This is a genomic window from Streptomyces flavochromogenes, from assembly GCF_000717595.1.
GTDB classification, from domain to species: Bacteria; Actinomycetota; Actinomycetes; order Streptomycetales; family Streptomycetaceae; genus Streptomyces; species Streptomyces flavochromogenes.
Map to the genome: position 1 here is coordinate 57,078 of NZ_JNZO01000014.1, position 56,389 is coordinate 113,466.

49 protein-coding genes, 1 tRNA gene and 1 pseudogene (1 of these 51 running past the window's edge) are annotated in these 56,389 nt (G+C 72.7%); 25 read left to right on the plus strand and 26 right to left on the minus strand.

From position 1 onward, the window contains the following. Positions 1-9: 9 nt before the first annotated feature. The 5 genes from IF00_RS0118300 to IF00_RS0118320 form a co-directional block, all read right to left on the minus strand. A complete protein-coding gene (locus tag IF00_RS0118300; RefSeq protein ID WP_030319344.1) occupies positions 10-300 on the minus strand; it encodes a hypothetical protein in 291 nt (96 codons plus the stop codon). 130 nt (positions 301-430) lie between these two features. Next, positions 431-2,650, minus strand: a complete 2,220-nt coding sequence (locus IF00_RS0118305) for an NADP-dependent isocitrate dehydrogenase (RefSeq protein ID WP_030319345.1) — start codon at positions 2,648-2,650, stop codon at positions 431-433. Positions 2,651-2,693: 43 nt separating this feature from the next. Beyond that, positions 2,694-3,764: a phosphatase PAP2 family protein gene (locus tag IF00_RS47660; protein WP_030319347.1), complete on the minus strand. Its 1,071-nt coding sequence runs from the start codon at positions 3,762-3,764 to the stop codon at positions 2,694-2,696. 355 nt (positions 3,765-4,119) lie between these two features. Next, a complete protein-coding gene (locus IF00_RS41355; protein WP_037638522.1) occupies positions 4,120-4,302 on the minus strand; it encodes a hypothetical protein in 183 nt (60 codons plus the stop codon). A 43-nt stretch (positions 4,303-4,345) separates the two neighbouring features. Beyond that, a complete protein-coding gene (locus IF00_RS0118320; protein ID WP_030319349.1) occupies positions 4,346-6,187 on the minus strand; it encodes a glycoside hydrolase family 15 protein in 1,842 nt (613 codons plus the stop codon). Positions 6,188-6,337: 150 nt separating this feature from the next. Between IF00_RS0118320 and IF00_RS0118325 the strand changes: the two genes are divergently transcribed. The 4 genes from IF00_RS0118325 to IF00_RS0118340 all read left to right on the plus strand — a co-directional run bounded on the left by IF00_RS0118325 (position 6,338) and on the right by IF00_RS0118340 (position 11,920). Beyond that, entirely contained in the window at positions 6,338-7,123 is a 786-nt protein-coding gene (locus tag IF00_RS0118325) for a glycosyltransferase family 2 protein (protein WP_037638524.1), read from the plus strand. Between the two features lie 951 nt (positions 7,124-8,074). Then, a complete protein-coding gene (locus IF00_RS0118330; RefSeq protein WP_030319350.1) occupies positions 8,075-9,964 on the plus strand; it encodes a glycosyltransferase family 4 protein in 1,890 nt (629 codons plus the stop codon). Further along, a complete protein-coding gene (locus IF00_RS0118335) occupies positions 9,946-10,836 on the plus strand; it encodes a PIG-L deacetylase family protein (protein ID WP_051820393.1) in 891 nt (296 codons plus the stop codon). Before IF00_RS0118330 ends, IF00_RS0118335 begins: the two co-directional genes overlap by 19 nt. After that, positions 10,823-11,920: a glycosyltransferase family 4 protein gene (locus tag IF00_RS0118340; protein ID WP_030319354.1), complete on the plus strand. Its 1,098-nt coding sequence runs from the start codon at positions 10,823-10,825 to the stop codon at positions 11,918-11,920. The genes IF00_RS0118335 and IF00_RS0118340 overlap by 14 nt, the downstream gene beginning before the upstream one ends. A gap of 51 nt (positions 11,921-11,971) precedes the next feature. On the opposite strand, the gene IF00_RS0118345 is transcribed toward IF00_RS0118340, so the two are convergent. From IF00_RS0118345 to IF00_RS0118365, 5 genes are all read right to left on the minus strand, one after another. After that, a complete protein-coding gene (locus IF00_RS0118345; RefSeq protein ID WP_063740664.1) occupies positions 11,972-12,784 on the minus strand; it encodes a class I SAM-dependent methyltransferase in 813 nt (270 codons plus the stop codon). Then, positions 12,784-17,424, minus strand: a complete 4,641-nt coding sequence (locus IF00_RS0118350) for an aminotransferase class I/II-fold pyridoxal phosphate-dependent enzyme (RefSeq protein ID WP_245234561.1) — start codon at positions 17,422-17,424, stop codon at positions 12,784-12,786. Before IF00_RS0118350 ends, IF00_RS0118345 begins: the two co-directional genes overlap by 1 nt. A 192-nt stretch (positions 17,425-17,616) precedes the next feature. Continuing rightward, positions 17,617-18,651 carry a LacI family DNA-binding transcriptional regulator gene (locus tag IF00_RS0118355; protein ID WP_030319359.1) on the minus strand — a complete coding sequence of 345 codons (1,035 nt, stop codon included), beginning with the start codon at positions 18,649-18,651 and terminating at the stop codon, positions 17,617-17,619. A 152-nt stretch (positions 18,652-18,803) separates the two neighbouring features. Further along, positions 18,804-19,133 (minus strand): putative quinol monooxygenase, encoded by a 330-nt coding sequence (locus IF00_RS0118360; protein WP_030319361.1) that lies wholly within the window; start codon positions 19,131-19,133, stop codon positions 18,804-18,806. A 45-nt stretch (positions 19,134-19,178) separates the two neighbouring features. Then, positions 19,179-19,940: an IclR family transcriptional regulator gene (locus IF00_RS0118365; protein WP_030319363.1), complete on the minus strand. Its 762-nt coding sequence runs from the start codon at positions 19,938-19,940 to the stop codon at positions 19,179-19,181. A 167-nt stretch (positions 19,941-20,107) separates the two neighbouring features. Here IF00_RS0118365 and IF00_RS0118375 point away from each other — a divergent pair, with 167 nt between their 5' ends. From IF00_RS0118375 to IF00_RS41360, 7 genes and pseudogenes are all read left to right on the plus strand, one after another. Beyond that, complete coding sequence (locus IF00_RS0118375) at positions 20,108-21,880, plus strand: VanW family protein (RefSeq protein ID WP_078944748.1); 1,773 nt, start codon at positions 20,108-20,110, stop codon at positions 21,878-21,880. A 109-nt stretch (positions 21,881-21,989) separates the two neighbouring features. Continuing rightward, the gene (locus tag IF00_RS0118380; protein ID WP_030319366.1) at positions 21,990-23,021 is read left to right on the plus strand and encodes a serine hydrolase domain-containing protein; all 1,032 of its coding nucleotides are present in this window, start codon (positions 21,990-21,992) and stop codon (positions 23,019-23,021) included. A gap of 108 nt (positions 23,022-23,129) precedes the next feature. After that, positions 23,130-24,575 (plus strand): glyceraldehyde-3-phosphate dehydrogenase, encoded by a 1,446-nt coding sequence (locus IF00_RS0118385; RefSeq protein ID WP_030319367.1) that lies wholly within the window; start codon positions 23,130-23,132, stop codon positions 24,573-24,575. Between the two features lie 99 nt (positions 24,576-24,674). Beyond that, positions 24,675-25,382 (plus strand): annotated as a pseudogene (locus tag IF00_RS0118390) (DUF817 domain-containing protein); the annotation flags it as partial. Between the two features lie 212 nt (positions 25,383-25,594). Next, positions 25,595-25,798 (plus strand): cold-shock protein, encoded by a 204-nt coding sequence (locus IF00_RS0118395; protein WP_030218719.1) that lies wholly within the window; start codon positions 25,595-25,597, stop codon positions 25,796-25,798. 231 nt (positions 25,799-26,029) lie between these two features. Further along, positions 26,030-27,493, plus strand: coding sequence for a DEAD/DEAH box helicase (locus IF00_RS0118400; RefSeq protein ID WP_037638527.1), 1,464 nt, complete (start codon positions 26,030-26,032; stop codon positions 27,491-27,493). Positions 27,494-27,584: 91 nt separating this feature from the next. Beyond that, entirely contained in the window at positions 27,585-27,962 is a 378-nt protein-coding gene (locus IF00_RS41360) for a MazG-like family protein (RefSeq protein WP_037638529.1), read from the plus strand. Here the strand turns inward: IF00_RS41360 and IF00_RS0118410 are convergent. The 4 genes from IF00_RS0118410 to IF00_RS0118425 are packed head-to-tail and all read right to left on the minus strand — an operon-like array spanning position 27,949 to position 31,743. Further along, positions 27,949-29,142, minus strand: a complete 1,194-nt coding sequence (locus IF00_RS0118410) for an ABC transporter permease (protein ID WP_030319375.1) — start codon at positions 29,140-29,142, stop codon at positions 27,949-27,951. The genes IF00_RS41360 and IF00_RS0118410 overlap by 14 nt on opposite strands. After that, entirely contained in the window at positions 29,139-29,936 is a 798-nt protein-coding gene (locus IF00_RS0118415; protein ID WP_078944749.1) for an ABC transporter ATP-binding protein, read from the minus strand. Before IF00_RS0118415 ends, IF00_RS0118410 begins: the two co-directional genes overlap by 4 nt. Continuing rightward, positions 29,933-31,033, minus strand: coding sequence for a peptidoglycan-binding protein (locus IF00_RS0118420; protein ID WP_030319377.1), 1,101 nt, complete (start codon positions 31,031-31,033; stop codon positions 29,933-29,935). Before IF00_RS0118420 ends, IF00_RS0118415 begins: the two co-directional genes overlap by 4 nt. After that, positions 31,030-31,743 carry a hypothetical protein gene (locus IF00_RS0118425; protein ID WP_245234562.1) on the minus strand — a complete coding sequence of 238 codons (714 nt, stop codon included), beginning with the start codon at positions 31,741-31,743 and terminating at the stop codon, positions 31,030-31,032. The genes IF00_RS0118420 and IF00_RS0118425 overlap by 4 nt, the downstream gene beginning before the upstream one ends. Before the next feature lie 134 nt (positions 31,744-31,877). Here IF00_RS0118425 and IF00_RS0118430 point away from each other — a divergent pair, with 134 nt between their 5' ends. The 3 genes from IF00_RS0118430 (at position 31,878) to IF00_RS0118440 (ending at position 34,647) form a co-directional block, all read left to right on the plus strand. Continuing rightward, on the plus strand, positions 31,878-32,597 hold the full coding sequence (locus IF00_RS0118430; protein WP_030319383.1) for a response regulator transcription factor: 720 nt from the start codon (positions 31,878-31,880) through the stop codon (positions 32,595-32,597). Positions 32,598-32,698: 101 nt separating this feature from the next. Beyond that, a complete protein-coding gene (locus tag IF00_RS0118435) occupies positions 32,699-34,156 on the plus strand; it encodes an ATP-binding protein (protein WP_425338334.1) in 1,458 nt (485 codons plus the stop codon). After that, entirely contained in the window at positions 34,153-34,647 is a 495-nt protein-coding gene (locus tag IF00_RS0118440) for a GerMN domain-containing protein (protein ID WP_030319386.1), read from the plus strand. The genes IF00_RS0118435 and IF00_RS0118440 overlap by 4 nt, the downstream gene beginning before the upstream one ends. A 78-nt stretch (positions 34,648-34,725) precedes the next feature. On the opposite strand, the gene IF00_RS46475 is transcribed toward IF00_RS0118440, so the two are convergent. Next, the gene (locus tag IF00_RS46475) at positions 34,726-35,160 is read right to left on the minus strand and encodes a helix-turn-helix transcriptional regulator (protein ID WP_078944750.1); all 435 of its coding nucleotides are present in this window, start codon (positions 35,158-35,160) and stop codon (positions 34,726-34,728) included. Between the two features lie 135 nt (positions 35,161-35,295). Here IF00_RS46475 and IF00_RS42715 point away from each other — a divergent pair, with 135 nt between their 5' ends. Beyond that, positions 35,296-35,763: an STAS domain-containing protein gene (locus tag IF00_RS42715; protein ID WP_051820399.1), complete on the plus strand. Its 468-nt coding sequence runs from the start codon at positions 35,296-35,298 to the stop codon at positions 35,761-35,763. Here the strand turns inward: IF00_RS42715 and IF00_RS0118455 are convergent. Next, positions 35,757-36,104 carry an ATP-binding protein gene (locus IF00_RS0118455; RefSeq protein WP_063740666.1) on the minus strand — a complete coding sequence of 116 codons (348 nt, stop codon included), beginning with the start codon at positions 36,102-36,104 and terminating at the stop codon, positions 35,757-35,759. The two genes, IF00_RS42715 and IF00_RS0118455, sit on opposite strands and share 7 nt — an antisense overlap. Positions 36,105-36,458: 354 nt before the next feature. On the opposite strand from IF00_RS0118455, the gene IF00_RS0118460 reads away from it, so the two are divergent. Next, complete coding sequence (locus IF00_RS0118460; protein ID WP_030319391.1) at positions 36,459-37,379, plus strand: SigB/SigF/SigG family RNA polymerase sigma factor; 921 nt, start codon at positions 36,459-36,461, stop codon at positions 37,377-37,379. A gap of 118 nt (positions 37,380-37,497) precedes the next feature. Here IF00_RS0118460 and IF00_RS42720 read toward each other — a convergent pair whose 3' ends face one another. Next, positions 37,498-38,172: an ATP-binding protein gene (locus IF00_RS42720; RefSeq protein ID WP_051820405.1), complete on the minus strand. Its 675-nt coding sequence runs from the start codon at positions 38,170-38,172 to the stop codon at positions 37,498-37,500. 34 nt (positions 38,173-38,206) lie between these two features. Next, a complete protein-coding gene (locus IF00_RS0118470; RefSeq protein WP_030319394.1) occupies positions 38,207-38,599 on the minus strand; it encodes an STAS domain-containing protein in 393 nt (130 codons plus the stop codon). A gap of 251 nt (positions 38,600-38,850) precedes the next feature. Here IF00_RS0118470 and IF00_RS0118475 point away from each other — a divergent pair, with 251 nt between their 5' ends. Continuing rightward, positions 38,851-39,447: a DUF6328 family protein gene (locus tag IF00_RS0118475; RefSeq protein WP_280922622.1), complete on the plus strand. Its 597-nt coding sequence runs from the start codon at positions 38,851-38,853 to the stop codon at positions 39,445-39,447. A gap of 61 nt (positions 39,448-39,508) precedes the next feature. After that, the gene (locus IF00_RS0118480) at positions 39,509-39,838 is read left to right on the plus strand and encodes a hypothetical protein (RefSeq protein WP_030319397.1); all 330 of its coding nucleotides are present in this window, start codon (positions 39,509-39,511) and stop codon (positions 39,836-39,838) included. Between the two features lie 45 nt (positions 39,839-39,883). Here IF00_RS0118480 and IF00_RS0118485 read toward each other — a convergent pair whose 3' ends face one another. Further along, positions 39,884-41,302, minus strand: coding sequence for an amidase (locus IF00_RS0118485; RefSeq protein ID WP_030319399.1), 1,419 nt, complete (start codon positions 41,300-41,302; stop codon positions 39,884-39,886). Between the two features lie 478 nt (positions 41,303-41,780). Here IF00_RS0118485 and rox point away from each other — a divergent pair, with 478 nt between their 5' ends. The 4 genes from rox (at position 41,781) to IF00_RS0118505 (ending at position 45,796) form a co-directional block, all read left to right on the plus strand. Further along, entirely contained in the window at positions 41,781-43,208 is a 1,428-nt protein-coding gene (gene rox / locus IF00_RS0118490; RefSeq protein WP_030319401.1) for a rifampin monooxygenase, read from the plus strand. A gap of 93 nt (positions 43,209-43,301) precedes the next feature. Next, positions 43,302-43,997, plus strand: coding sequence for a 4'-phosphopantetheinyl transferase family protein (locus tag IF00_RS0118495; protein ID WP_030319403.1), 696 nt, complete (start codon positions 43,302-43,304; stop codon positions 43,995-43,997). Positions 43,998-44,075: 78 nt separating this feature from the next. Further along, the gene (locus IF00_RS0118500; protein WP_030319405.1) at positions 44,076-44,747 is read left to right on the plus strand and encodes a HEAT repeat domain-containing protein; all 672 of its coding nucleotides are present in this window, start codon (positions 44,076-44,078) and stop codon (positions 44,745-44,747) included. A 44-nt stretch (positions 44,748-44,791) separates the two neighbouring features. Beyond that, positions 44,792-45,796 (plus strand): HEAT repeat domain-containing protein, encoded by a 1,005-nt coding sequence (locus IF00_RS0118505; protein WP_030319407.1) that lies wholly within the window; start codon positions 44,792-44,794, stop codon positions 45,794-45,796. A gap of 52 nt (positions 45,797-45,848) precedes the next feature. Here the strand turns inward: IF00_RS0118505 and IF00_RS0118510 are convergent, their stop codons facing one another. After that, positions 45,849-46,685, minus strand: a complete 837-nt coding sequence (locus IF00_RS0118510) for an alpha/beta fold hydrolase (RefSeq protein ID WP_030319412.1) — start codon at positions 46,683-46,685, stop codon at positions 45,849-45,851. A 178-nt stretch (positions 46,686-46,863) separates the two neighbouring features. Between IF00_RS0118510 and IF00_RS0118515 the strand changes: the two genes are divergently transcribed. After that, on the plus strand, positions 46,864-47,781 hold the full coding sequence (locus IF00_RS0118515) for a DUF6891 domain-containing protein (protein WP_030319414.1): 918 nt from the start codon (positions 46,864-46,866) through the stop codon (positions 47,779-47,781). Here IF00_RS0118515 and IF00_RS0118520 read toward each other — a convergent pair. Beyond that, the gene (locus IF00_RS0118520; protein ID WP_106975834.1) at positions 47,744-49,408 is read right to left on the minus strand and encodes a TROVE domain-containing protein; all 1,665 of its coding nucleotides are present in this window, start codon (positions 49,406-49,408) and stop codon (positions 47,744-47,746) included. The genes IF00_RS0118515 and IF00_RS0118520 overlap by 38 nt on opposite strands. Positions 49,409-49,745: 337 nt before the next feature. Then, positions 49,746-51,002, minus strand: a complete 1,257-nt coding sequence (locus IF00_RS0118525) for an erythromycin esterase family protein (RefSeq protein ID WP_030319417.1) — start codon at positions 51,000-51,002, stop codon at positions 49,746-49,748. A gap of 58 nt (positions 51,003-51,060) precedes the next feature. Here IF00_RS0118525 and IF00_RS0118530 point away from each other — a divergent pair, with 58 nt between their 5' ends. After that, positions 51,061-51,804, plus strand: a complete 744-nt coding sequence (locus tag IF00_RS0118530) for a TioE family transcriptional regulator (RefSeq protein ID WP_030319419.1) — start codon at positions 51,061-51,063, stop codon at positions 51,802-51,804. 75 nt (positions 51,805-51,879) lie between these two features. On the opposite strand, the gene IF00_RS41370 is transcribed toward IF00_RS0118530, so the two are convergent. The 3 genes from IF00_RS41370 to IF00_RS0118545 form a co-directional block, all read right to left on the minus strand. Further along, positions 51,880-52,479, minus strand: coding sequence for an HAD family hydrolase (locus IF00_RS41370; protein WP_342451047.1), 600 nt, complete (start codon positions 52,477-52,479; stop codon positions 51,880-51,882). Between the two features lie 80 nt (positions 52,480-52,559). Beyond that, positions 52,560-53,003 carry a TOBE domain-containing protein gene (locus IF00_RS0118540; RefSeq protein WP_078944773.1) on the minus strand — a complete coding sequence of 148 codons (444 nt, stop codon included), beginning with the start codon at positions 53,001-53,003 and terminating at the stop codon, positions 52,560-52,562. Between the two features lie 295 nt (positions 53,004-53,298). Continuing rightward, positions 53,299-53,383 (minus strand) — tRNA-Leu (locus IF00_RS0118545). A gap of 751 nt (positions 53,384-54,134) precedes the next feature. Here IF00_RS0118545 and IF00_RS0118550 point away from each other — a divergent pair. Then, positions 54,135-54,806 carry a DUF2278 family protein gene (locus tag IF00_RS0118550; protein ID WP_030319422.1) on the plus strand — a complete coding sequence of 224 codons (672 nt, stop codon included), beginning with the start codon at positions 54,135-54,137 and terminating at the stop codon, positions 54,804-54,806. A 137-nt stretch (positions 54,807-54,943) separates the two neighbouring features. Here the strand turns inward: IF00_RS0118550 and IF00_RS0118555 are convergent, their stop codons facing one another. Continuing rightward, positions 54,944-56,389, minus strand: the 3' portion of a protein-coding gene (locus IF00_RS0118555) for a SulP family inorganic anion transporter (RefSeq protein ID WP_030319423.1). Its footprint extends 51 nt past the window's final position; 1,446 of the gene's 1,497 nt are visible here — the last part of the coding sequence; the start codon falls outside the window, past its right edge; it ends in the stop codon at positions 54,944-54,946.

Consider the following 56,389-nt stretch of genomic DNA (forward strand, 5'->3'; position numbering starts at 1 on the left):
CGACGTCCATCACCGCGGTGGTACGGGCAGGGTCGGGACCGTGGCCCCGCTCCCCTCCCGGACGGCTGCCACGACGGCGTCGTGCAGATCGCGGCTCTCCTCCTCCGACGCGCACGGAACGGGACTGCCCGACATGGTGAACCAGTCGGACGCGCCGCTGTACTGCACGGCCACGCGTGCCTCGTTGTCGGCCCAGGTCGTGTGCACGGTCAGATCGCCCGTGACGACTCCGGCCTCGACGGTCAGCACCCCACCTCGCCCGGTGTATACACCGGCGGTCGTCCAAGATGCCCAGCTCATCCATCCAGGTTCACACCCGGATGGCGGATGCGCCACCGACGGGACCGCCCCGGTCGGAAGAGTTCCGTCCGGGGCGGCGCCACGCGTGTGCCCGACGGGGCGTGGGAGGCGGAGGGCCTCCCGTGCCGCATCAGGCGAGGGAGGCGACGGCCTCGTTGAAGGTGGCGGACGGGCGCATCACGGCCGCGGCCTTGGCCGGGTCGGGCTGGTAGTAGCCACCGATCTCGGCCGGGGAGCCCTGGACGGCGACGAGCTCGTCGACGATCTTCTGCTCGTTGGCGGAGAGGGTCTCGGCCAGCGGCGCGAAGGCCTTGGCCAGCTCCGCGTCCTCGGTCTGGGCGGCCAGCTCCTGGGCCCAGTACAGGGCCAGGTAGAAGTGGCTGCCGCGGTTGTCGATACCACCGAGGCGACGGGTCGGCGACTTGTCCTCGTTGAGGAAGGTGCCGGTGGCGCGGTCGAGGGTGTCGGCGAGGACCTGGGCGCGGGAGTTGCCCGTGGAGGTCGCGAGGTGCTCGAAGCTGGCGGCCAGGGCGAAGAACTCGCCGAGGCTGTCCCAGCGGAGGTAGTTCTCCTTGACGAGCTGCTGGACGTGCTTCGGGGCGGAGCCGCCTGCGCCGGTCTCGAAGAGGCCGCCGCCCGCCATCAGCGGGACGACCGACAGCATCTTGGCGCTGGTGCCCAGCTCCAGGATGGGGAAGAGGTCGGTCAGGTAGTCACGGAGGACGTTGCCGGTGACGGAGATGGTGTCCTCGCCGCGGCGGATGCGCTCCAGGGAGAACTTCGTCGCCTCGACCGGGGACAGGATCTTGATGTCCAGGCCCTCGGTGTCGTGCTCGGGCAGGTACTGCTTGACCTTGGCGATCAGCTGGGCGTCGTGCGCGCGGTTCTCGTCCAGCCAGAAGACGGCCGGGGCGCCGGTGGCGCGGGCGCGGGTGACGGCGAGCTTGACCCAGTCCTGGATGGGCAGGTCCTTGGTCTGGCAGGCGCGGAAGATGTCGCCCTCGGCGACCTCCTGCTCCAGGACGACGTTGCCCTCGGAGTCGACGAGGCGGACGGTGCCGGCCTGCGCCATCTCGAAGGTCTTGTCGTGGGAGCCGTACTCCTCGGCCTTCTGCGCCATGAGGCCGACGTTCGGGACGGAGCCCATGGTCGACGGGTCGAAGGCGCCGTGGGCGCGGCAGTCCTCGATGACGGCCTGGTAGACGCCGGAGTAGCTGTGGTCCGGGAGGACCGCGAGGGTGTCGGCCTCCTGGCCGTCCGGGCCCCACATGTGGCCGGAGGTGCGGATCATCGCCGGCATCGAGGCGTCGACGATGACGTCGGACGGCACGTGCAGGTTGGTGATGCCCTTGTCGGAGTCGACCATCGCCAGGGCGGGGCCCGCGGCGAGCTCGGCCTCGAAGGAGGCCTTGATCTCCTCGCCCTGCGGGAGCGACTCCAGGCCCTTCAGGACGCCGCCGAGGCCGTCGTTCGGGGAGAGGCCGGCACCGGCGAGCACCTCGCCGTACGTGGCGAAGGTCGCGGGGAAGAATGCGCGGACGACGTGACCGAAGACGATCGGGTCGGAGACCTTCATCATCGTGGCCTTGAGGTGCACGGAGAAGAGCACGTTCTCGTCCTTGGCGCGGGCGACCTGCTCGCCGAGGAAGGTGCGCAGGGCGGCGGCGCGCATGACGGCGGCGTCGACGACCTCACCGGCGATGACCTTCAGCGGCTCGCGGAGCTCGCCGGTGGTGCCGTCGGCGGCGGTGAACTCGAAGCGGAGGGTGTCGTCCTTGGTGACGACGACGGACTTCTCCGTGGAGGCGAAGTCGTTCTCACCCATGGTGGCGACGTTGGTCTTGGACTCGGGGGTCCAGGCGCCCATGCGGTGGGGGTGGTTCTTGGCGTAGTTCTTGACCGAGCCGGGCGCGCGGCGGTCGGAGTTGCCCTCGCGCAGGACCGGGTTGACGGCCGAGCCCTTGATCTTGTCGTAACGGGCGCGGACGTCCTTGTCCTGCTCCGTCCGCGGGTCGTCCGGGTAGTCCGGGAGGGCGTAGCCCTGCGCCTGGAGCTCGGCGATCGCGGCCTTGAGCTGCGGGATGGACGCCGAGACGTTCGGCAGCTTGATGATGTTGGCGCCCGGCGTCTTGGCCAGGTCGCCGAGCTCGGCGAGGGCGTCGGCGATGCGCTGGCCCTCCTCCAGGAACTCGGGGAAGACGGCGATGATGCGGCCCGCGAGGGAGATGTCCCGCGTCTCGACCGTGACGCCGGCCTGCGAGGCATACGCCTGGATCACGGGCAGGAACGAGTACGTCGCCAGGGCAGGCGCCTCGTCAGTGTGGGTGTAGATGATGGTCGAGTCAGTCACCGGGTGCTCCGCTCCACGTCTGCGTATGCGAGATTGCTCGACATCAAGATATCTCGTGATCGAGGTCCTCGGTAAAGGGCCCCACGAGCTCGCCGTCCCGGGGCACTCCGGCGGCCTCGACGAAGGGCCCGCCGAGCCGGTACGGGTTGGGGGCGCCCTCGACGTCGACGCGGCGGAGCAGACCGAGCAGGAGGAGGCCGGCCGCGGCGACGACGCCGGCGGCGAGGGCCTGGCCGCACCGGTGGGCGAGCCGGAGCTCGGCCGGGTCGTACGGGGCGGTGCTCGGCAGGGCGAGGGTGTCCCCGAGGAGCCAGAGGCCCACACCGAGGCCGCCGACGGCCAGCAGGGTGAGCGGCACGGTCACCGGGAGACCGGGGACGGTGGGCCCCCGCCGGGCGCCGGGGCGCACCTTGCCCTTGCGGGCGACGACGGCGAGGAGGCCGCAGAACACGGCGAGGACCACCAGGGCGGCGGCGATGACGTCCCCGGGCCGGTGCTGGCCCGCGGCGATGGTGTACGCGCCGACGCCGACGGCCCAGAGCGTGGCGGCGCCGACGACGGCGCTGCGCAGCCGGTAGGGGACGACGAGGGCCAGACCGAAGGCGATGCCGAGGGCGAGCGTGGTCTGGGCGCTGGGGAAGCCGCTGGACATGAGCCCGCCGGCGTCGGGGTGCCGGGGGCGCGGTGCGTACCGCTGGAGGAGTCCGGTGAGGGCGAGGGCGGTGACGACCGCGCCGGCGGCGAGGCCGGTGAGGGCGTACCGCCTGCGTATCAGGCCGGCGGCGAGCAGCAGGACGCAGCCGAGGACCAGGGAGAGGGTGGTGAGCCCGGCGAGCGAGGGGTGCTCGCGGAGCACGGTGGTGGCGGCGGCGTCGGCGCGCCGGCCGGTCATGGCAGCGTCGCCCCAGCGACGGCCGGTCGCGGTGAGCACGAGGCCCGCGTAGACGACGGTCAGCAGGAGTACGGCGCCGAGGCAGCCACGCCGGGTCCGGGTGCGGACTCGGGTGCTGAACGATCCGGCGGCCTCGCCTGCCACGGCGGCGTACCACCAGGTGCCATCGGTCTCCAGCGGCCTCGGGGAGCCGCCCGCGCGGGGCCTGTCGTAGGAAGCCATGCCCCGATTCGAACCCACGCGCGGCGGCCCCGCCCGCTGGACGCACCCGAACGAAACGCGTCGGGGGCGGGCCGGTGGGGCGGGTGCGGAGTGGGACACGGTGGACGGCCCGGGGCCCGTCGGCCCCACGGTCCCGGCCCGGGCCCATGGCGGCCGCCCGGCGGTCCGGGCCCGGGCCCGTGTACCCGGTCGGCGGTCCCGGCCTGGCGCATGGCGACCGCCCCGAGGTGCCGGTCTCGGGCCCGTGGCGGCGGATCAGCGGTCCGGGCTCGGGCGTTGGGCGACGGTCGCGAGGACGAGTCCACCGAGCAGGGCGAGCAGGGCCACGGCCCCGAGGACGTAAGGGGCCTCCCCCTCACCGAGGAGCCGCCCGCCCGCCGAAGGCCACCGCCATCACCGGCTGCGCCCAGCCGAAGAGCTCGGGCCGGTGGACGCGGCGCCGTTGGAACGGCAGGATCCAGCCGGTCCGGATCGCCGCCGCACCGCCGACGGGGAACAGCACCGCGAGCACGCTCGACACGATCGGGAACCACGACATATCGCCCCCCTCGACTCCCGGTGGACACCCGGAGCCGGCGCGATCATGCCACAGCGAGATGGCGGGAGCCCGTACGGCCGTGGCGCCGGGTCCCGTAGAGCGTGAACGCCGTGTTCACCAGGGCCACATGACTGAGCGCCTGCGGCATGTTGCCCAGCTGACGGCCCGCCACCGGGTCCCATTCCTCGGCGAGCAGGCCGACGTCGTTGCGGACGTCGAGGACCCGCTCGAAGACGGCGCGGGCCTCGTCGGGGCGGCCGGTCATGGCGAGCGCGTCGGCGTACCAGAACGTGCAGGCGACGAAGGATCCTTCGGTGCCGCCGAGGTCGTCGAGTTCGTGCGTTCCGCCGTCCCGTACGTCGCCGTAGCGGCGGAGGAATCCATGGTCGTCGAGGCGCGCCATCGCCCGGACGGTGCCGAGTACACGGGGGTCGTCGGCGGGGAGGAAGCCGAGCCGGGGGATCAACAGGGCCGTGGCGTCGACCTGATGGCCTCCGTAGTACTGGGTGAAGGACTGCTGCTCCTCGCTCCAGCCCCGCGCACAGATCTCCGCGCGCAGTTCGTTGCGCAGGGCCTGCCAGTGCCCGAGCGAGCCGCGGAGCCCGGCGACCCGGGCGAGGCGGACGGCGCGGTCGGCGCCGACCCAGGCCATGACCTTGGAGTGGACGAAGTGACGGCGCGGGCCCCGGACTTCCCAGATGCCCTCGTCCGGCTCCTGCCAGCGTTTGCCGAGGTACTCCAGGAGCGAGGCGACCAGCGCCCAGTCCGGGGCGTCGAGGGCGACGCCGGCCCGGACGGCCGAGTAGACGGTGTTGAGCACCTCGCCGTAGATGTCGAGCTGGAACTGGTCGACGGCCGCGTTGCCGAATCTGACGGGGCGCGAATTCTCGTAGCCCGGAAGCCAGTCGGCGTGCGTCTCGGGCAACTGCCGCTGCCCTTCGACCCCGTACAGGGGCTGGAGGTCGGCGGGGTCGCCGGCGACGGCGCGGACGAGCCAGTCCTTCCAGGCGAGCGCCTCCCTGCGACAGCCGCCGCGCAGCAGGCAGGAGAGGGTGAACGTGGAGTCGCGCAGCCAGCAGAAGCGGTAGTCCCAATTACGCTGCCCGCCGAGGGACTCGGGCAGGGAGGCGGTGGCCGCGGCGACGATACCGCCGGTAGGGGCGTAGGTGAGGGCCTTGAGGGTGAGCAGGGAGCGGATGACCGCCTCGCGCGCCGGTCCCTCGTACCGGAGTGCGGCGGCCCAGTCGTTCCAGAGGTCGAGCGTGCGGGTGAGGGTGGCGTCGATCTCGGAGGGCGGGGCGGCGGCGGGCGCGGGGTTGTGCGAGGGGCGCCAGCCGAGGACGAAGGAGACGCGGCGGCCGGCGGTGACGGTGAAGTCGACGGTGGTGCGGTCCGGGGTGACGACGGGCTCGACACCGGGCTCGCACGAGAGGTACGCGGCGTCGGGTCCTGCGACCCAGGCGACGGTGCGGCGGTCCACCGAGCGGATCCAGGGCACGATGCTGCCGTGGTTGAAGCGGACCCTCAACTCGCTTCGTACGTCGACCCGTCCGGCGATTCCCTCGACCACGCGGACGATGCGCGGGGCGTCCTCGCTCGGGGAGCGCGGGGGCATGAAGTCGGTGACGCGGACGGTTCCGGTGAGGGATTCCCAGACGGTGTCGAGGACGAGGGTGTCGCCTCGATAACTCCTGCGCGTGCAGCGGGTCCTGCCGACGGGGGCGATGAGCCAGCGCCCGTGCCCCGGATCGCCGAGCAGGGCCGCCAGGCACGCGGGCGAGTCGAAGCGCGGCGCGCACCACCAGTCGACGGACCCGTCGGCCCCCACGAGCGCCGCGGTCTCCAGGTCACCGACGAGGGCGTAATCCTCAATTCGGCATGCCATGACGGGATTGTATGCCTGATCGAATTCCTGTGCAGAGAGGAGAGGAATACTTTCCTGGAGACCCGCATACCCTTCCTCCATTTCTTGACGGCATCGTCTCCGGGGAAGGATCCTGAAGTACGCGGGTTTTCCGCGCGGAAGGCCGTACCTATGAGTAGCGATTCGCATCCCCTGCGCCGTTCGACCGACCGCGCACCCGATTCCGGCACGCGTACGGTGAGTCTCGTCCTCACGGTCCGCCCCGGCGAGGGCGATCCGCGGACGGCGCTCGATCTGCTCCTCGATCAAGTGCCGTCGAGCGTGCGGGACGTGGTCCTGGTCGGCGGCGCGCCCGGCGAGCGGCGGGCGCACCGAGGGCTCACCGTGCGCGGGCTCGGGTCCTGGGACTCCTCGCGCGGCGACATTCCGCACGCGGGTCTGCTCGCCGCGACCGGTGATCTGGTCGTGCTGATGAACGCCGACGGCAGCATGTCGCCGCACGAGATCCCGCACTACCTGCATTACCTGGACAGCGGTTACGACTTCGTCAAGGGATCACGCTTCATCGCGGGTGGGGATTTCGCCGACTACCCGCTCTCGCGGCGGCTCGGACATCGCGCGCTGCTGCGGGTCGCGCACCGGATGTACGGCCAGCACCTGACCGATCTCTGGTACGGGTTCTGTGCGTTCCGGCGCTCTTTCGTCGACCTCCTCGACCTGCGCGAGGACGGCGTCGAGCTGGGGGCCGAACTGGTCACGCACGCCTTGCACTACGGCCTGCGCGTCGCCGAGGTGCCCAGTCTCGAACGGCCGCGCCTCCACGAGCAGGTGCACCTCCGCACGATCCGCGACGGCACGCGGATCCTCGGCACGCTCCTCGACGAGCGACCGCACAACGCCCTGTCGCGGCTGGCGCACCGGCGGCGCCCGCGCGCCGTCCGCTCTCCCTCCGGTTGACGAATCGCCCGAAAGGGTGCTTACGCTGGAAAGAGCAATATTCAGAACAGACCCTGAGCAGGGTCGGTTGCCGGAAGAGGCACGTCGTGACCTCCAAGCAGTTCGACCGAGCGCCGGTGGCATCCGCACCGCATCCTCTGCGGCGGCTGACCGACTGGCCGCTCGCCGACGCCCGGCGCCGCACGCCCTGCCGCCCCGCGCACCGTCCGACCGCCCACCCTGCACGCCGGGCGGCCGACCGGATCGCCGCCGCCCCGCCGCCCCGGAGCCGGGCGTGCAGGCCGCGGGGATCGGCCCGGCGGCGACGCGTCCGCACGGCCCACACCCGCACGCGCAGCGCGCGTCGGAGCCGCGGCTCCGACGGACCGGACGGCTCGTCCGAACCAGCACCAGCGGGGGCCCGCGAACCCGCACCGGCCGGCGCTTGCGCACCGCACCGACCGGGCCGTGCCCGTGACCGCCGCCCGCAGCCCGCACTCGTCCGCCGCACGCCCGTGCGCCCCGAGCCCCGCGCCCTCCGCCGAGGAGGCGAGGCGTGATGACGGCCGCGCGCGGGCACACACCGCTCCACCACCGGCCTCTCCCCCGCCGGCCGCTCCCTCCGCCCGCGACGGTCTTCGTCGTGGCCCGGAACAGCCTCTCCGGTCCCTCGGCCCGCGCGATCGCGGCCGGGGCCGACGCTCCCCACGTCCCGTCGCCATACCCAGGCTCGCGTGCCCGGGAGCGCCGCGACGGGATCCCCGTCGTGGCCTACCGCGGGCCGTCCGACCTCTCCGGGGACGCGGCCGCCCCGGACCCCGAGACCACCGAGCGCGCGGTGCGCCGCGCCCGGTGCCCGGTGCCGGATCCACGTCCGGCACCGGGAGGGCGACACGCTCCCGCCGCCGCTCCACGGCTTCGACGGGGCACCCACGTTGAACGCGCCGCCGGAGGACCGTGGGGGCGGCGGCCATGACGCTCCCGCGGAGCCCCCTCCCCGCCGACCCACGGGACCCCCTGGCCGCCCGACCGCCGGCCGTCCGGGGCACCCTGCTCGTGGCCGTGTCCGGACCGGACGGCACAGGCAGGTCCTCGCTGGCCGGACGCCTCGGGGTGCTGCTCCGCGCGCGTGGACTCACGGTCGTCACCCTGCGCCGGCACGGCTGCCTCCTGTGCCGAAAGCGCCCGGTTCCGCCTCGGGTGAGGGATGCGGGGGAACCGGGTGGGGACGGGTGGACGCGGCGCGTCGCGGATCCCAAGCGCCGGGGATCCCGGCTGCGCCGCGCCCACGCGTTCCTCGAAGCGGTCGAGTTCGCGGTCCGGATCGCGGTCGCCGGGCTGCGGGCCCGCACGCGCGCGCGAGGCGGCGAGTCCGTCGTCCTCACGGACGCGGGGCCGCTCGACGGTCTGGTGAGGTTCGATCTCCCGGCCGGTTCGGCGGCGGGGTCCGTCTTTCGCCGGATCGCCGACCGTTACGGCCTGACGCTGCTCGTGGAGACCGGGCCCGGCATCCTGCCGGGCCGGGGCTGGGAGGAGATCGCCGGTCCCCCGACAGTCTGGTGGGCCCGCTACCGGAGCTGGTCGCGGCGGCTGCCGCGGATCACCCGGCTCGACGGTGAGCGGGCCCCGTCCTCGGTGGCGGCACAGGCCCTGGACCGGATCCTCGACACGGTGCGGGAACGCCCCCGGTCCGAGGCCGCTCCCGGGACGCGGCCGCACGTGGTGGTGTCCATCTACGACGACGCGGAGAACCCGGCCTGTCGGGACGGCGGCGCCATGGCCGTCGGCAAGGTGGCCCGCCGGCTCGCCGAGGACTTCCGGGTGACCGTGGTGACGGCCGGCCGGAGCGGCGGCAGTGGGGAGCGGAACGGCATCCGGTACGTCCGGCTGCCGGTCCGCCGGACCGGCGGCCGCGTCGGCCGGCTGCTGTTCCTGGCCCTGCTGCCGTTCGTGGCACGCCGGATCAGGCACGACCTGTGGCTGGAGAGTTTCTCCCCGCCGTTCTCGACGAGTCTCCTGCCCCTGGCGACGCGCGCCCCCGTCGTCGGCATCGACCAGGGCCGCAGGCCCGAGGCCCTGTGGCGGCGCTACCACGTGCCGTTCTTCCTGGTCGAACGGCTCGGGCTGCGCTGCTACCGGCACATCGTGGTGACGAACGCGGCCGACGGATCGGCGGTCCGGCGGCTCAGCCCCCGCGCCGACGTGCAGGTGATCGCGAACGGAGTCGAGCACCACCTCCTCGACGAGACCCGGCTCGGGACCGGGCGGTTCATGCTGTTCCTGGGGCGGATCGACGCCTGGGGCCAGGGCCTCGACCTGCTCTTCGAGGCGTACGAGCGGGCCGCGCCGCCGCTGAAGCTGCTGCTCGTGGGCACCGGCACCCCGGCCGAGGAGCGCGGGCTCGCCGCGCTCGTCACCGCCCACAACCGGGGGCGGCCGGAGCCGCGGATCGTCTGGGTGGGGCACGCCGACGAGGAACGCAGGCGTCGACTCCTCCTCGACAGCGCCTTTCTGGTAATGCCCTCGCGCCACGAGACGTTCGGCCTGGTCGCCCTCGAAGGCATGTCGTACGGCAGGCCGGTCCTCCACTTCGACCTGCCCGCGCTGCGCTGGATGCGCGGAGGGGGCGATGTGGCCGTGCCGCCGTTCGACGTGACGGCCTTCGCGGCGCGGATGAACGAGCTCGCCACCGACCCGGAACTCCGCCGCCGGCTCGGACGGCGCTCGGGGATCGCCGCCCGGCACTGCACATGGGATCAGATGACGGGCGGTTACCTGGCCCTCGCCCACCGGCTTCTGGACACTCCCGGCTCCGCACCACAGCCGAGGAAGAGGGGCTCGTCATGGCTGACGACCCGCTGACCGGTTTCGTCCGGACCGTCGTCGGATCGGGCGTCCCCATCCTGGTGCTCTCACCGCACCTGGACGACGCCGTCCTGTCCTGCGGCGGGCTGCTGGGATGGGCGGGGCGGCGGGCGCCCGTGACGGTCGCCTCGCTGTTCACGGAGGCCGCGCCACCGCCGTACACGCTGTCGGCACGCCGGTATCTGCGGCGGATCGGCGCCGAGGACGCGGAGGAGCTCTTCGCCGAGCGACGCGCCGAGGACCGCCGGGTCCTGGAGCGGCTCGACGCGCGCTGCCGCCATGTCGGCCTGGTCGACGGGCTGTTCCGGCGGCTGCCGCGACCCCGGCACGGCACGGAGCGGCCGGCCGCGCCGCCGCCCGAGCCGGCCGGGACGTATCCGACGGACAGACCTCCCCTGTCCCGGCGCCCGATGTCGCCGCACGACGCCGAGTCCCTGCGACTGGTCGGGGCGACCGTCGACGAGCTGCTGCCCCGCCGCTCCGGCGGTCTGCTCCTCGCTCCACTGGGCGTGGGCGGGCACGCCGACCATCTCCTCGTCCGCGCCGCCGCCGAGGAGAGCGGCCGGCGGGTCGTGTACTACAGCGAGTTCCCGTACAACCAGCATGCCGGCCCCGACGCCCGCTTCACCGGACGGCACCGGCTGGTGGCCCGCCTGTGGGAGCGGGGCCTCGACCGGAAGGCCGAACTGATCCGGGGGTACGGCAGCCAGGTCGCCGATCTGTTCCCCGACGGGCGCATCCCGCGCGTGCCCGAGGCGTACCTGCTCCCGGACAAGGGGTGGCCGACGACGCAGCCCGTGCCTCGGCCGCTCGCGGCGGAGCGCGTCCACGGGGCCGCGGTGACGGGAGCCGGCGATGCGTCACGATGAGCGGCGGCGCCCGCGTGTCCTGCTCCTGACCAGCAGCCCGCTGGACGGGGCGGACGGCGGTGAGGTGCGGCTCGCCGCCGACGTGCTCGAAGCCCTGCCCGACGTGGACTTCGTCTGGTACTCCCAGTGGCCGTCCCGCCGAACGACCCCGCCGGAGCGCGGCCGGCCCGTCCGCGTCCTCTCCCGTGACGGGTTGCCGCACCTGCCCGAGCGGGTGCAGGCCGCGGGCGCAGCGACCGTGTGGGCCCGCCGGGTCGACCTGGTGCACGCCTTCCTCAACGTCGGCCGTGTCTTCCCGGCCTTCTCGTGGCTGCGGCCGCTGTTGCTCGGGGGGCGCCCGGTGGTCCACACCGTGCCCTGGGTGATGGACGCGTCCTTTCTGAAACACGTCCGTCCGCTGGGGACGACGGTCGCCCTGTCGGAGTCGATGGCGCGGCGGCTGCGGGCCTCGGACTTCGGGGACATCCGGGTGATCCCGCCGATGATCGACCTCGACGAGTGGCCGTATCTGCCCCGTCCGGAGGGGTTCCCCGTGGTGCTGTTCGCGGGGCACCACGATCCACGGGGCGGGGTGGAGACCGTGATCGACGCGGCGGTGGAGGCAGTCCGTGCGGGGGCGAGGTTCCGTCTCGTGCTCGCGATGCGCCGACGGTCGGGCCAGGACAACGTCATGCTCGACGAGGCGCTGCGGGAACGGGCCGGTGCGGCGGGGCTCACGGACTTCGAGGTGCGCGGCTACGTCGAGGACATGCACGCGCTGCTCGCCACCGTCCATGTGCTGCTGTTCCCGCCGACGGCGCGCGTCGGCATGGCCGACATCCCGCTGACCGTCCTCCAGGCGCTCGCCTCGGGGCGGCCGGCGATCCTCAGCGACCTCCCCCAGTTCGCCGACCTCGGCAACGCGGTGCTCCGGGCCCCGGCGGGCGACGCGCGCCGCACCGGGCAGCAGCTGGCCTGGCTGCTCGACCAGCCGCGCTCCTGGGACGTGCTCGCCGACCGGGGCCGGGCGCTCGTCGAGGACCACTTCGGCCCCGAGCGGTTCGCGGCCCGGTACGCGGCCCTCTACCGGGAGCTGCTGGCGTGACCGCGGAGCCGGTCCGCCGTCACGTTCGACGCGGTGGGGCGGCGGCGGTCGTCACCCGTGATCCGCCGGGGCGGTGGTGGTGGTGGTCGGGGCCGCCACGGGGCCGGCCGGCGGTTCCTCGGTGAGCGGTCGCTCCGCGGTGAGGAGCAGGATGCCGGTGTCCCCGTACTCGGGCAGGGTGAGGTCCTTGGCGACCCGGGAGATCCGCAGACCGGTGGTACGGGGCGCGAAGACGGCCCGTAGGGCGGGTTCGTCGACCGGGCAGGCGGGCCAGACGGGTCCCGCGCCGATGCGATAGCTCGGCATGCGTTCCATGAAGGCGGCGAGGAGGCGGCCGCCGGGGCGGACCGCGCGGACGAAGGCGTCGCAGAACAGGGTGAACTCGCCGAAGTCCTCGGTGACGCTCTCCGCGACGAAGTTCATCGACGCGAGGTCGTACGTGCCGGGCACCAGGTCGTCGACGGTGCCGGGCACGACCCGTACCGGGCGCAGCGCCTCCGCGCTGCTCTCGGGGAGGCCGGGGTCGAGGGAGCGGCACAGGGCGTAGAAGGGCCCCCAGCTGTCGTCCGGGCCCCGGTCGAGCTGGCGGCGCAGGTAGCGGAGGTTGGCGGCGCTGGGTTCGAGGGCGTCGATCCGGCGGCTGGCCGCGCCCGCGAGCATCAGGGGGTAGAGGTTGGGTCCCGCACCGAGTTCGAGGGTGCGGGCCAGACCGCCGGGGGCGCAGCGCCGGTACACGGCGGCGTGGTGGTGGATGACGCCGATGTCGCAGGGGTGGAGCCGGCGGTAGTTCTCGGCGAGGTAGTCGGTGACGGGCCAGGCGTCCCAGTCGGCGTCCCGGTTGCGGCGCACCCGGGTCGTGCCCATCAGGGCGGCTCCGGTGTCCGGCCGGCCGTGACGGCGGAGGGGCGTGCGGCGTCGGCGGATTGCAGGGGGAAGCGTGCGGCGAGGCGGGTGAGCGTCGTGCAGAGTTCCTCGATCTCCTCGTCGGTGTTGGCGGCGGTGACCTGGACGCGGAAGCCGACCCGGTCGCGCGGGACGAGCGGGTACGAGGCGAGTGTCACGTAGATGCCGTGTTCCCAGAGGAAGGCGGCGACCTGGTCGAGGTCGTCGGCGTCGCCGAGCGGGATCTCGATGATCGGCAGTCCGTCGGTGTTGGGGGTGGCGATGCCCAGGGCGCGGACGTGGTCGAGGACACGGGCGGTCTTGCGGTGGAGGCCGGCCCGGATCTCGTCCCCGCGTGCGTCGTTGACGTCGAGTCCGGCCAGGGCGGTCGCGAGGGAGGCCGTCGGCGAGGGGCCGGAGTAGAGGTACGGGGCCGCCGCCACCTTGAGATGGTCCTTGAGCCACTTCGGGACGGCGAGGAAGGCGAGCAGCGAGGAGAAGGCCTTGGAGAAGCCGCCGACCAGGACGAGGTCGTCGTAGGTCTCGCCGAGGTGGCGGACGATGCTGTTGCCGCGCGAGCCGTAGGGGCTGGTCTCGCCGGGCCGCCGCTCTCCGATGACGCCGAAGCCGTGGGCGTCGTCGATGTACAGCAGGGCGCCGTTCTCCCGGGAGACCCGGGCCAGGGTGGGGAGGTCGGGGAAGTTGCCGGTCATGCTGTTGACGCCGTCCATGCAGATGAGGCGGCCGGCGTCGGCGGGCGCGCCGCGCAGCAGCGCCTCCAGCTCGTCGGGCCGGTCGGCGTGGAAGCGGTGGATCTCGGCGCCCTGGCCGCGGGCGGCGACACAGCCGTCGTACACGGTGCGGTGGGCCTGTGCCTCGACGAAGACCTGTCCGGTGCCGGCGAGGAGCGGGATCACCGACTGGTGGATGAGGGTGATGGTGGGCAGCAGCAGGGTGTCGGAGGCGCCGAGGAGTTCGGTGAGCCGCTCCTCGATCTGCGGGTAGAGGCGGGGGCTGCCGATGAGCCGGGACCAGCTGGGGTGGGTGCCCCAGCGCCTGACCTCGGGCTCGATCGCCTCGATGACCGTCGGGTCGAGGTCGAGACCCAGGTAGTTGCAGGAGGCGAAGTCGATGAGCCAGTCGTCGCCGACCCGGATGCGTCGGCCGTCGATCTCGTCGATGACGGCGTCGCACATGCGGCTGGTCCGGTGGAGGTGTTCGAGGTCGCGCCAGCGGGAGGCGCGCGGGGGGCGTCCCGCCCGTGCGGCGGGGCGGACGGCGGGCCGGGCGGGCGGACGCGCGCCGGACGGCGGGGCGCGGTGCAGATAGGACTCGGCCTGGTGGGCGGTCATGGGGCGGGCGAAGAGATAGCCCTGCCCGTAGCGGCAGCCCATGTCGGCGAGGAGGGCCCGCTGTTCCTCGTGCTCGATGCCCTCGGCGACGACCTGGAGGCCGAGGACGTCGGCGATGCGGACGATGCCTTCGACGAGCGCCACCTGCTGCGGGTCGGTCGTGATGTTGTCGATGAACGACTTGTCGACCTTCAGGACGTCGATGGGGAACTCGCGGAGGTAGCTGAGCGAGGAGAACCCGGTGCCGAAGTCGTCGATGGCGATGGAGACGCCCAGGTCCTTCAGGGCGGCCATGGTGGTCCTGATCTGGGCGTCCCTGCGCATCAGGACGGTCTCGGTGAGTTCGAGGACGAGGGAGCCGGGCGCGAGCCCCGAGGAGTGGAGGGTGCGGCGTACTCCTTCGAGGAATCCCGGGTCGCGGAACTGGCGGGCGGAGACGTTGACGCTGGCGTACAGCGGGGTCTTCCGGGGTCGGGCGCGCTGCCAGCGGGCGATGTCGAGCGCGGCGTGTTCGAGGACCCAGGCGCCGAGCGGCATGATGTGGCCGCTCTCCTCCGCCAGGGCGATGAACTGGTCCGGAGGGACCATGCCGCGGCGGGCGTGCGGCCAGCGGATGAGCGCTTCGAGGCCGGCCGGGGCGCCGTCCCGTACCTCGACGATCGGCTGGTAGCGCAGGGCGAACGCCTTGTCGGCGATGGCGGTGTCCATGCCCGCCTGGAGTTCGTGCCGGGCGACGAGCCGGGAGTGGAACTCGGGGTGGAAGAGCCGCCAGCGCTTCTTTCCGGCCGCCTTCGCCGCGTACAGGGCGAGGTCGGCGTGGCCGAGGAGTTCCTCGGCGTGGGCGCTGTCGAGGACGGTCGCGACGCCGACGCTGGTCGACACGGACACGGCGCCGTCGGTGAGGTGGAAGGGCTGGCTCAGGGTGTGCACGATCTCCGCGGCGAGGGTCTCCGCGTCGCGGGGTTCGCGCGCGCCCTCGATGAGGACGGCGAACTCGTCGCCGCCGAGCCGGGCGGCGGTGTCGGTGAGCCGCAGGACGGAGGTGAGGCGGCGGGCGACGGCGACCAGGAGTTCGTCGCCGACGGAGTGGCCCATGGTGTCGTTGACGACCTTGAAGTCGTCGAGGTCGACGAAGAGCATGCAGGTCAGGGTGGATTCGCGGCGTCCCCTGAGCAGGGCCCGCTCGACCCGTTCGAGGAGCAGGACGCGGTTGGGGAGGCCGGTGAGCGAGTCGTGGAAGGCCCGGTGGGTCAGCTCGCGTTCGAGCTTCCGCTGTTCGGTCACGTCGCGGAGGGTGAGGACGAGGCCGTGCACGGTGTTCTCGTCGCGGAGGTTGCTGCAGCGGACCTCCACCTCCAGGTCGGACTGCCCGCCGTGGAGGAGCTTCCAGTCGTCCCGGGCGTCGACGGCGGCGCGGGTGCGCGCGTCGGCCAGGACGCGCAGGGCGGAGGCCGTGTCGGAGGGTGCGACGAGGTCGGTGAGGGGGGTGCCGGGGAGCAGGGAGCGGCCGAACAGGGTCTCGGCGGAGGGGCTCGCGTACCGGACGGTGTCGTCGTCGTCGACGATGAGGATGACGTCCGAGGTGTTGTGCACAAGGGTACGGAAGTAGGCCTCGCTGGTACGGCGGTTGACCTCCTCGCTGAGGGCGAAGCGTTCGAGGGCGAGGGCCGCCTGGGAGGCGAGGGACTGGGCCGGGCCGGATATCTCGGCGAGCTTCTTCTCGGGGCCGGCGATGAGCAGGACGCCGAGCAGCGGTTCGGGGCCCGCCGGGGCCTGGAGTTCCAGGGGACAGAGCAGCGCGAAGGTCTCGGGGGCGAGCTCGGCGGCGACGGCGGGGTCGAGCCGGGACACGGGAAGGAGGCGGGTGCCGTCGGAGACGGTCTCGGGCCATGCGGCCTCCGGAGACCGGTCGGTCCCGTCGGTGGCGGGCCGGGGCGGATCGGCGGGAGGACGGGCCGGACCGGACGCCGAGGCGGTGGGGTGCCCGTTCCCGCCGGGCTTGTTCGCGGGCGGCGTCGCGTCGTGCGACGCCGGCTTCGGCTGGTTCGACGTGCGCAGCGGTGCTGTCGGGGGCCGGGTCAGGTCGTCCGTGCGGCAGCTCCACGGGTGGCCGGCGGTGGCGACGCCGCTCAGGCCGCCGCGGCGGTCGCGGGTGAGCAGGAGGACCCGGTGCCCGTTGCCGGGGCCGAAGAGGGTGGCGGACGCCGTCTCGACGGCTCCGGCGACCTCGCGGGGGCTCAGGGCGGCGACGAGTGACGCGGCGGCCATCCGGAGGCTGCGTTCGCGCGCCTCTGCCTTGCCGTGGTCGTTCATCATGCCCCAGAGCCGGGCGAGGACCAGCAGGAACATCAGCGCCGAGAAGATCGCGATGACGGCGATGTCCTGGTCCCGGTCCTGCCGCAGTGACTGGAACAGCAGCAGGGCGGGGGCGACGAGCGAGGCGCCGGCGAGCAGGGCGAGCCGTCGCTCGGCCACGTGGGGCGCCGGCTCGGGGGCGCGCTCGGTGAGCCCGGTCATCGAGGGGTGGAGGGCGGCGAGGCCCCATGCGGTGAAGAAGACGACCCAGCCGAGGTCCCAGGGGGTGCCGACCTGCCAGGTGCCGCGCAGTTGGAGCGTGCCGTAGATGACGTCGGAGGCGAGGATGCCGCAGGTGCCGAGGGTGAGGAGCTGCACGGACCGCGATCTGAGACCGCCCGGCACGAGAAGCCTGGCGAGCATGGCGAGCATCAGCACGTCGCCCAGGGGATAGGCGATGGAGATGGCCTTCTCGATCCAGCTCATGTCGTCGCTCCTGGCCAGCGGGGTGATGAGGTTGACCCAGGAGAGCAGGGCGAGGCCGGAGGTGAGGATCAGCGCGTCGAGGACGACGCCGAGGTCGCGGCCGACGGCCCGGTAGCGGATGAAGCCGAACAGGCCGATGGCGAACAGCGGGTACGTGGCCAGGTACAGGGCGTCGGCGACGGAGGGGAACGGCCTGGTCTGGCCGAAGAAGGCCTCCAGGGCGTTGTACGCGGTGTCGCCGCCCACGAAGGCGAGGTTGGCGGCGGCCAGCACCAGCCAGGGCCAGCGCCGGGACGGCTTGTGGAGGTGGACACCGACGAGCATGGCGGCGACGCCGCTGAGGCCGATGAGCGCCCACAACACCGTGTGCCGTGCGGGGAACTGCAGGTAGGCGGCCGTCAGCGCGGCCACGATCACGAGGTACACCAGGGTCCATCGGCGCAGTGCCCGGGTCGCGATGGGCGGCCTGTTGGGCTGGCGCAGCGACATCGTCGACCGCCCCCTTGCCGGGTCGGACGGACGCTGTCGGAAGCGCCCTGTTCGCGGATGGGACCCCGTACGGTGTCCATTCTCCGGGGCGCCCGGGACACCTGCATCTCGGAGCCGGTCGCGTGGGGACCGGAGCGCGGACGAGGGCGGGGTGGCTCCGCGTCAGGAGGAGGCGGCCGCAGGGGCTCCGCGTCAGGAGGAGGCGCGGACCACGAGCTCCGTCGGGAGCATCTGCCGGGGCTGCTCGTCCGGCTCGCTGGGCGCGGCGATCTCCTGGAGCAGCAGCCGGGCCATGGTGCGGCCCATCTCCTCGATGGGCTGCCGGACGCTGGTCAGCGGCGGGTCCATGTGCCGGGCGACGGCCGAGTCGTCGACGCCGACGAGCGCCACGTCCTCGGGGACCCGGCGGCCCGCCTCGCGCAGGACGCCGCGCGCGCCCGCGGCCATGACGTCGGAGGCGGCGAAGACGGCGTCCAGGTCAGGCCTGCGGTCCAGGAGTCGACGCATGGCGCGCCGCCCGCCCTCCTCGGTGAAGTCCCCGGTGGCGACGAGCCCGTCGTCGGCGGGGAGTCCGGCCTCCGCGAGGCCTTCCCGGTAGCCGTCGAGACGGCAGCGGGCCACGTACATGTCGAGCGGTCCGGTGATCGTGGCGACGGCGCGGCGGCCGCGCGCGGCGAGATGGGCGACGGCGGTCCGGCCGGCGCCGGTGTTGTCGGAGTCGACGAAGGCGACGCGCTCGTCCTCGGTGCGGCGGCCGTTGAGGACGGCGGGCAGGCCGAGGGCGCGGACCTGGTCGGGCAGGGGGTCGGCGGCGTGCACGGAGACGAGGAGGACACCGTCGACGCGCTGGGCGGCGAGGTACTGCTCGAAGCGCTGCCGCTCCTGTTCGCTGCGGATCAGGGTGAGCAGCAACTGCTTGTCCGCGTCGGCGAGTTCGCTGCTGACGCCGCGGATGATGTCGAGGAAGTACGGCTCCGCGAAGAGCCGGGCCTCGGTCTCGGGGATGACGAGCGCGACGGCGTCGGTCCGGCTTCCCGCCAGGGCGCGGGCGGCGCGGTTGGGCACGTAGCCGAGTTCGGCGACGGCCTGCTCGACGGCGGCCTTGGCCTGTTCGCTCACCCGGGGGGAGCCGTTGATGACCCGGGAGACGGTGCCGCGGCCGACTCCGGCCCTGGCCGCGACCTCCTCAAGGGTGGGCCTGCCGGTCTGCCGCCCGCTCACCGCCATGTGCCGCTTCTCCCCTCGGGCCGCCGCCCCCGCCTGCGTGTGCACGCGAACCTATCAGGCGGGGCGAGGCCGTCCCGGGGGCGCGGCGGAAGGACCCCGGGCAGGCGCGGGCGGCGGTCGGCGGATCCGTCGGGCGGCGGTCCCGGGAACGCTCAGGCGTCGGTCGGGGCGAGCTCCGCCATGGCACCCCAGCCCTGCTGCGGGACCTCGACGTTGATGATCTCGGGGGTGGTGGCGATGGCTCCGGCCATGGCTTCGAGACCGGCCTTGAAGTGCGGGGAGGCGACGTGGGCCGCTCCCGCCGCGGCGTCCGCGAAGGCCTCCAGGAGGACGAAGACGTGGGGGTCGTCGACGCTGCGGGACCAGTCGAAGAAGAGGTTGCCGGGCTCCTCGCGGGTGGCGCGGGTGAAGTCGGCCACCAGGTCGAGCCAGCGGTCGGCGTGGTCGGGGCGGGCGGTGAAACGTACGGCGATGAAGATCATGCGGCAAGCCTGCGGCGCCCCGGCCCGCGCGGCCAGTCGGGCCGGTCAGGATTCCGGCAGGGCCGGAAACTCCGGTACGGCACGGGTGAGCGCCGCACGGATCTCGCCCTGCCGCCGCCCGAAGTCGGCGGTCGGCAGCGAGACGGACAGGGCGTGCACGATGCCGTCGCCGCGCTCGGGCAGCGCGACGGCGAGACAGGTGTACGCGAGGTCCGCCTCGCCCACGGACACGGCCACGCCCTGCCCGCGCACCCGGTCGACCTCGGCCTCGAAGCGGTCGGCGCTGGTGATCGTCCGCTCGGTGAAACGGGCCATCCCGTGCTCGGCGAGGTAGCGGCGGCGCAGCGGGCGCGGCAGCGCGGCGAGCAGGGCCTTGCCGTGGGCGGTCGCGTGGGCCCGCTGTTCGGGGCCCGGCACGAAGGGGTGGGCGGTGTCGGTGACCGGGGCGGTGGTGTCGACGACGGTGATCAGGCCGTCGCGGTAGGCGGTGTGGTAGGCCTCCGCGCCCGTGGCCCGCCGCAGCCGGCCGAGGAGTTCGCCGGTGCCGGCGCCGAGTCCGTGGTGCCGCTGGTGGGAGCGGTGCAGGGCCGGGACGCGGGGCCCGGGGGCGTACCCCTCGGCGGTACGGACGAGGTAGCCGCGCGCGAGGAGGGGCCCGGTGAGGTGGTAGACGGTCGAGAGGGCGCAGCCGAGGTGCCTGGCCAGCGCCTTCGCCCCGACGGGCCGGTCGGCGTCGGCGACGGCGTCGAGGACGGCGAGGGCCCGGTCGACGGACTGGGGCCCGGGGCTCGGGGACGGGGCAGGCATCGGTCCAGCTTAGGCGGGCGGGGCGGGGTGCACCCGGATCCGGCACTCTCCGTACCGCCTCCGCCCCTCTCCGTATCCCCGCAGGTCAAACCCCCCTTATGTGCATAAGACACTCTTTCGGCGTACCGTCAGGTGTTCCCCTGAACCTCGACGCCACGGGAGAGCGCGTGCCCCGCTCCACGACCCACCATGCCCCGACGCCCCGCGAGGGGCGCCGTCCGCGTCTCCGGACAGCGGCGATCGCGACGGGTGTGGTCGCCGTCGCCGCGGGCGGCCTGTACGTGGCGGGGCTCGTCGCCACCGGCGACGACATATCCGCCGGCACCCGCGTCGGCGGCGTGGACATCGGCGGCATGAGCCGCGCCGACGCCGAGGCCAAGCTGGCGGCCGAGGCCCCGGCCGCGTGGAGCGCGCCGATACCCGTGCGGGTCGGCGACGGCGCCTCGACCGTGACGCCGGCGTCCGCGGGCCTCACCGTGGACCTGGCGAAGACCGCCGAGCTGGCGGCCGATCCCTCTCGCGACCCGTTCACCGTCATCGGGCGGCTCTTCTCGTCCGGCGACCGCGAGATCCAGCCGGTCCTGGCGTACGACGCGGACAAGGCGAACGCCACCGTGGCCGAGCTGGCCAAGAAGAACGACCGCGCGGTGCGCGAGGGGTCCGTGGCCTTCCGCGAGGGCAAGGCCGTCGCGACCCGTCCCGTCGCCGGCCAGAAGCTGGACACGGGCAAGGCCGTCGAGACCCTGCGCGCCGCCTACCCCACCACCGGCGCCTCGCCCGTCACGCTCCCCGTCGCCGTGACCGAGCCGAAGCTGCCGGCGGCCGAGGTGACCCGCTTCCTCGACACGTACGCGAACCCCGCCGTCTCGGGACCTGTGACGCTGACCGCGGGCGCGGACCGCCTGCGGATCTCCGCCGCGACGCTCGGCGACCACCTCACCGTGAAGAACGAGAACGGCCGGCTGGCCGCCGACCTCGACGCCGAGGCACTGCTGCGCGACCCGGACGTGGCGGACCCGATCTCCTCCCTGACGGGCGCGCCCGTCGAGGCGACCCTCGGCGTGCGGGACGGCAAGGTCGTCGTGGAGTCGGAGGGCCGGCCGGGGCACGAGGTGACCGCGAAGGCCCTCGGCGACGCCGTGCGCCCGCTGCTGACCCGGTCGGGCGCCGCCGCGCGCACCGCCGCCGTCACGACGACGGTCACCCAGCCCGAGCTGACGTCCGGCTCCCTCGCGCGTCTCGGGATCACCGAGCAGATGTCGACGTTCACGGTGAACTTCCCGAGCGCTCCGTACCGGACGACGAACATCGGCCGGGCCGCCGAGCTGATCAACGGTTCGATCGTGCAGCCGGGCGAGGTGTGGAGCTTCAACAGGACGGTCGGCGAGCGCACCCCGGACAACGGCTTCGTCGACGGCACGATGATCCTGGACGGCCAGTACCGTTCCGCGCCCGGCGGCGGTGTGTCGGCGATGGCCACCACCATGTTCAACGCCATGTTCTTCGCCGGGGTGAAGCCCGTCGAGTACGGCGCCCACTCCTTCTACATCGAGCGCTACCCGGCGGGCCGCGAGGCGACCGTCGCCTGGGGCCAGCTCGACCTGAAGTTCCGCAACGACACCGGGAAGCCGATCTACATCAAGGCCGGCGCGACGGACTCGTCCGTCACCGTGAGCTTCCTCGGGACGAAGAAGTACGACTCCGTGGAGGCGGTCGCCGGGGAGCGCACCAACCTCACGAAGCCGAAGAAGGCCGAGGGCACCGGCAAGGCCTGTGTGCCGCAGCCGCCCCTGGAGGGTTTCGACATCTCGGTCGACCGGGTCTTCAAGAACGACGGCGCCGAGGTGAAGCGGGAGACGTTCAAGACCCACTACACCCCGCGCGACGAGGTCACCTGCAAGCCGGTCGACGAGCCCGCCGAGGAGACGGACGCCAGGTGACCGGCGGGGAGACGGACGGCCGGAAGGGTGTCTTCCCGCACGGCCGGGGCATGACTCCGGAGCACGGCCCACCAGGCCAGGGCCGCCCTCAACCGTCCGGAGGCCCGCCTTGGCGCCATGCAGCGACCCCTTCGAGCGGCTCCTCGCCGACGCCGTGAGCGCGGGCGTCTGCCCCGGCATGGTGTGGGCCGTGGGCGACGCCCGTACGACCCTGTCGGCGGGGGCCGTCGGCCTGCTCGACCCGGCGGACCCCACCGGACCGATGCGGGACGACACCCTCTTCGACGTCGCCAGCCTCACCAAGATTCTGGCCGTCTGGGCGGTCGTCGGCACCCTCGTCGACGCCGGGAAGCTCGACCTGTCGGCCCCGCTGGGCCGGTACTGGCCGGCGGCGGCGGGGCGCCCGCTCGCCGATGTGACGGCACATCACCTCCTCACCCACACCGCGGGCATGCCGCTCCGGGCCAACCTCCGGCACCTGTACGGCTCCGATCCGCAGGACGTGCGGGACGGCGTCCTCGCCGAGCGGCTCCGGCACCGGCCGGGGGAGGCCGTCGCGTACACCGACCGGGCAGCCCTGATCCTCGGCTACCTCGCCGAGCACCTCACCCGCCGTCCGCTCCCCCGGCTCGCCGAGGAGCGGATCTGGACCCCGCTCGGGATGACGGAGACCCGGTACGGTCCGCTGCCCGCCGCGCTCAGGGAGCGGTGCGCGCCCACCGAGTACGACGAGGAGAGCGGCCGGCACCTCAGGGGCACCGTCCACGACTTCTCGGCCCGGCTGCTCGGCGGCGCCTGCGGGATCGCGGGGGTCTTCACGACCGCCGGCGACGTCGGACGCTTCCTGCGCCACCTCCTCGCCCCGGTGCCCGGCACGTTCTCCGCCGAGTGGACGGCCGGCTCGCTCCGTGTCCACACCGGCGGCCTGGAACCTCCCCGCGGCCTGTTCTGGCACCCGGCGCCCGGCACGGCGCCCGCGGACGACGTCTGGTCCCACTTCGGCTTCACCGGCACCGGCATGTGGGTCTCGCCGGCCCGGGACCGCTGGGCGGTCCTGCTCACCAACCGCCTCCACCTGACCCGGGATCCCGGCCCCCTGGCCCGCGTCAGGGAGGTGTTCCGGACCCTCGCCTTCCCGTGACCGCGCCCCTGGCGCCGTCGCGCGGGCCGTGACCTTGGACACCCCTTTGATTGATCAAACAGGCCGGGGGTTACCATATGAGCGCCGCCTAGCTCGAAAGATAAACTTGTGACTGTCAATGACGACTCGTTCACCAGCTGGAAGAACCGCGAGGAGATCGCGGAGTCGATGATCCCGATCATCGGGAAGCTGCACCGGGAGCAGGACATCACCGTCCTGGTCCACAGCCGCTCCCTGGTGAACAAGTCGGTGGTCAGCATCCTCAAGACCCACCGGTTCGCCCGCCAGATCGCCGGCGAGGAGCTGTCGGTCACCGAGACGCTTCCGTTCCTCCAGACGCTCACCACCCTCGATCTCGGCCCGTCCCAGATCGACATCGGCATGCTGGCCGCCGAGTACAAGACCGACAACCGCGGTCTCACGGTGGAGGAGTTCACCGCCGAGGCCGTCGCCGGTGCGACCGGTGAGAACAAGATCGAGCGCCGCGACGGACGCGACGTCGTCCTCTACGGCTTCGGCCGCATCGGCCGCCTCGTCGCCCGCCTCCTCATCGAGAAGGCCGGCTCGGGCAACGGTCTGCGCCTGCGCGCGATCGTCGTCCGCGGCGGCGGCGAGCAGGATCTGGTGAAGCGCGCCTCGCTGCTGCGCCGCGACTCGATCCACGGCCAGTTCCAGGGCACGATCACGGTCGACGAGGCGAACAGCACGATCGTCGCCAACGGCAACACGATCAAGGTGATCTACGCCAACGACCCCTCCGAGGTCGACTACACGGCGTACGGCATCGAGAACGCCATCCTCATCGACAACACCGGCAAGTGGCGCGACCGCGAGGGCCTGTCGAAGCACCTGCGCCCCGGCATCGACAAGGTCGTCCTGACCGCGCCCGGCAAGGGTGACGTGCCGAACATCGTGCACGGCGTCAACCACGACACGATCAAGCCGGACGAGCAGATCCTCTCCTGCGCCTCCTGCACCACCAACGCGATCGTGCCGCCGCTGAAGGCGATGGACGACGAGTACGGCGTGCTCCGCGGTCACGTGGAGACGGTCCACTCGTTCACGAACGACCAGAACCTCCTGGACAACTACCACAAGGCGGACCGCCGCGGCCGTTCCGCGCCGCTCAACATGGTGATCACCGAGACCGGTGCCGCCTCGGCCGTCGCCAAGGCGCTGCCGGACCTCAAGGCCCCGATCACGGGCAGCTCGATCCGCGTCCCCGTCCCGGACGTCTCGATCGCCATCCTGAGCCTGCGCCTGGGCCGCGAGACCACCCGCGACGAGGTCCTCGAGTACCTCCGCGACGTCTCGCTGCACTCGCCGCTCAAGCGTCAGATCGACTTCACCACGGCCCCCGACGCGGTCTCGATGGACTTCGTGGGCTCGCGCCACGCGTCGATCGTCGACGCCGGCGCGACCAAGGTCGACGGCGACAACGCGATCCTCTACCTGTGGTACGACAACGAGTTCGGCTACTCGTGCCAGGTGATCCGGGTCGTCCAGCACGTCTCCGGCGTGGAGTACCCGACCTTCCCGGCCCCGGCGGTCTGATCTCCGACCGCCCACCGGCACGGGCGGGCCCCCCCCCCCTTCCCCGGGGGGGCGGCGCCGGCCCCTCCCCCGTGCCCCCCCCCCCCCCCCCCCCCGCCCTGCGCCTTCGCCGTCGCGCTCGTCGGGGGGATCGCCGTCTCGTCCCTGCTGCCCGAGCTGCCGATCGCCCGCTACGACCTGCTGCTGCTGTACGGCATCGGCCTCACCGTCGTGGCCTGGAAGGTCGGCTGGGACACCGGGCGGGACATCGCGGTGATCGCCGCCTGCCACGCCACGGGCCTGCTCTTCGAGTTGGTGAAGGTGCGGATGGGCTCGTGGAGTTACCCGGAGGAGGCGCTGACGAAGATCGGCGGAGTGCCGCTGTACGGCGGATTCCTGTACGCGGCGCTCGGCAGTTACGTCTGCCGGGCCCGGCGCCTGTTCGACCTGCGGCTGACGGGCTACCGGCCGCGCGCGACGGCCGCGCTGGCCGCCGCGGTGTACGTGAACTTCTTCAGCCACCACTGGCTGCCCGACGCCCGCTGGGCCCTGGCGGCGCTGCTGCTCGTGGCGACGGCGGGGACCTGGGTGCGGTTCCGGGTGGGCGACCGGGACCACCGGATGCCACTGGCCCTGTCGTTCGTCCTGATCGGTTTCTTCCTCTGGGTCGCGGAGAACGCGGCCACGTACGTCGGCGCCTGGAGTTATCCGCACCAGCTGGACGGCTGGCAGCCGGTGTCCCTCGCCAAGTTCGGCGCCTGGGCGCTGCTGATGACGGTCACGTTCGTCCTGGCAATGCCTTCCCGCTCGGCGCGACACGAGAATTGAGGCAATTTCGTGCACGGGTCCAGGGGACGTGGTACAGTCGACAGCAGTTGCAGTCGTGGTTCCCAAAGAAACTTACAAGTGCCTTTGACGATTCGACATCGTCGGGCACTTTCTGTGTTTTCGGTGCAGTTTTCCGGACGGGGCAATCATCACGGCGACTCCGGGGTCCGCACAGTGCGGCCCCCAGGGCTACGCCCCGAAGGAGAATTGACATGGCTAACGGCACCGTGAAGTGGTTCAACGCTGAAAAGGGCTTCGGCTTCATCGAGCAGGAGGGTGGCGGCCCGGACGTCTTCGCCCACTACTCCAACATCGCCACCTCTGGCTTCCGTGAGCTCCAGGAAGGCCAGAAGGTGACCTTCGACGTCACGCAGGGCCAGAAGGGCCCCCAGGCGGAGAACATCCTCCCCGCCTGACGTTGACACGTCCGACGCGGCCGGTGTCCTCACCCGTGTGGTGAGGGCTCCGGCTCGTCGCGTTTTTCAGGCTTTTTCAAACATTCCCGGGCTTTTCACCGACCCCGCGCCGATTTCATCCCCTCGGCGTGGCCGGAACCGCATGCCCGTGGCATTCGGTACGTTCCAGTAATTCATCGGGCCCGCGGCCCCTCGCGAATTCCTCGAAGCGCACCGTTTCGAGGAGGACCCATGAACGACACGAACGACACGCAGAGCGCGAAGAGCGCACCCCGTACGGACCGGGCGGGACGCCGTACCTCCACCGAGGACGAATGGGCGGCGCTGCCCGCCGGCACCCCGGCCCTGCCGCCCGCCGCCACCTTCGCCGAGCTCGATCTGCCGGCCGAGGTCCACGACGTCCTCACCGGCCTCGGCGTCGACACGCCGTTCCCGATCCAGTCCGCGACCCTGCCCGACGCCCTCGCGGGCCGTGACGTCCTGGGGCGCGGGCGCACCGGATCCGGCAAGACCCTCGCCTTCGGCCTGCCCCTGCTGGTCCGTGTCGCCGGCCGGCGCGCCGATGCCCGCAAGCCCCTCGCGCTGGTCCTCGTGCCCACGCGCGAACTGGCCCAGCAGGTCACGGACGCCCTCGACCCGTTCGCCCGGGCGCTCAAGCTGCGCCTGGCCACCGTCGTCGGCGGCATGTCGATCGGCCGGCAGGCCACGGCGCTGCGCGACGGGGCCGAGGTCCTGATCGCCACGCCGGGCCGGCTCATGGACCTCGTCGAGCGCAAGGACTGCCGACTGGACCGGGTGGCCGTCACCGTCCTCGACGAGGCCGACCAGATGGCCGACATGGGCTTCATGCCGCAGGTCACCGAGCTCCTCGACCTGGTGCCCGCCGGGGGCCAGCGGATGCTGTTCTCCGCCACGCTCGACCGCAACGTCGACCTCCTGGTCGAGCGGTACCTCACGGACCCGGTCGTCCACTCCGTCGACCCGTCGGCGGCGACCGTCTCCACGATGGACCACCACGTGCTCCATGTGCACGGCGCCGACAAGTTCGCCACCGCCACGGAGATCGCCGCCCGCGACGGGCGGGTCATCATGTTCCTGGCGACCAAGGCGGCCGTCGACCGCTTCACCAAGCACCTCCTCGGCAGCGGCGTGCGCGCCGCCGCGCTGCACGGCGGGAAGTCCCAGCCGCTGCGGACCCGCACCCTGGACCGTTTCAGGTCCGGCGAGGTCCCGGTCCTCGTCGCCACCAACGTGGCCGCGCGCGGCATCCACGTCGACGAGCTCGACCTCGTCGTCAACGTCGACCCGCCCGCCGACCACAAGGACTATCTGCACCGCGGCGGACGCACCGCTCGCGCCGGCGAGTCCGGGGTGGTCGTCACCCTGGTCACCCCCGACGAGCGGCGTGAGGTGGCCCGTCTGATGACGGACGCGGGCATCCGCCCCAGCGTGACCCAGGTCCGCTCAGGCGAGGCCGCCCTGAGCCGCATCACCGGTGCCCGTACCCCCTCGGGCGTGCCCGTCGACGGCGCCGCGCCCAGCCAGGAGGGCGCCAAGCGCGGCGGGGCGGCCTTCCGCGGCATGGGCACCGTCCCGGGCCGCCCGGGCCGCGCCAAGAACGAGTCCCGCAAGGCCGCCGAGGCCCGTAAGACGGCCGAGGCGCGGCAGGCCGCCCGCATCCGCCGAGGCAAGTAGTCCGCCCCCTGGGGCATGCCGGGGGCCGGCTGCCCCTGGCGACCCCCGACGGCGGCCCGGCACGCCACCGCCCGCAGACCGGAGGAGACCCGTGAGGGACGACGACCCGTGGGACACGATCCGTTCGCTCGCCGCGCTGTTCGCGGAGTTCGACGCCGAGCGGGGACTCCCGGCGGAGGAGCAGTGGACGCTGCAGGTGCTCAAGCTCTCCGAGGAGGTGGGCGAGGCCGCGCAGGCGGTCATCGGGGTCCGGGCGGCGAATCCGCGCAAGGGCCGCAGCCACGACTGGGAGCAGGTGCAGGAGGAGGTGGTCGACGCCGTGATCACCGGCATGGTCGCCCTCACCCGGATGCGCCCGGACGACGCACCCGAGTTCTTCGCCTCCGTGCTCGCCCGGAAGGCCGCCAGGTTCCTCCCGCGCACGGACCCGCACCCGCGCGACGACGACCCCGCGGTCACGTCGCGTTGAGCGCCACCGTCGGATGGAGGCGGGAGGCGCGGATCGCCGGGTAGAGGCCGGCGATCACCCCGATCAGGAGGGTCGCGGCGAGGCCCCCCACGAGGGACCAGGGCGGGACGACCGCCGTCCAGCCCTGGACCCGCGCGAAGCCGTACGTCGCCGCCGCACCGAGCAGCGCGCCCGCCGCCCCGCCCAGGGCGGACAACAGCAGTGACTCGGTGAGGAACTGGAGCCGGATCGCGTTGCGGGTCGCGCCGAGGGAGCGGCGCAGGCCGATCTCCTGGCGGCGCTCCAGCACGGAGATGACCATCGTGTTGGCGACGCCGACACCGCCGACCAGGAGCGCCACCGCGCCCAGGGCCAGCATCAGGGTCGTCAGGCCCTTGTCGGTGGCGGCCTTGGCGGCGAGCGCGTCGGAGGGTCGCGAGACCTTGACGCCCGCCTCGCCGCCGGGGCTGATCGTGCGGGCCAGGATCGCCCGTACGTCCTCCACCGAGGCGTCCGTGGAGCGCTCGAAGATCGTCGTCGGGTGACCGTCGAAGCCGAAGTGGCGCTCGGCGGCGGGGAATCCGACCATCGCCACCCGGTCGAGGTTCGGGACCAGTTCGAGCGGCTTCAGGATGCCGACGACGACCACCCGGGTGTCGTTCATCATGATCGTCTCGCCGGTGCGGGTGATGCCGAGCCGGTCGGCGGCCACCGCTCCGAGGACGGTGACCGGGAGCCGTTCGCCGGCCGGGTCCAGCCAGGCACCCTTGTCGACCTCGCCGCCGAGCGCGGCCAGGAGGTCGGTACGGACCGCCTGGGTGGTGACGCCGGCGGTGCGCTCCTCGGGGACGAGATCGCTGCGGCGGATCCGGGCGTCGACGTCGCCCGTTCCGGTGGCGTGCCGGACGGGGCCGATGCGCTCGACCATCGCGACCGCGTTCCTGGGGAGTTGGATCTCCTTGCCCAGGGCGTCCTTGCCCGCCTCTGCGGTGAGGAGGTTGGTGCCGAGCCGGTCGAGCCGGGCCATCAGGTCCGCGCGGCTGGACTCGGAGAGACCGACGACCGCGACCATGGTCGCGATGCCGATGGCGATGCCGAGCGCGGACAGCACCACGCGCGCGCGGCGCGCGCGGAGGCCGACCGCGCCGACCCGGAGGACGTCGCCGGCGGAGAGACGCGAAGGCTTGAGGGTGTCTTTCACGGCGCGGTTCCTTCCCCGGGAAGGACACCGCGCTCGTCGGAGACGATCTCGCCGTCCTTGAAGCGGACCCGGCGCGGCAGCGAGTCCGCGATCTCGTTGTCGTGGGTGATGACGCAGATCGTGGTGCCCGCGGCGTTCAGCTCGTGCAGCAGCTCCATGACGATCTCCCCCGAGGTGGTGTCGAGGGCGCCGGTGGGTTCGTCGGCGAGCAGCAGCCGGGGCTCCCCCACCAGCGCGCGGGCGATGGCCACGCGCTGCTTCTCGCCGCCGGACAGCTCGTTCGGCGTGTGGGAGTGGCGGTGGCCGAGGCGTACCCGGTCCAGCGCGGCCCGCGCCCGCGTCCGGCGTTCCCGCAGCGGCACGCCCGCGTACAGCAGTCCGTCGGCGACGTTGTCGACGGCGTCGCGTCCCGCCGCCAGGTGGAAGTGCTGGAACACGAAGCCGATGTGGCGGGCGCGGAGTGCGGAGAGGCGGTTGTCGGAGAGCCGGGACACGTCGTGGCCGGCGATCCGGACGGTGCCGCTGGTGGGCTTGTCGAGGGTGCCCATGACGTGGAGCATCGTGGACTTGCCGGATCCGGAGGGGCCGACGACGGCGAGGAGTTCGCCCTCGCCGACGGTGAGGTTCACTCCGCGCAGGGCGTGGACACCGCCGGGGTACGACTTGGTGGCGTCCCGCAGTTCCACGACGGGGACGGGTGCAGCGGCTCTCCCGGCGGGGGCCGCGGCGGTCCTGGTACGGGCCTGGGCGTCCTCGGCGGGGGCCGCGGGGTTCCCGGTGCGGTCCGGGGTCATGAGGCCGCCATTCCGACCTTCAGGCCTTCCTTCACGTCCGGTCCGCTGACCTCGATCTGCCCGTCGGCGGTCATGCCCGTCTCCACCCGTATCGTCCTCGTGGTGGTGCCCTGGACGACCTGGAGGCCGTAACCGCCGTTCTCGCCGCGCAGGGCGAGAACCGCCTCGACGGGAACCGCGAGGACTCCCTTGCGGGCCTCGCTGACGAACGTCACGCCGGCCGACGCCTTGGAGTCCTCGCCGGACGCGGCGCGCGCCCCGCCGTCGAGGACGACCTCGACGACGATGCCCTCCTGCGAGGCGGCACCGTCTCCCGAGCCGGTCTCCTCGGGGCGTACGGTTCCGGCGACCCGCCCGGCCACGGTCTTCCCGCTGGGCAGGGTGACCTCGACCTTGGTGCCGGCCGCGGTGAGCGCGCCGTCGGTCTGGTCCAGGTGGGCCCGGACGACGGGTCTGGTGGAGGCGACGGTCAGGACGGCTTCGCCGGGGCCGACCTGGTCGGCGAGCGCGGCGTCGACGGAGACCACCTTGACCTGGCCGGGCTGGAAGACGACGTCTCCTCTGCCGACCCTTCCGGTGGGCTCACGGTTCAGCGACCTCTGCCACTGCTCGACCGCCGTCTCGGTGCCCTTGTCGTAGCGCGTGTCGACGCGGACCCCGGCTCCGTACCCCAGGTCGCGCAGATTGCGCTCCAGTTGGAGTACGTCGCTGCCCCGGTCGCCCGTCTTCATCTCGCGGAACATCGGCACGGGGCCGTAGAGGAGGGTGACGGGCTTGTCGTTCAGCTCGTACAGTGCCTGCCCCCTGGTCAGCGTCCTGCCCTCGGTGGCGGCGACCGTGACGGTGCCGTCGACGGCGGACTTGACGGGGCGGCGCTGCGCGAAGTCGAGCCTGCCGTCGACGGTCTTGGACTGGACGAGGTCGGTCCGTACGACGGTCGCGGTGGCGGGCGGCAGATCGCCGCCCTTCCCGGCGGCCCCGGAGCGGCCCGCGCCCGCGTCGAGGAGTCCGAAGTCGCCGACGAGGACGACTCCCCCGGTGACGGCGGCGACGACCGTCACCGCGCCGAGGGTGCGGAGGGCGGTACGGCGCTTCACTGCATGCCGTCCAGACCGTCGAGCAGCTTCGTCTTGCACGCCTCGCGGGCCTGCTTGTACGCCGGCGAGTCGCTGTCGATGGTCGGGGACGCGGGGTTGGGGTCGCCGCCCGGCTGGGCGTTGCCGCCGCTCATCGTCGGATTGGTGAACCGGGAGACGCCGTTGTCCCGCATGCACTTGGCGTGCGCCAGCATCGACTCGTAGTCCTTCTGCTGGTCCCGCTTGGGCTCCGCCAGCATGACCTTCTGGAGTTCGTCGACGCAGACGCCCTTCCTGCCGCCCTTGGCGGCCTCCATCTGGCCGGGCAGGGAGGAGATCTCCTCGACCTTCCCCCAGTCGAGGTGCCCGCTGAGCTTGGGGTCGGGGAAGTCCTTGTAGCCGCCCTTGACGCGCATGCAGCGGACGTAGTCCGTCTGGGCGTCGTAGAAGGCGCTCTTCCCGGCGGGCCGGGTGCTCGGGGTGATGTCGTTCCGCGCGGGCGGCGAGGCGGTGGTGGTCTCCGGGACCGAGGCGATCTCGTCGCTCTTCGCGGCACCGCCGGCGCTGTCGTCGCCGCTGCCGCACGCCGTGGAGAAGGCGAGGACGGGGAGCACGGCGAGGGCGGTCAGGCGCAGTCGGGCGGTGGCGCCGGGGACGGCACGGCGGAGGCCACGGGGAAGGGCACCGGTGAGGACGGGACGAACCGTTCGGGAGCTTGTCTTCGAGGTCATGGCCGCCACCCTCGCCATGCCACGTGATGGCGAATCCATGGCGACATGATGAGAACGTAACAATGCCCCCGACCTGCGTACCCGGCCCCTGCCGGGGCGCTGGGCGGTCCCTCGCGGCACCCATAATCGACGGCATGCCGCATGTACTGCTCATCGAGGACGACGCGTCCGTACGGGACGGAATGGAGCTCGTGCTGCGCCGGCACGGGTACGACGTCGACACGGCGGCCACCGGCGAGGAGGCGCTCGCGCTGCTCGACGCCCCGGACGGCGTGAAGATCGAGCTGGCCGTCCTCGACCTGATGCTGCCGGGGATGGACGGGTTCGAGGTCTGCCGCCGCGTCCGCGCGCGTACGACCACGCTTCCGATCATCATGCTGACCGCGCGCGGGGACGACCACGACATCGTGACGGGCCTGGAGGCCGGCGCCGACGACTACGTGGTCAAGCCGGTCACCGCGCCCGTCCTGGAGGCCCGCATCCGGGCCGCGCTACGACGCGCGGAGCCGCTGGGACCGGCGGGACCGGGACCGGCGGGCGCTCAGCCGCAGGCCGGCGCCGGGTTCGCCGGCCTGGTGATCGACCGCGCCGGTCTCACCGTCACCAAGCACGGCGTCCTGATCCCGCTGCCGCCCACAGAACTGCGGCTGCTCCTCGAACTGTCCGCCTCGCCCGGCCGGGTCCTCAGCCGCGAGCAGCTCCTCGCCTCGGTCTGGGACCACACCTTCCTCGGTGACTCCCGGCTGGTGGACGCGGCGGTCGGCCGGCTGCGGGCGAAGCTGGAGGACGTACCGGCGAAGCCTCGGTACGTCCAGACGGTGCGGGGCTTCGGCTACCGCTTCGGGCCGCTGTGAGCGGAACCGGAGGTGGTCGCGGGCGCGGGTCCGAGCCCGCCGGGGGCTCCCCGAAGCGCCGCTCCCGGCGGCTCGTCGGAGGGCTGCGGACCCGGCTCGTCGTGACCTTCGTCGTCGTCGCGCTCATCAGCGCGGTGACCGCGACCGCGCTCGCCTACCGGGACGCGCGGACCGCCGTCCTCCGGCGTACCCAGGACGCCGCGGTGAACGACGTACGGACGCGGGTCACCGCGGTGGCGGCCGACTTCGACCTGCCGCCCGACCAGCGGTCGCTGGCCCGGTTCGCGGCGAAGGTCTCGGACGGCCTCGGCGCCCGGATCGTCGTCGCCCGCTACCAGGACCTCGTCGCGGTGTCCGATCCGCTCGCCGACACGGAGGGCCGGATCACCGTCGAGCTGCGGAGCGCCGTACGGGCCGGGGACGGGACCCGGTTCCAGCGGGTGATGTGGCGGGACGAGCCGTATCTGGTGGTCGGCATGCCGGTGACGTACGCGGACGGGGACCACCGTTTCTCCGGCCTGGAGGTCTTCGTCATCACCGATCTGCGCGCCGAACGCGACGACACCGCCGCCCTGCTGGACTCCGTACGGGCGGGCATCCTGCCGGTGGTGGTGCTGGCCGCCGTCCTGGCGCTGCTCGCCGCAGGAACGGTCCTGCGTCCCGTACGGAAGCTGGGGCGGGCCACACGTGAGCTCGCGGAGGGCGACCTCGGGAGCCGGGTCGCGGTCACGGGGCACGACGAGCTCGCCGATCTGGCACGGACGTTCAACGAGACGGCGGACGCCCTGCAGGCCTCGGACGCACGCCTGCGCGATCAGGAGGCGAAGGCGCGCCGCTTCGTCGCGGACGTGTCGCACGAGCTGCGCACGCCGCTCGCGGCGATGACGATGGTGGCGACCGTCCTGGAGGAGGACGCCGACCAGCTGCCGCCGGACGCGGCGCGGGCGGCCCGCACGGTGGGCGCGGAGACGGCGCGGCTCTCGCGGCTCGTCGAGGACCTGATGGAGATCTCCCGTTTCGACGCGAACGCGATCCGGCTCAACGCGGCCGAGACCGATCTCGCCGACACGGTACGGGCGTCCCTGGCGCTGCGCGGCTGGACCGACCGGGTGGAGGTCCGGCTCGACGAGGGCGTACGGGCGGTGGTCGACCGGCGGCGCGTCGATGTGATCGTGGCGAACCTGGTGGGCAACGCGCTGCGGCACGGAGCGCCGCCGATCACCGTGACCCTCGGCACGAGGACGAGGGCGAGGCCGACGACCAGCACGACGAGCACGAGCGCCGGTGCGGAGTGGGTGACCGTGGAGGTCGCCGATCACGGCCCGGGGCTGCCGCCGGAGGCCCGGGCACGGGTCTTCGACCGGTTCTACAAGGCGGACGCGGCCCGTACGCGGAGCGCCGCCGACACCGGCGGACAGGGCAGCGGCCTCGGGACGGCGATCGCCCTGGAGAACGCGCGGCTGCACGGCGGCACGATCGACGTCGCCGAGGGACCGGAGGGCGGCGCGGTGTTCACCCTGTGGCTGCCCCTGCGGCTGACGGGAGAGGAGTCGGAGTGAGGCTACGGGCGGGAGTGCTGGTCTCCGTCCTCGGGGTCGCCCTGGTGGGGTGCGGTGTGCAGCCGACGGGAGTGATAGGGGCGGGCGAGCCGGCGACCGGGCTGACGCGCGGGATCCGGCTGTACTACGCGTCGGACAGCGGGCTCCGGGGTGTGCCCGTGCTCGACAGGGAGATCAAGAACCTCGGCTCGGTGGTGAAGCTGCTCGCCGACGGTCCGCCGCCCGCCGAACAGCGCGACGGCCTCACCAACCTCGTCCAGCTCGGCGGCTACTCGGTGACGGGCCGGGGCACTCAGGTCACGGTGCGCCTGGAGGACCCGTACGCGGGGACGGGCCGGGACCAGGGAACGGGGCAGCTGGTGTGCACGCTGGCCCGCGCCCAGTCCGTACTGGACCCGGAGGTCGGGACGGATGACGTGGAGGTCACGCTGCGCCGGCCGGAGGGCCCGGCCCTCGGCCCCTACCGGTGCGCCGAGTTCCTCGACGGCTAGCGCGAGGCACCGGGCCGGGGGAAGGCGGTGCCGGGCCGCGACCGCGAACGGTCCGACGCCGGCACGACGGGCGGGCCTTTAGGAGTCGACGCCCGGCAGGGGGCCGGTGTCGCTCCTCCCGGCGGGGGCCTCGGGGGCGGTGTCGGTGGTCCCGTGGTGGGGCAGGGGGTCGCCGTCGTCGCTGATCCCGGCGCGGGGCACCGGCTCGCCGTCGCCGGGGGCCGCCTTGAGCAGGTCCAGGAGGCCGGTGATCTCGTAGTCACCCTCCAGCGGGTGCCGGAATCGCTTGCCCGGGGCCAGGCGGTAGCGGTTGCGCCGGCCCTCCCGCGCGTGCGTGAGGTATCCCGCGGCCTCCAGGTCGGCGACGATCGCCTGCACCGTTCGCTCGGTCACCCCGCACGCGGCGGCGACATCGCGCAGGCGCACATCGGGATCCCGGGCGATCACCACGAGCACTCGGGCGTGATTCGTCAGGAAGGTCCATGACTGGCGATCGCCTGAACTGACACCCATGGAACCATTATGCGGTGTTCTACTCATGAGTCGCAAGACCGGAAATTCATCTCGCGTGATTATTGACGTGCTATATGGAGAAAGGGGACTATAGGTACAGAAAGACCGGGTTCGGCTGGCCCACGGGAGCACACCATGCATCCCCTTCCAGAGCGCTCCAGCGACGTCCGGGCGCCCGCCGTCGACGCCGACAGCAAGCCGCCCGCGACCGGTCCGGACGCGCAGATGACCGTGAAGACCACACCGGACGGCATCGTCGTCGTCAGCGGCGAGATCGACAGCGCCACCGCCCCGCACCTGAGTCGACGCCTCCTCGCCGCGCTCCACGCACATCCTGAGGGCGTCACGCTCGACCTCGCGGCCGTCACCTTCTGCGACTGCGCCGGCCTGCGTGCCTTCCTGAGGGCGCACGCCGCATGGGCCGCACGGAGCGAACGGGCCGCGTCGACCGCACCCGCCGCCCCGCGTCAACACCTCGACAGTGGGCACCGCCCCCTCACGCCCCTCGCACTCGGTCCGGTGAGCCCACGGATGACCCGCCTGCTCCAGCTGACCGGCACGGCGGAACTCTTCGCACCGCCGAAGACGGGACGGCCTCAATGAAGCGGCAGCCGTACCTCGATGGTCTTGCCGCCCTCCGGCGGCAGGGACAGCCTGATCTCCTGGGCGAGCAGCCTGACCAAAGGCCACCCGAAGCCGCCCTCCGCCGGACCGGAGGCCCGTTCCGCCCACCGGCCGCCCATGAGCCGCGGCAGTTCTCTGCTCGCGTCCGCGACGGTGACCGTCACCGCTCCCGGGTCGACTTCCACACCGAACCCGGTGAGACCTCCCCCATGGCGCAGCGCGTTGGTCACCAGCTCGGACGTCACGAGCAGCGCGTCACCGACGGCGGTGGCGGACGGCGGGCCGCCCGTCCCCGTCGCCACCCGCAGCGCTTCCGCCACCCGGGCGCGCGCCTCGGCCGCGTCACGCGGAACGACGGGCCTGTTCCCGTCCGGCGTGGAATGTCCCGTGCGATGCCCTGTGAACACTGTTCTTCCCACCCAGTCTCCAGTCGTCCCCCACGCACTTTCCGCCCCAGTCCCCCGCCCCCACCCCTCCGGGGCCCATCCCCTTCGGGTGTTCAACACGCCCCTGCCCCGACGATCCGTTCGCATTCACCCGCTATCCACCGACTTACACCTACATGCCCCGCCCCTGCATTTCCCCGCCCTCTCTCCTCCGTCACCCACGGCACACTGCTCGTGTGGGGTCAAAGCGGGTATGAGGCCAGAGGGGGGCTCTCACAAGGAGCCTTCATGTCGAACAACCGCACCACCGACCGGGGCCGCGGACAGCCCGCCCTCAAGTACCGCCCGTCCGCCCAGAACGACCGCCGGCCCGTCCGTGACGACCCCGAGCCCCTCGCCGGACTTCCGGAGATCGCGGAGCCCCTGACGGTGAGCACCGCGGACGCCCGCACGCTCTCGATCTCCCTGTTCGAGCGGCTGCGCTCACTGGAGGAGGGCACGGCGGACTACTCGTACGTACGCAACACCCTCGTCGAGCTGAACCTCAGCCTGGTCAAGTACGCCGCGACTCGCTTCCGCCGCTCCAGCGAGAGCTGGGAGGACATCGTCCAGGTCGGCACCGTGGGCCTGATCAAGGCGATCAACCGGTTCGACCCCGAGCGGGGCAACGAGTTCATGTCCTTCGCCCTGCCGACCGTGCTCGGCGAGATACGACGGCATCTGCGGGACACCAGCTGGAGCGTCCACGTACCGCGCCGCCTGCAGGAACTGCGCCTGGGCCTGGCCAAGGCGAACGACGCCCTCGAACAGGAGCTGGGCCGCCCGCCGACACCCGCCGAGCTCGGCGCCCACCTCCACATCACCGAGGCCGAACTGCGCGAGGGCCGGCTGGCCGCGAACGGGTTCACCAGCCGCTCGCTCGACGTTCCCGCGGACGACGACGACGGTGGTCCCGGCATGCTGGCGCGCTGCCTCGGCAGCGACGACGACTCCTTCGAGAAGATCGAGAACCTGGAGGCGCTCAAGCCGCTGGTCGCCGCCCTCTCGGCGCGCGACCGGACGATCCTGGCGCTGCGGTTCGGCGACGAGCTGACCCAGGCGGAGATCGGCGAGCGCCTCGGCCTCTCGCAGATGCACGTGTCACGACTCCTCAGTCGCATCCTCGGCGATCTGCGTACGGCCCTGACGGCGGAAGAGCCCCCGGAGTAGCCGCTCGCGACCCCGGCCGTCACAGCAACCCACCCTGACCGTTCCAGCAACCCCGACCGTCACCGCGAGCGCGTCGGCACCGCGCCGATCGAGCCTGGAGCCACACGGAGACGGCGCGTCACGGGCCGTCGCCCGGGGCCTCCCCGCTTCGGGTTCCCGGCGGGTCACCCGGAACGGGCCGTGACGGTCCGCCCGGGCGCGACGCCGCCCGCGGTGCCCCCGGAGCAGGCGACGACGGCGTGGCGAGAGGCGGCGGTGGCTGCGAGCCGGCCGGCGGTCCGTTCGCCGGGACCGGGCTCGCCACCTCCACCCAGAAGGACTTGCCCGACTCCCCGGGGACGGCGCCCCACGCGCGCGCGAGCCGGTCGATCACGATCAGACCGTTGCCTCCCGGTTGCCCGGGCGCTCCCCGTGGCCGGAAGACCGGGATCCGGCTGCTCCGGTCACTCACCTCTATCCGCAGGTCCCCGGCCGGGCCGGTGGCCGCGTGGGACGGAGGGCCGCTCGCCGCACCGGCGCCCCGCGGCTCGGCGGGGGCGAGCCGGATGACCAGCTCCGTGGGGCCGCCGGCGTGCAGACAGGCGTTGGTCACGGCCTCCGAGACGACCAGGAGGACGTCCTCGATCGCGAGGTCCCGCTCCTCCTCGGTGAGCCCGGTGTCCTCCGGCGGGCCGGGCCAGTCCCAGTCGGTGAGCGCGACCCGGCAGAAGTCACGGCACCGTGCGACCACCGACTCCCCGCTCCGCAGGACGAGCCGCCTGATCTGGCCCCTGGACCGGACCGGTTCGCTCATACCCGCCTCCACCGTGCCCGGTGGCGTGTCGCGTTCACGGGTGCTCCCCCTCGGCCAGGTCGGCGGGCAGCTCGTCGTACACCGTGAAGACCGCCACGACGCCGGTGACGTCGAAGACCCGGTCGACGGGCGGGCGCAGCGCGGCCAGCTCCAGCCGACTGCCGGCCTCCCGTGCGTCCAGCCTCGCGGTCAGCAGCAGATTGAGTCCGGTCGAGTCGCAGAAGGTCAGCCGTCCGCAGTCCACGACGATCCGTTCGGGGCGCTGGTCCAGTACCTCGGTCAGCGTCGCGTGCAGGGGCTCCTGCGTGTCGCGGTCGAGCTCCCCGGCCACCGTGACGACGGCCGTGGCACCCGTCCACCGGACCGCGGCCGTCAGACGAGGGCCGATGAGCCCGGCATCACCCGTCCCTGTCGCATCCCTTGGCATCCGGCACTCCGGTTCCCGTCGGCGCACAATTCCGAGCTGAGGCCGACGATACGCCGACGGCTCCCGGCACCGCGAGCGGAAGTCCTCCGACCGCGTGGCGTACGCGCCGTGGTCGGCCGCACCCGCCCTCGACGGGTATTCGTGTGATGCGACGAAGAGCCGCGGCGCAAAGGCTGCGACCGCGCCGGCGGGGAAGACGCAGCGTACGGCCCCTGCCCCGCGCGGGCCCCTCGAACCGGATGGTGAGACGGATGACTGACCGCGAGACCGGGCTGGGACGCGACCGGCGGTGGGAGGGACGGGCGGGCGCGCACGGAGACGGGGACACCGCGCGAGAAGGCGGGGAGACCTCCCGCCGAGACGGGGCCACCGTGCGCGGGCGCGACGAGACCGCGGACGAGCGCGCCGACCGCCAGTGGCAGGACCTCATGCAGGAGATACGGGTGGTCCAGACCGGTGTCCAGATCCTCCTCGGCTTCCTCCTGACGGTCGTCTTCACTCCCCGGTACGAGAGCCTCAGCTCCGCCGACAAGGCGATCTACATCCTGACGGTGGTCCTCGGCTCGCTGGCCACCGGCGCTCTGATCGGCCCGGTCTCCTTCCACCGCCTCGTGGCGGGCCGGCGGATCAAACCCCAGGCGGTCGCGTGGGCGTCCCGGCTGACCTTCATCGGGATCCTGCTCCTGCTCGCCACCCTCACGACCGCGCTCGTCCTCATCCTCCGCGTGGCCACCGACAACGCGATCGTTCCGTGGCTCGTGGCCGGGGTCCTGGCCTGGTACCTGCTGTGCTGGTTCGCCCTGCCGCTGTGGGCCCGCGGCCGGCACACCGCGAAGAGGCGGGAGTGAGCGGAGAGACGGCGGGTAACCGCACGGGAGAACCGCTCAGCGCATGAGGAAGGAGCACGTCATGCCTCGCGGATCCAGCCCGAAGCGGGAACGGCAGTACGAGCACATCAAGAAGAGCGCGGAGCAGCGCGGCGAGAGCGAGAAGCGCGCCGAGGAGATCGCCGCCCGCACCGTGAACAAAGAGCGGGCACGGCACGGCGAGTCCAGGACGTCGAGCCGCCTGTCCCTGGAGGACATGTCGTCCGGCGAGCGCGGCGGCCGGCGCTCCCACAGCGGTGCCCAGGGGCGCACGTACGACCAGCTCTACGAAGAGGCCAAGCGCCGGAACATCGACGGCCGTTCGAAGATGAACAAGGCGCAGCTGCAACGCGCTCTCGGAGGCGGCGGCTGATCAGGCGTCCTCCCGGTCGCCGCCATCCTCCGGGGCGCCCGCCGGTCAGGCGTCCTGGATGCGCCGGAACGGGCGGTCCGCCTCCAGGGTGTAGGCGACGTCGAGCAGCGTCCGTTCGCTGCCGGGGCGGCCCGAGAACATGACCCCGATGGGCAGTCCTTCCTCCGTCGCACTGGGGGCGGGAACCGAGATCGACGGCGTGCCGACGACGTTGTTGACCGGCGTGAAGGCGACGTACGCGAGGATCCGCTCGACCAGCGTCGCGTACGGCACGGTCGGGCTGAGGTGACCGATCCTCGGCGTGGTGTGCGCGAGGACGGGGGTGAGGACGAGGTCGAGTCCGCGGAACGCCGCCGCGTACGCCTCCCGCGTCCGCTTCAGCCTCCGCAGTACGCCCGGGGTGCGCCGCCAGCTCTTCAGGTATTCCTCGCGCAGCCCCCGGCTGAGGCCGTCCATACGGTGCCGGTCGAAGTCCGCACCGAGGGTCCGGCCCGTGACGCCGAGGAGGAACGACAGCATGCCCCAGTACGTGAGGAAGTCGTCGGTGAAGCGGGGGTCGAGGCGCAGCTCGACCGGCTCCACGGTGTGGCCGAGCCGTTCGAGCGTCGCGACGGTGTCCATGACGGCGGTCCGGGTCGCCGTGTCGGCGGGGACACCGTTCGGCGAGTCGACCAGGAACCCGATGCGCAGGCGCCGTTCGGAGGGTCCCTCGACCAGGCCGACGGGCGGCAGCTTCGGGTTGCGCCAGTGGGTCTCGGCGGCGGCGAGGAACGCGGCGGTGTCCCGTACGGAACGGCTCACGATGCCGTCGGAGACGATGTCCAGGGGCAGTTGGCGGCTCTGGGCGTTTGTCACGACCCGGCCGCGGGTCGGCTTGAGACCCACGAGTCCGCAGCAGGCGGCGGGGATGCGGATCGATCCGCCGCCGTCGTTGGCATGGGCGATCGGCACCGCCCCGGCGGCGACGAGCGCCGCACTGCCGCCGGACGAACCGCCTGCCGAGTAACCGGTGTTCCAGGGGTTGCGGACCGGTTCGGCAGCCTCGTACTCCGTGGCGGGGCTGAATCCGAACTCGGGCAGCCTGGTCTTGCCGAGGACCGTGACGCCGCTGCTCAGGAGCTGCCGGGCGAAGGGCGCGTGGCGCCGGGCGACACGCGGGGTGAAGGCCGTGCTGCCGTGACCGGTGGGCAGGCCGAGGTAGTCGGTGTTGTCCTTGACGAAGGTCGGCACCCCCGCGAAGGCACCCTGGCCCGGCCCGGGGGCGTGGGAGGGGGCGTCGATGTGGACCTGGACGGCGTGGAGCCGGTCCTCGACGTCCCGTACCCGCTCGGCCGCGTCCCGTGCGGCCTCGGCGGCGCCGACCTCGCCCCGCCGAATCGCCGCGGCGAGCCCGACGGCGTCGTGCTCGCCCAGTGCGTCGTCCCGGAAGGCGTGCACCGTGGCCTGTTCCTCGAAAGTCGTCACCGCTACCTCAGCCCCCGGCCGTGTGGATGGTTGGCGGCCAGCATGCCCTACCAACCAGTAACACGCGAGTGGTCGTGCGATCAGGAGTCGATCAAGGGGGTCCGTCGGCCTCCCCCGTTCGACGTACAGCCGAGCGGCTGAGGACGCGCGCGCGGAGATCGCGCCGAGCGCCACTCGACGGTCGCCTTCGGCGCCCTCCTGGAGCCGCGCGAACCGCTGCCCGCCTGACGACGGGGCACGACTCGGGCCACGGAGGAGAAAAAGAGAAAGGCAAGGAGCTGAAACATCTCCTCGCCACTCTCAATGTATAGCGCACAGGGGGCCTTGCGGCAAGGCCCCCGCCGTGGTGCAGAATCTCCAGCCGTAACCAGTGACCTGCGGAAATCGACTCGTTCGCATGATCGACGCGCTCGCGGGGCGCAGGGATCCCACGACCGGCGGCCGGCTGGATGCAACCTAGGGAAACGGGGCGGTTCTCATGTATGACGTGATCGTTGTGGGCAGCGGTCCGACCGGCTTGATGCTGGCCGGCGAGCTGCGGCTGCACGGCGTCCACGTGCTCGTGCTGGACAAGGAGGCGGAGCCGACCCGGCAGTCGCGCGCCCAGGGTCTGCACGTACGCAGCATCGAGGTGATGGCCCAGCGCGGTCTGCTCGAACGGTTCCTCGGCCTCGGGCAGCAGATCGCGGTCGGCGGCTTCTTCGCGGGGCTCGCCAAGGCGTGGCCCGAGCGGCTCGACACGGCCCACTCGTACGTACTCGCCATTCCGCAGCAGGTCACCGAGCGGCTGCTGACCGAGCACGCGACCGAGGTCGGCACCGAGATCCGCCGCGGCTGCGAAGTGGTCGGCCTGAGCCAGGACGAGGACGGCGTGACCGTCGAACTGGCCGACGGCGAGGAGCTCCGCGCGCGGTACGTCGTCGGCTGCGACGGCGGCCGCAGCGCGGTGCGCAAGCTGCTCGGCGTCGCGTTCCCCGGCGAGCCCTCCCGGGTGGAGACGCTGCTGGGCGAGATGGAGCTGACCGTCGCGCAGGAGGAGCTGACCGCGGTGATGACCGAGGTCCGCAAGACCCAACTGCGCTTCGGCGCGATGCCCTTGGGGGACGGGGTGTTCCGGGTCATCGTGCCGGCCGAGGGCGTGGCCGAGGACCGCTCGACCGCGCCGACGCTCGACGAGTTCAAGGAACAGCTGCGGGCGATCGCCGGTACGGACTTCGGCGCGCACTCGCCGCGTTGGCTGTCCCGCTTCGGCGACGCGACCCGGCAGGCCGAGCGGTACCGGGTCGACCGGGTGTTCCTCGCGGGCGACGCGGCGCACATCCACCCGCCGACCGGCGGCCAGGGGCTCAACCTCGGTATCCAGGACGCGTTCAACCTGGGCTGGAAACTGGCCGCCGCGGTCGCCGGCTGGGCGCCCGAGGGGCTTCTCGACAGCTACCACGCCGAGCGGCACCCGGTGGCCACGGACGTCCTGGACAACACCCGCGCGCAGATCCAGCTGATGTCGACCGAGCCGGGCGCGCAGGCGGTACGCCGACTGCTCGCGGAACTCGTGGAGTTCGACGACGTCAACCGGTACCTCATCGAGAAGATCACGGCCATCTCGGTGCGCTACGACTTCGGCGAGGGCGACGAACGGCTGGGCAGGCGGATGCGTGACCTGGAGCTGAAGCAGGGTCGCCTCTACGAGCGGATGCACGAGGGGCGCGGACTGCTCCTCGACCAGACCGGCCGGCTCTCGGTCGAAGGCTGGGCGGACCGGGTCGACCATGTCGTCGAGGTCTGCGAGGAACTGGACGTGCCCGCCGTCCTGTTGCGGCCGGACGGCCACGTCGCCTGGATCGGCGAGGACCAGCGGGAGCTGCTCGCACACCTGCCGACATGGTTCGGCGCGGCCACCGGCTGATCCCGTGATGCGGTGGCGATTCGGCGCCCGGCTCACCCCCGGGCCGGGCCGGGCGGCCGAACTCCCTCCCCCACAGCGGTGCAGAATGGTGGCATGACCATGGAGATCAGCCCCGTACGGGTGTTGCGCGCAGGCGACACGCCGGAGTCGGCCTCGCTGCCCGTCGCCGACGGAACAGCGGCGCTCTGGCTTCTGCCCATGGCGGAGGACCCCGGCGCGCCCGCCCTTCTGGACGCCGAGGAACGCCGTCGGTGGCAGGCCTTGATACGGGCGGATCACCGGGCGCGGTACCTCGCCGCGCACGGGGGGCTTCGTCGTCTCCTCGGGCGCTACCTCGGGATACGGGCCGACGAGGTGGTGTTCGTCAGGGAGGACTGCCCGGTCTGCGGAGGACCGCACGGCCGGCCGGCCGTGCGGGACGCCGGCTTCCACTTCTCGCTCTCCCACAGCGGGGACCTGGCGCTGGTCGCCGTCGCGGCGACGCCCGTGGGCGTGGACGTCGAGGCGCACCCGGAGGCCGAGGCCTCGGCCCTCGTGGCGGACAGCCTGCACCCGCGGGAGCGGGAGGAGTTCGCACGGCTGCCCGAGGAGACGCGGCCGGCCGCGTTCGCGCAGTGCTGGGCACGCAAGGAGGCGTACCTCAAGGGCACGGGAGAAGGGCTGGCCGGGGGCCTCGACCGTACGTACATGGGCATGGGCGCCGAGCCGGCCGCCGTACCGGGCTGGTCGCTCGCCGACGTACGGGTCGCGCCGTCGTACGCGGCGGCGGTGGCGGTCGCGCGGCAGTAGGGCGACCACCGGCGTGGCGTCGCGCTTGACCTTGACACGATGACAAGGTCTTGACTGCCGGGCAAGGAGGTGGTCCCGATGACCATGGCGACCCACGACAAGGACACGACGCGCGCTCTCCTGCGCCTGGAGCACGGAAGCTCGTCGGTGCGGCTGCGGGCGGCGCTCGCGATCGGTACGGCCCCGGATCCCCGGTTCGTCGACAAGCTCGTCGAGCGGTGCGCGACCGAGCCCGACTTCTCTGTGCGCGAGATGCTCACGTGGGCACTCACCCGGCACGCGCCGTCCCTCACGCTCCCCGGGCTCCTCGGCGAGGTCCGCTCGGAGCGGGCGCAGGCCCGGAGTCAGGCGCTGCACACGCTGTCGAAGATCGGTGACCGGCGGGCATGGCCGGCGATCACGCGGGAGCTGCTGTCCGACGCCGACGACGAGGTGGCGCGGAGCGCGTGGCGGGCGGCGGTCGTGCTCGTGCCCGAGGAGGAGCGGGCCGAGCTGGCGGAGGTGCTGGCGACGCAACTCGGGCGTGGCGGGCGGGAGACGCGGTTGAGCCTCAGCAGGGCGCTGATCGCCCTCGGTGAGGTGATCCTGCCGACGCTCGGCGCCGCGACGGCGAAGGGCGCCCCGGCCGCGCGACAGCACGCGCTCGCCACGGAACGACTGCTGCGCGACCCGGATGCCGGATTCGAGTTCGCGATCGAGGAGGCGAAGCGCGTCGTAGCCCTCGGAACGCCCAGCCAGGAGGAACGGTGACGCATGCTGATCGGTGAGACGGCTCGACGGTCCGTGGCCGGCGCATGCTGATCGGCGAGGTGGCGCGACGGTCCGGGGTCAGCGCCCGCATGCTCCGGCATTACGAGTCGCTGGGCCTGGTGCGGCCGACGGGCCGTACCGGGTCCGGCTACCGGGAGTACTCCGGCGAGGACATCCGGCGGATCTTCCACATCGAGAGCCTGCGGTCCCTGGGGCTGTCGCTGCGTGACGTGGGGAGCGCGCTGGATGATCCCGGCTTCGCGCCGACGGAGCTCGTCGAGGAGCTCATCCGAGGGACACGGGAACGCATCGCGACCGAGACGGCGCTGCTCACCCGACTCCGTCGGATCGGTGCCGCGGAACCCTCGGGCTGGGAGGAGGTCCTCCAGATCGTGGCACTCCTGCACGCGTTGGGGTCGGAGAGCGCGGGCAAGCGGCAGCGCGCGGCGCTGTCGTCGGTCGAAGAGGTCCCCGTACCGGTGGAGGCGCTGGTCGAGGCGGCCTTGAGCGAGACGGACCCGATCGTGGCCGGGGCCCTGCGATGGGCCCTGGCGCAGTCGGACGACGGCGGCTCGATCGCCCTCCTTGCGGAGGGCCTCGGCTCGCCCGTGGCCGAGGTACGGGAACGTGCCGTGCAGGCCGTCGCCGAGATCACGAGCGACGAGGCGACGGGACTTCTGCGCGAGTCGCTCGCGACCGGCGACACCGCGGTCCGGAGGCACGCGGCGCTCGCGCTGGGGGCGCGCGGAGTCACCGAGGCGATCCCGACGCTCGTCGCGATGGTCGTGGAGGAGACGAACGACGTGGACGCGGCGGACGCGCTGAGCGCGCTGGCGCGTCGCCCCGAGTGGGCGGACCGGATCGCCACCGACCTCGTCGCCCGCCTGGCGCACGACACGGCCGGTCCGGCGGCGCGCCGCCGGCTGACGCAGGCGCTGGCGGACATCCCGGGGGACACGGCGTCACATGCCCTGGAGACGCTGTCGCACGACGAGGACCGTGCGGTGGCACTGACGGCGGCCTACGTCCTGACGCTGCGCGGTCGGTGATCCCGCGGTCGCCGCCCGTGGGTCGTGCTCGTGGCCGGTGGAAGGATCACCGTCAGGTCCCGCCCTCGTCCGGCTCGAGCGGTGATCGACGGGGCGCTTCCCGGGCGTGCGCGCGGCAGAAGGCGCGAACCGCGGCCGTGAACTCCTCCGGTGCCTCCAGGTTGCTCATGTGGCCCACCGCGGGGATCACCACGAGCTCGGCATGCGGAAGGGCGTCCCGGAAGGCGTGGGCGACGTCCAGGGGGGAGCGGGCGTCCCGCTCACCCCACAGCAGCAGGGTCGGCACCGTGATCCGGGGCAACAGGTCCGTCTCGTCGGCCTCGGCCATCAGAGAGAGCTGAACGGCCATGCTCTCCGGCCGGACGTCGCGGCTCATGGCGTCCAGCATCACCGCGAAGCGCTCCGGCGGGCCGGCGGCGTAGAGCCCGGGCAGCGTGGGGTCGAACCGCTCCCGAGGCACCGCGAGCATCCGCCGTGCCCCCTCGACCCGCGCCGTGACCTCCTCCGGCGGCAGCGAGCCCTTCCAGCCGGCGTAGGTGTCCACCATCAGCAGCGACCGCACCAGGTCCGGCCGCCACCGGTACAGCTCCAGGACCACCGTCCCGCCCCAGGACAGCCCCGCGACCTGCGCGGCCCCGAGCCCCACGTCCTCGATCACGGCGGCGAGGGCGCGCGCGAAGTCCTGGAGCCCGAACCCCGCCGGCAGCGCGCCGGACCGCCCCGCCCCCGGCTCGTCCCAGGCCACCACCGTGAACTCGTCCGCCAGCGCTTCGACTTGCGGCTGCCACATCCGCCCGTCGGCCCCGGCCCCGTGAGCGAGGACCACGACCGGCCCCTGCCCCTTCCGCGTATAGGCGACGTCGACGCCACCGACCCGCACCACTGCCATGTCCTCAGGCTAGGGGGTGTCTCGTGGATGGTGAGACTCCGCCACGTTCCGCACGGCATCGCCCGGCACGCGGGACGGGACGGATCGGATCGGGGCGCCCGGGTCCGGGGATCGGGATCCGGGGATCGGGAACCAGGTCCGGGGATCGGCTGTCAGACGCGTGTGCCAGAGTCTGTGCATGCTCGAGATCGTGGTGAAGACGGAGAACCGGGAGCGGCACGTTCGTGTGTCCGCCGAGGAGCTGGCCGGGCTCGTCCGGCGCATCGGCGGTGAAGGAGACCGGTTCCTGGTGGTCCAGCGGATACCGGACCTGCCCGACGTCTTCGCACAGGTCTGGCACGAGACGGGTGGTGACTACACGCTGGAGCACCGGGACGGTGCTGCCACCCGCCACTTCCAAGTGATGACCGACGGTCCCGAGGCCGTGATCGCGGCGATGGCCGGCTGGGCGCGCCGGGAGCCCGGCTGGGACACCGGGCTCGACTGGTCGCTTCTGGACATGGGCCCGGCCCGCGAGGTGCCGCCGCTGGACCTCCAGGGGCGGGAGGGCGAGGAACTGGAGCAGCGCGTCCGGGAGGTGCTGACGGGCGGCTACGCCTCCCGCGCCGAACTGACGGAGATCGCGGAGGAGTACCTGGTCACCGAGGGCCGCCGGCCCGTCTCACGCGAGCAGGCCGAGGCGCTGGTCGACCGGATGTGGCTGGAGCGGGTCGAGGAGCAGTCGGGCTGGCAGGGCGAGACGGATCCTGAGCGCCTCACCCGCGCGTTCGAGGCCCTGCGGGAGGCCGGCATCACGGCCCGGGAGAACTTCGCCTGCTGCCGTACCTGTGGCGAGTCGGACATCGGCGGCGCCGGCGACCCCGACGCCCGCGGCTTCGTCTACTTCCACACCCAGTGCACGGACTCCGCCGCCGCGGGCCAGGGACTGATGCTCCTGTACGGCGGCTTCGACGGCTCGTCCGAGACGACGACGGCCATCGGGCACGAGGTCGTGGCCGCCCTCGAAGCGACCGGCCTCCCCACCGAGTGGGACCGTACCCCCGGCCGAGCCATCACCGTCACCCCTCTGGACTGGCGCCGCCGCCTGGTCGGCTAGGTGAACTGCCCCGAAGCGTCCCCGCCTGGTCGGGTGCCGTCCAGGGCCATCTCGCCTGCCGGCCCGATTCGATGAGGGGGATCATCCGGAAGGCCGCGTCCGTCAGGCCGCCGAAGGTGTGGTGGTGGGGGCCCGACGGGGCGTGGGCGGGGTGGTAGCCCGCCAGGTTCCAGGTGTAGACCGGGATCTCCGGTGGGACCGGTTCGGTGGGGCCTCCGGAGTGGTACGGGGCGGCCTGTTCGTCGGTGACGATCACTACGCGGTCGTGGTCCCGGTAGCGGTCCCGCAGAGCCTTCGTCGTGTGGGTGCCACCGAGGCGGTGGAAGCGCTCCTGCACGTCGAGCACCGGTTCCCCCGGGGTGAACGGGACTTCCTTGGTGGACCAGCCGAACTCCACCAGGTCCGCCTGTTCGGCCCGCAGGGCCAGCGCACAGCCGAACACGGCCGCCGCGGCCGCCCGGGTCAGTGTGGAGCGTTCCGAGACGGTGTCCCAGAACATGGAGTCCGACCGGTCCACCAGGATCAGCGTCCGGCCGGGCAGCGCCGGTACGTGGGCGAGGGAGTGGCCCAGTGCCTGTTCCAGCGCGGCCGCCCAGCGCCGCTTCGGCGCGTTGTCGCGCGCGGCCAGATAGCGCATGGGGAACTGCCGGGACCTGGCGACCTCGTCGACGTCCGAGATCCTGGCCGCGACCCTGTCCGCGGCTTCGGCCGAGATGTGCGCGGCGTCGAAGTTCCGCAGGTTCCGCAGCAGGGCCATCGGACCCATCACGGGGATCACGGCCTCCCACGCCGCGGCGTCCAGTGGCCCGTGGAGCCAGCCGGCCAGGGCCTCCCACGTCAGGCCGGCCGCGGCCAGGCGCTCGCTGCCGTCCGGCCCGGTCACCAGGGCCCGCCGCTCGGCCACGGGCAGTTCCATGAGGACCCGGTGCGCCGTCAGCACGGTGTCGGCGGCCGGCGGAAGCGCAGTCTCCGGGTGGTGACGTCGGTCCAGGGCGTACCGGAAGAGCGCGCCCTGCCACGGCTTGTCCGGGTCGGGGGAAGCGTGCACCAGGTTGAGCACGTCACCGAAGCGGAACCCGTGGGACGCGGTGTCGTACTTCAGCAGGGACCGCGACGAGTACAGCCTGCGTACGGCGTCGGCGATGCCCCGCTTCACGGGTTGCGGCACGTTCCGCCCGTACACCGAGGTCCAGTGGGCGAGCAGCTCCCCGGGCTCGTCGGCCCGCTGAAGCACCGCGTCGATCACCGAACGGTTGGACGGGCCGTCGGACGCCCCCGCGTCGAGCCTGGCCCGCACGTACGCGGCGGCGCCCACCAGGGACGCCGTCCGCATGTTGCCCTCGCCGCGCAGCCAGCGCAGCAGACCTGCCGTCCAATCGGGGTCCTCGACAGCGAGCCGGCGGACGAGCCGGACGTACCGTTCGTCGCGCTCCGTGCCGCTCTCGTAGAAGGTGCGCTGCGAGACGAAGTTGCCGACGGCCAGCAGGAAGAGCTCGTCACGGGGTTCCCGGACGAAGGCCGGTCCGCCCTCGTACGTGCGGAACTGCTGCGGGGTGGGCACCTGGTGGATCCGCGACTGCTGAGGCATCGCGCGGGCGGCCGCCGAGACGTGCGGGGCCACGAGCATCTCGGACCAGACTTTCGAGACGCGTCGGGTGTGACGAGGCAGTGAAATCCCCCGGGATCCGATGGAAAGGAACGGACGGCCCCGGGAGAGTCCACCGGGGCCGAGGCGGCCGCGCCCACCGAGATCGAAGGTGGCGGCGGCGTCACTTGGTTTCGGAAGAAGTAGCCGCAGCCGAGCGCATCGGAGGCGCGGTCGCGGGACCACCGTATGCGGGCAGCCCCGCCGCGCACCATCGAATTGAACGCCGATCGGACCGCCTCGCGCCTCCGGGGCCTCGGGGCGGCGGAGAGCCGCCCCAGACCTTCTGTACGTCGTTCACGCAGCTCTCTCGACGCCTTCACGCAGGCCTCTCGACGTCCTTCACGAAGACGATGCCGTCGACGTCGGCCAGGTGCGCCGGGTCGAACGGCGCGTATCCGAACCAGGGGGACACCCGCGGCGCGGGCGGGGAGTCACCGAAGGCGGCGGCCAGACCGCGGGGGTCGACGACCGAGCACCCCTCCGGGCCGGCGTAGAGGAGTCCTTCGACGGTGTCCTGCGGCGGGGTGTCGACTCCCCGGTGCCGGATCGTGCCCAGTGCCGTCGCCAGGAAGGCGTACTCCTGGCCCAGTTGGGCGCTCACGATCGCGCCGGCGCTCCACCACTCGACCGGCAGGCCGCCCATCCGCATCGAGCTCCTGTTCCGCTGCAGGTGGCCGTTGTGGGCGTGGACGAGGACCGGGGCCCGGTCGACCCGGGCTGTGGAACCGACAGCAGCGGCGGCACCGTCGACACCCGCGAGTGCCAGGAGGTTGTCGGCCATCATCCGGTCCCGCAGGCTCACCAGCCGCGTCATGCGGTGCCGCGAGAAGTCGGCCGTCCAGTAGTGGTACTGGAGCAGGCCGGTGGCGGTGCGGGCGTACAGGCGCGCCCGGTCCCAGTCGTCCCGCGAGCTCGTCGCGATCGGGGGTGGCCCCTGCGCGTCGAGGAGCGCCACCAGGTCGTCGGCGAGCAGGCGCAGCTCCGTGGCGTCGGCCGACTGCCCCGCGGATCGGGACGGGTCCCTCATCGCGGCGGGATTCGTCCACCGCTCGTCGGGGCCGAGCAGGCGGTCGAGCGTCTCCGCGGCGCAGGTGGCGTCGAGGACGCTCTTGTCCACTCGGGTGGAGAGGTAGCCGTGGAGTGCGGTGAGGGCCTCCCGGGGGCTCTCGGCGCCGGTGATCTCCAGCGGCCCGTCGAAGCCCGCGAAGCGGACCCGGTCGTCCGCCGGGCGGCCGTCGTTGAAGGCGCGCATCCAGCGGACGAGCTCGCGGTTGGCGGCCGACGCGCCCCAACCGTGGCTGAATCCCTTCTCCATGACCTCGTCGAGGGTGCCAACCCCCGTGGTGACGTAGGCGTCCACGAGCAGACCCCTCATGCAGTCGCTCTCGATCGTGACCGTCCGACAGCCCTCCTGCTCGACCAGCTGCCGGAACAGTTCGTTGCGCACGGCGAGCAGCGCGTCCTCGCCGTGCGTGGGTTCGCCCAGGGTCAGCAGCCTCGGCCTGCGTCGGAGCAGACCCATGACAGCGGCTGCCTCGACGGCATGGGTGACGTCCTTGATGTCGGTAGCCATGCCTTCAACGGTATCGTTGAAGGCACAGTTGAGACTTTTACGCGATTTCGGCGGGCGCATGGCAAGAAACCTTCAAAGCAGCGGACAGCTTCGGCCTGTCGACCTGGCGCGCGAGCACGGTCTGTCCACGCAGGCGGTCCGGAACTACGAGGAGGCCGGTGCCCTTCCGGCCGCCGCCCGCACGCCGTCCGGATACCGCAGCTACACCTCACTGCACGCGACCGCGCTCCGCGCCTTCCTCGCCCTGCTGCCCGGCCACGGCCACCGGACCGCGACGGCGATCATGCGGGCGGTCAACGAGGGCGCGGCCGAGGAGGCGTTCCGTCTCGTCGACGAGAGCCACGCCCTGCTCCTCGACGACCGCCGGACCCTCCGGGCCGTGGAGAACGCTCTGCGCGACCTGGAGCCCACCACCCCCACGACCGAGCCCGGTGGCACGCGCGTCGCGCCCGGCGCCACGTTCATCGGGCCCCTCGCGGAGATGCTCGGCGTCCGTCCCGCGACGCTGCGCGCCTGGGAACGCGCCGGCCTGGTGCGCCCGCGTCGCGATCCGCTCACCGGGTATCGCGTCTACGACGAGGCCGACGTCCGGGACGCCCGCCTTGTCCACCAACTCAGGCGTGGCGGCTATCTGCTGGAGCAGATCGCCCCGCTGATCACCCAGGTGCGGGCGGCCGGCGGCCTCGGTCCGCTGGAGGCCGCGCTCGGCGACTGGCGCGACCGGCTGTCCACGCGCGGCAGGGCGATGCTGGCCGGGGCCGCCGCGCTGGAGGCGTACCTGTGCGAGCGTGAGCGCGGCTGAGACCCGGCGGCCGACCGCGGAGATCATCGTGCACACGGGCCGTGGGCCACGGGTCCACTCACGTGCCGGGTGTCCTCATCCCTCCCCCGCGCCCAGGCCCTCGCCGCCACCCGCCACACAGCGGCGCAGCCCCGCGACCGACACCTCCTCCAGGCTCTCCGCGAAGATCCGCCCCGGTCGTGCCGGCACAGGCAGCATGGACGGGACGACGAGGACCGTGCAGCCCGCCGCGTCGGCCGAGGCCGCCCCGTCCGGGGAGTCCTCGACGGCCACGCACGCCGCGTCCGGTACGCCGAACCGGCGGGCGGCCGCGCGGTACGGGTCGGGGTGCGGCTTCGTCCGAGCGGTGTCGTCGGCCGAGAGGGTGAAAGCGAAGGAGACGTGCGCGAGCGCGCCCCCGATCACCGAGTCCACCACCGACCGCGGCGAGGCGCTCACGAGGGCGAACGGCACGCCCTCCGAAGCGAGTTCGGCCAGGAGGCGGCCCGCGCCGGGGCGCAGCGGCGCCCCCCGGTCGACCCGTTCCTGGAAGGCGGCGGTGAGTGCCGTCGCCACACCCTCCTCGTCCGGGGTTCCCGTCACGCGTACGAGGTGGGCGGCGGTGTCCTCGACGGCGCGCCCGACGACCTCGGGGGCGTCCGCGTCCGCCAGCCGGTGGCCGATCCGTGCGGCGATCTCCTCCGTGGCCTCCTACCGGAGGACCTCGGTGTCGACCAGGGTGCCGTCCATGTCGAAGAGGAAGGCGGCGAGTTCGGTCACCGCTCGGCCCTCGGCGCGACGAGCGCGGGGTGCGGGGCGAGACCGAGGGTGACACGCGCGCCGGGGGTGAGCGCGGTCGCCTCCCGGGAGGAGAGATCCGCCTTGACGCGCGTACCGGCGTGGTCGAGGTGGACGCGGGTGACGGAGCCGAGGAAGGAGGTGGAGACGACGGTCGTCTCGCCGTCGGCGGCCCCGGTCACGGTGACGTTCTCGGGGCGGACCAGGACGTCGACCTCGCGGAGCTTCGGGTCCTCGCCGTCGACGGGCAGGCGGGTGCCCGCCACCTCGACCTCGCCGGAGTCCATGAGGACGCCAGGAAGCCGGTTCATGGTGCCGACGAACTCGGCGACGAAGGGGGTCGCCGGGCGGCGGTAGAGCTCGGCCGGGGCGGCGCACTGCTCCAGCCTTCCGGCGTTGAGGACGGCGACGCGGTCCGCCATGGACAGCGCCTCCTCCTGGTCGTGGATGACGAAGACCGTGGTGATGCCGAGGGAGAGCTGGAGGCGGCGGATCTCCTCCCGCAGGCTGCGGACGGCCGCCCGATCGAATGGACCGAGGACCGCTGCCGCGCGGGCAGCGTGACCTTCAACGTGAGCAACTCGGTGGGGACGGCGCCGTTGGTGAGAGACCCCGGCTCGCTGCTGATGTGCCCCGGTGCGGGCTCCGCGCCCGGAAACGACGAAGTGGTGGCCGAGATCGCTCTCGACCACCACTTCGCACGACGAGTCGTCGTCGTGTCCGAGGGGGGACTTGAACCCCCACGCCCGATAAAGGGCACTAGCACCTCAAGCTAGCGCGTCTGCCATTCCGCCACCCGGACAAGGTGCGCGTCGCGGTGAGTGATGATCACTCGCGGCGACAAGATGAATATATCAGGGCTCTGACCTGCGCTTCACCTCCGTTTTCCGTGACCGCCTCGGGAGCAGGGACGCCCCGCGACTACCGTTCCTCCACGGAACGGACAGACGTCCTCAGGAACCGCGCCGCGCATGGAGCCGGCACGCCCCCGGAGCGGCTCACCGACCTGGCCGCCGCGCTCGCGCCGTCCGCTCCGTACGCGCAGTCCGCGCAACCCCCTTCACCCCACGACCGTCCGGCCGCCTCGGGTTCCGCCGCCGTGTTCAACGGGCTGATACGCAATCGCGGTTTCGGCGTCGCCGAGCTGCCGTTCCTGGGCCTGTCCCGCAGCGCCCTGCGCGCCATGGTGTCGGACTGGGAGGCGAGCCCTACCGGCGATTCCAGCTCTGCGCCGTGGCCGGCCCGCTCGGATGGACGCTGCCCGAACTGTTCGCCGTCGTGGACGAGCCGCGCCGGGGAACTGCGCCCGGTGGTGCTCTGCCGCCATGTCGGGCGAGTCCTCGAAGCGGCCGTCCCACTGACCACGGCCCGGCTCGCCGAGGCCGCCGAAGAGGCGGGCCGGCTGAGCGTGCGGGAGAACCAGGGGGTGTGGCAGCCCGTCTCCCAGGGCTCGTCGCCGAGTGCCCCGACTTCCTCTGACGACCGGAACGACCCTCGACACATACCGCAATGGACGGCATACGAAGCGTCACCGCCGGTGATTCACTGGCGCCATGCCATTCAAGAACTACGGCGTGCTCGTGGGGACGCTCGACGACCACTTCCGGGACGATCCGGACGACCAGGGGCGCTGGTTCCACGTCAATCTGAAGGTGGACGCGCCCGCCGGGCAGTACCACTGCGCCATCGACGTCGACAGCCACAAGTCCAACGTGGGGGTGCAGTGGAAGACCTTCACGCTCGAAGCCTCCGCTGTCGGGCCGGCCGCCGCCCTCTCCCCCGGCTACCTCGACCTCGCGCCCACCCCCGACTCCGGCGCCCTGGACCATCTGCGCCATCCGGAACTGCTGGACCGCACCGGGGTCCTGTTCGAGCGCCGTCCCCCGTCCTGGCTCCAGGACCTCCTCGACCTGCTGGGCTCGCGACCGTGGCAGGCGGGCTCCAACGAAGACGCCGCCGACGCGCTGGAGCCGATGCTCGTGCCGGGGCGGCGCACGCTCGTCTTCGGCGAACCGTTCGTCGACGACGCCGAGGGAGACCTCGGCATGCACAACATCCATCAGAACCAGGGGGACCCGTTCGGCTCCCAGTGGTGGCCGGAGAACGGCATCTGGCAGGACGGCGCAACGCTCACCCAGCGCCCGGACGGCCGGTACGACGTCTTCCTGAACAAGTTCTCCAGCCAGGCGTCGCGGACGGACAGCGCGGGGCATCCGGTCGCATGACAAGGGCCGCCGCCGGCTGACGCGGCCGGCCGGGGATCGCCCTCGCCGTCCCGGTGCTCCGGCTGCCCGGCTCCTTCGTCCCGGCGGGGACGAACGGCGGTACCGCGGGTGGGCCGCGGCCCCGGCCCACCCGGCCCTCAGCTGCCCGTGAGCTCTCCGCTGAGCCTGCCGTGCAGCGCCGCGCTCGGATCGTTCAGACCGGTGATCTCCACGGTCTTGCCGCGCTGTGCGTACTTCGTCTCGATCGCGTCGAGGACGGCGACGGACGAGGCGTCCCAGACATGGGCCGCCGAGAGGTCGATGACGACCCGGTCGGGGTCCGTGGCGTACGCGAACCGGCCCACGAGTTCGTTGGCCGACGCGAAGAACAGCGCGCCCGTCACCCGGTAGACCACGGTCGTGCCGTCGGGATCGGTCCGGGCGGTCACCTCGGCGTGGTGGGCCACCCGCCTCGCGAAGATCACCATGGCCGTGACCGAGCCGGCGACCACCCCGACGGCAAGGTTGTGCGTGGCGACCACACACACCACGGTGATCACCATGACGGCGATCTCCCCGACGGGCATGCGCCTGAGGGTCGCCGGGGCGATCGAGTGCCAGTCGAAGGTCGCGAAACACACCATCACCATGACCGCCACCAGGGCGGCCATGGGGATGTCGGAGACGACCGGCCCGAAGACGATGCAGAGCACCATCAGGAAGGCACCCGCGAGGAAGGTGGACAGCCGGGTCCTGGCCCCGGACACCTTCACGTTGATCATCGTCTGGCCGATCATGGCGCAGCCGCCCATGCCGCCGAAGAAGCCGGTGACGATGTTGGCGATGCCCTGGCCGATGGACTCGCGGGTCTTGTCGGATCGGGTGTCGGTGATGTCGTCGACGAGCTTGGCGGTCATCAGTGATTCCATCAGGCCGACGAGCGCCATGGCGAAGGCGTACGGCGCGATCGTCGTCAGCGTGTCCGGGGTGAACGGCACGTCCGGCAGACCGGGCGTCGGCAGCGAGGAAGGCAGCTCACCCTTGTCCCCGACGGTGGGTACGGCGATCCCGGCGGCGACGGTCACGGCCGTGAGGATCACGATGGACACCAGGGGCGCGGGGACGACCGCCGTGATCTTCGGGAGGAACACCAGGAGGAACAGGCCGGCCGCGAGGAGCGGATAGACGGCCCAGGGGACGTTCCGCAGCTCGGACACCTGGGTCATGAAGATCAGGACGGCCAGCGCGTTCACGAACCCGACCATCACCGAGCGCGGGATGAACCGCATCAGCTTCGCCACCCCGAGGGCGCCCATGATCACCTGGATGACGCCGGCCAGGATGACGGCGGCGATGAGGTACCCGAGCCCGTGCTCACGGTTCAGCGGTGCGATGACGAGCGCGACGGCGCCGGTCGCGGCCGAGATCATCGCCCGGCGTCCGCCGACGATCGCGATGGTGACGGCCATGGTGAACGACGCGAAGAGGCCGATCGCGGGGTCGACCCCGGCGATGATCGAGAAGGAGATCGCCTCGGGGATCAGCGCGAGGGCGACGACCAGACCGGCCAGCACCTCGGTGCGCCAGACCTTGGCATCGGTCAG

Coding starts and splice junctions, on each gene's coding strand:
- IF00_RS0118480 (WP_030319397.1), top strand. CDS start 39,509: ATGCCTCGCGGATCCAGCCCGAAGCGGGAACGGCAGTACGAGCACATC.
- IF00_RS0118500 (WP_030319405.1), top strand. CDS start 44,076: ATGACCATGGCGACCCACGACAAGGACACGACGCGCGCTCTCCTGCGC.
- IF00_RS0118470 (WP_030319394.1), bottom strand. CDS start 38,599: ATGCCAAGGGATGCGACAGGGACGGGTGATGCCGGGCTCATCGGCCCT.
- IF00_RS0118475 (WP_280922622.1), top strand. CDS start 38,851: ATGACTGACCGCGAGACCGGGCTGGGACGCGACCGGCGGTGGGAGGGA.
- IF00_RS0118320 (WP_030319349.1), bottom strand. CDS start 6,187: ATGGCATGCCGAATTGAGGATTACGCCCTCGTCGGTGACCTGGAGACC.
- IF00_RS0118395 (WP_030218719.1), top strand. CDS start 25,595: ATGGCTAACGGCACCGTGAAGTGGTTCAACGCTGAAAAGGGCTTCGGC.
- rox (WP_030319401.1), top strand. CDS start 41,781: ATGTATGACGTGATCGTTGTGGGCAGCGGTCCGACCGGCTTGATGCTG.
- IF00_RS46475 (WP_078944750.1), bottom strand. CDS start 35,160: ATGGGTGTCAGTTCAGGCGATCGCCAGTCATGGACCTTCCTGACGAAT.
- IF00_RS0118400 (WP_037638527.1), top strand. CDS start 26,030: ATGAACGACACGAACGACACGCAGAGCGCGAAGAGCGCACCCCGTACG.
- IF00_RS0118430 (WP_030319383.1), top strand. CDS start 31,878: ATGCCGCATGTACTGCTCATCGAGGACGACGCGTCCGTACGGGACGGA.
- IF00_RS0118350 (WP_245234561.1), bottom strand. CDS start 17,424: ATGTCGCTGCGCCAGCCCAACAGGCCGCCCATCGCGACCCGGGCACTG.
- IF00_RS0118515 (WP_030319414.1), top strand. CDS start 46,864: ATGCTCGAGATCGTGGTGAAGACGGAGAACCGGGAGCGGCACGTTCGT.
- IF00_RS41355 (WP_037638522.1), bottom strand. CDS start 4,302: ATGTCGTGGTTCCCGATCGTGTCGAGCGTGCTCGCGGTGCTGTTCCCC.
- IF00_RS0118525 (WP_030319417.1), bottom strand. CDS start 51,002: ATGGCTACCGACATCAAGGACGTCACCCATGCCGTCGAGGCAGCCGCT.
- IF00_RS0118340 (WP_030319354.1), top strand. CDS start 10,823: ATGCGTCACGATGAGCGGCGGCGCCCGCGTGTCCTGCTCCTGACCAGC.
- IF00_RS0118540 (WP_078944773.1), bottom strand. CDS start 53,003: ATGGCGGACCGCGTCGCCGTCCTCAACGCCGGAAGGCTGGAGCAGTGC.
- IF00_RS0118460 (WP_030319391.1), top strand. CDS start 36,459: ATGTCGAACAACCGCACCACCGACCGGGGCCGCGGACAGCCCGCCCTC.
- IF00_RS0118495 (WP_030319403.1), top strand. CDS start 43,302: ATGACCATGGAGATCAGCCCCGTACGGGTGTTGCGCGCAGGCGACACG.
- IF00_RS47660 (WP_030319347.1), bottom strand. CDS start 3,764: ATGGCTTCCTACGACAGGCCCCGCGCGGGCGGCTCCCCGAGGCCGCTG.
- IF00_RS0118530 (WP_030319419.1), top strand. CDS start 51,061: ATGGCAAGAAACCTTCAAAGCAGCGGACAGCTTCGGCCTGTCGACCTG.
- IF00_RS0118425 (WP_245234562.1), bottom strand. CDS start 31,743: ATGACCTCGAAGACAAGCTCCCGAACGGTTCGTCCCGTCCTCACCGGT.
- IF00_RS0118335 (WP_051820393.1), top strand. CDS start 9,946: ATGGCTGACGACCCGCTGACCGGTTTCGTCCGGACCGTCGTCGGATCG.
- IF00_RS0118300 (WP_030319344.1), bottom strand. CDS start 300: ATGAGCTGGGCATCTTGGACGACCGCCGGTGTATACACCGGGCGAGGT.
- IF00_RS0118325 (WP_037638524.1), top strand. CDS start 6,338: ATGAGTAGCGATTCGCATCCCCTGCGCCGTTCGACCGACCGCGCACCC.
- IF00_RS42720 (WP_051820405.1), bottom strand. CDS start 38,172: ATGAGCGAACCGGTCCGGTCCAGGGGCCAGATCAGGCGGCTCGTCCTG.
- IF00_RS0118330 (WP_030319350.1), top strand. CDS start 8,075: ATGACGCTCCCGCGGAGCCCCCTCCCCGCCGACCCACGGGACCCCCTG.
- IF00_RS0118415 (WP_078944749.1), bottom strand. CDS start 29,936: ATGACCCCGGACCGCACCGGGAACCCCGCGGCCCCCGCCGAGGACGCC.
- IF00_RS42715 (WP_051820399.1), top strand. CDS start 35,296: ATGCATCCCCTTCCAGAGCGCTCCAGCGACGTCCGGGCGCCCGCCGTC.
- IF00_RS0118345 (WP_063740664.1), bottom strand. CDS start 12,784: ATGGGCACGACCCGGGTGCGCCGCAACCGGGACGCCGACTGGGACGCC.
- IF00_RS0118355 (WP_030319359.1), bottom strand. CDS start 18,651: ATGGCGGTGAGCGGGCGGCAGACCGGCAGGCCCACCCTTGAGGAGGTC.
- IF00_RS0118360 (WP_030319361.1), bottom strand. CDS start 19,133: ATGATCTTCATCGCCGTACGTTTCACCGCCCGCCCCGACCACGCCGAC.
- IF00_RS0118550 (WP_030319422.1), top strand. CDS start 54,135: ATGCCATTCAAGAACTACGGCGTGCTCGTGGGGACGCTCGACGACCAC.
- IF00_RS0118365 (WP_030319363.1), bottom strand. CDS start 19,940: ATGCCTGCCCCGTCCCCGAGCCCCGGGCCCCAGTCCGTCGACCGGGCC.
- IF00_RS0118510 (WP_030319412.1), bottom strand. CDS start 46,685: ATGGCAGTGGTGCGGGTCGGTGGCGTCGACGTCGCCTATACGCGGAAG.
- IF00_RS0118505 (WP_030319407.1), top strand. CDS start 44,792: ATGCTGATCGGCGAGGTGGCGCGACGGTCCGGGGTCAGCGCCCGCATG.
- IF00_RS0118520 (WP_106975834.1), bottom strand. CDS start 49,408: ATGCTCGTGGCCCCGCACGTCTCGGCGGCCGCCCGCGCGATGCCTCAG.